Raw genomic sequence first — 57,671 nt, forward strand, 5'->3', positions numbered from 1 at the left:
GCTGGGCGATGATGCGGTCGGTGACCTGCCGCGCGAGGTCGAAGCGGCCCGCCGGGCGGCACCCGTCGGAACCGCGTGAGGGATCGTCACCCGAAGGGCCAAGACCCCGTCCAGGGGGCTTGGGGAGCGCAGCGAGTAGAGCCCGACCCCCGCAGGGGGGCACGCCCGGAGAGCCGGGCTCGCCGGCCCGGGGGCTGTCCGGGGGGCAGGTCGTGTCGGGATCGTCCTGGAGAGTGCTCATGGTGTCTCCTGTTTCGGCATCGCCGCCGGACCGCCGCTGGCCGGCGGGGCGGGTTTTTCCGGGAGGGCCGGGCACCGGTGCGGGCGCCCGGCCGGGTTGGCTTCGGCGATCGCGGCCGGTCCCCCGCCGCCGTGCGGGGCAGGCCGGGGCGGTCAGGCCCCCGCGGCCCGGCGCCGGCGGCCGGCGGCGACCCGGTCCGGGACCGCCGTCTCCTCGTCGAGGATCTCGCCGGTATCGGGGTCGTGGCCGATCCCGTCGGCGGTCGCGGCGTCGTCGCCGGGCGGATCGTTGGCGGCGTGCGCCGGATCGGTCGCGGGCCGCAGGAACAGCCGCATGTTGCCGGCGGGATCGGCGATGTAGAGGTCGTAGCCGTGGGTGTCGCGGCTGACATGGGCGACGCCGCACGCCCGGGTGTGGTAGCTGCCGTCGGAGCGGATGCGGCCGGTCGGGTAGAGCACCTTGAAGGGGGCCGGGCCCTGGGGCTGGCTGTCGCGGTCGAGGTTGGGGACCAGGAACAGCGGACGGGAGCCGAACAGGCTGTCGAGCTGGACGTTGAAGCCGGTGCCGGCGCGGTTGGGCCAGGCGGCGCCGGTCTCGATGACGCGCTTGCCGGTGTTGAAGAACAGGCGGAAGGCGGGAGCGTTGAAGGTGGTCATGGCGTCGATCTCCTGGGTGCCGGGCCGACGGTCCGGCCGCGGGGTGGCGGGATGTCCTGCCGTCGTTTCGCGAGGACACCCGGCTCCTCTTTTCCCGTGTGCCGGCGCGCGGGCGGGAGGCAGGGAGCGGCGGTGGCGACGGGTCTCGGGCCAACGCGACGGGTTCGGGAACGGCGCGGGGAGCGCGGGAGCGCTCCCCGCGCCGCCTCGGCGGCGGCCGGCATCGGGGGACCGGGGAACCGGGGCGTCATCCCGGCTCCCCGGCGGCCCGTGTCAGGCCGGGCGGTGCTTTCGTCCGGACCGTCGGGCGCCGCCCGCCGGCGGGGTCCATTCCGAGGGCAGGTTCCGGAACAGCGGGATGTCGCCGCTGTCGGTGACCTGGACGGTCGCGACGATCCGCCGGTAGGCCTCGCAGGCGGCTTCGAGGCGCCATTCCCAGAAGGCGTGCTGCTTCTCGAGCTTGCGGTAGCGGTCGCGCAGGCGCTCGAGATCGTCCTCGCCGACGTCGCGGCTGCCGACCTCGGCCCGCAGGGCGCGCCCCTCGGCGGCGATGCGGCCCATCTGGTCGGCCGTGGTGTTCAGGTTCGAGTAGGCGTTGAGGCAGGCGCCGTAGACGGTCTGGACCTGGCACCAGGCGAGCGCCCCGTCCCAGTCGGCGAAGCTGGCGTCGGTCAGGAAGGCCCTGACCTGGGCCTCGAAGCGCTCGGCCGCCTCGGCGGGGTCGAGGTCGGTGTACTTCACCAGCGGCGTGATGCGGCGGTGATGCTTCAGGGTCAGCGCCATCGCCTCGCGTTCGCGCCGCAGCCGGTCGCTCAGCGCGGAGCGGCGGATCTCCCCCAGGTCGTGCAGGCTGATGAGGCGGAGGCTCTCGCGGTGGATCTCGCCGGGCGTCATGGGCTGCGGCCGGCCGTCCTGCCAGACGATCCAGAAGGCCGGGGCGGGGAGCGTCCGGGTGGTCGCGTCGGAGCCGGTCGGCCGGTGCATGTAGCCCGGCAGCTCGGGCGCCCGGATGCCCCTCGCGGCGTCATCGTGGGATCCGGCGAGCACGTCGGCCCGGACCTGGCCGGCGGGGGCGTCGGCCGGATAGCGCCTGGCCTCGAGCCAGAGCTTCGACTGGCGGGTGAGTTCCTCGGCGCGCAGCTTGGCCTCCTCGTGCTGCTGGCGGAGTTTGAGGCGGAGCGTGTCGTTCAGCTTGCGCAGGGCTTCGCCGTGGGAGGACAGGGTGAGCTTCAGCGGAGTGTGCGTCTGCGTCATGGGTCGGACTCCGGGTTCGGCTGTTGTTGACCGGTCGCGCGGGTTCCCTCTTTTTCCCGTCCTGCCGTCGGCGGGGGGGATCTGGCGCGCGCCGTCGTCGCGGGGCGCGCCGCCGCGCCTCTGTCGACCCGCCTTGGGCGAACGAGGGGGAGGGCGGTCAAGGGGAGCGCAGCTCCGGCCGGAGGCCGCAAGCCACGCGCAGGGCGGCGGCGCTGCGTGAGCCGCGAGGCGGCCGGAGGGAGGCGGGGAGCGGGAGGTTTTCGGGGTCCGCCTTGCGGATCGCGCGGTGCCGCCGCCCGAGCATGGCGCCGCCCTTGACGGCCCAGGGGGACCCCTCGGTTATGATGCCGGCGTCGAGAGAGCGGTTCGGAGCGAGTGCGCGGGACGGTCATGCGTCCGGACGCGGGGCTTGGCGGATCCGGCGGAGCCGGGCCGCCAGCCCTGCGGCCGGCGCTGGCCGTCCTGCAAGCGAGCGCGGTCGCCAGGAGGCGCCTGCCGGCCGATGGCGAAGCCGAGGCGGGACGGCCCGCCGCCGCGGCTCAAGGCCGTAACACGGCGGTGGAGCGCGGCCGTCCAGGCCGCGCGACCCGGGCCGGGTAGGCCGCCGTCGGGGCCTGACCGGCGTGAGGGATCGTCACCCGGAGGGCCGTGACGCGCTCGCGCGGCACGGGGAGCGCAGCGAGTAGAGCCTGGCCCCGACCGTTGGGAGGGGACACGCCCGGAGGTGTCGGCGCGCGGCGAGGCGAAGCCTTCGGCAAACCCGGTGCGGTTCACAAACCAAGGACGTTGCCATGGCGGCGTGACTCAAGCCAGATGGCCTCCGATACATCCGGCCCGGTTCATTGTGTGAGTTTTCCGCGCGGTTGTTGAGCCCGTTGTGCTGGCGGTGCTCAACGCCCAGCATGATCTCCTTCTTCGCCGCCGCATAAGATTGTAGCTTGTCCGTCACCATGACGCGGGGAGCCCGGCACTGCCGCTTCAGCAGCTTGCGCAGCAGCCGCTTGGCCGCCTTCTTGTCGCGCCGGCTTTGGACCAGAACATCAAGCACGACGCCGTGCTCATCCACAGCGCGCCACAAATAATGCTTCTCGCCGGCAATCTTGAGAACGACTTCATCCAGGTGCCACTTGTCGCCGGGCCGAGGCAGCCGTCGGCGGATGATATTGGCAAACTCTTGGCCGAACTTCAGCCCCCACTGACGGATCGTTTCGTGGCTGACCTCGATGCCCCGGATCGCCAGCATCTCCTCCACCATGCGCAAGCTCAGTGGAAATCGAAAGTACAGCCAGACCGTGTAGCTGATCGGCTCCGGAAAGAAGCGTTGGCCGACGTAAAAGGAGTAAGCTTCCGCCGAGAGCCGCCTTGATGGTTGGTTGAGGGCGGCTGATGTTTGCGTTGCGCGTCATAGCGCGGACGCAAACGAGTGGTAAACGTTATGGCGTATCAGCGTGTCGAAATCCTCACGGGATCTGAGCGGCGTCGGAACTATACGCCGGCGGAAAAGGTGCGGATCGTGGAAGAGGCGTTCCGCCCCGGCGTGATCGTCAAGGACGTGGCCCGGCGGCTCGGGATCCATGAAAGCCTGCTGTATCGTTGGCGCCGTCTGATGAAGGCGACGTCTCCGACAAGTGGGCTTCCGGCCTTTGTGGCGGTGATGGTAGCGCCGGAGCCGGACAGGGTGGAGCCGTCGGTCTTGCCCTCGACGACGACGTCGCCGGCCATACCGACCGCCGGGGCCGTGGCGGTTGTGGAAGTGATGCTGCCCGATGGGGCGCGGGTGCGTCTCGAGGGAGCGGTCGATCCGGCCCTTGCGGCAGCGGTGCTGGGAGCGCTGGCAACGTCGGGGCGGGCGTCATGATCCCGGTGCCGACCGGGGTGCGTGTCTGGCTGGCTACGGGGCATACTGACATGCGCAAGGGGTGGGCCAGCCTGGCCCTGGTGGTTCAGGAACGCCTCGGGCAGGATCCGCACAGCGGTCAGCTGTTTATCTTCCGGGGCCGCAGAGGTGACCTGGTGAAAGTGATCTGGCATGACAGCCAGGGCAGCTGTCTGTTCGTGAAGAGATTGGAGCGGGGCCGGTTCATCTGGCCGAGCACGGTGGACGGGGCGGTGTCGATCTCGGCCGGGCAGATGGGTTATCTGCTGGAAGGCATCGACTGGCGGAACCCGCAGAAGACCTGGAGGCCGGAAGCTGCCGGATGACTGCGGCAAAGTGAATCGGCAGGCTCGTGGATATCGGGAAACCGGCAGTCTCCCGTGCTGCCTTGGGGTAGACTGGCGCCATGAATGCCGGTTCGCCCCTGGACGAGATCATGGCCCTGCGCGCCGCCCTGGCGCACGCCGAGGCGCGTGCCGACGCCGCGGAAGCCGATGCCGCTCAGGCCAGGGCAAAAGCCTCCAGCGACCAAGCCTTCATCGCCTATCTGAAGCTCGAGATCGAGAAGCTGCGCCGCGACCTCTACGGTGTGCGCTCCGAACGCAAGGCCCGGCTGCTCGACCAGCTGGAACTGCAGCTGGAGGAACTGGAGGCAACGGCGGGCGAGGACGAGCTGGCCGCCGAACAGGTCGCCGCGAAGACCACTGCGGTCGAGGCGTTCTCCCGCAGGAAGCCGGCACGCAAGCCCTTCCCCGGCCATCTGCCGCGTGAGCGCGTCGTTGTTCCTGCCCCCACCGCCTGCCCGTGCTGCGGTTCGGACAAACTGTGCAAGCTGGGCGAGACGATCACCGAGACGCTGGAAAGCATTCCGCGCCAGTGGTAAGGTGATCCAGACGGTGCGGGAACGCTTCTCCTGCCGGGCCTGCGAAACGATCACCCAGCCGCCGGCGCCCTTCCACACCATCCCGCGCGCCTGGGCCGGTCCCAGTCTGCTGGCGATGGTGCTGTTCGAGAAGTTCGGCCAGCACCAGCCGCTGAACCGGCAGTGCGAGCGCTTCGCCCGCGAGGGCGTCGAGATCAGCCTGTCCACCCTGGCCGACCAGGTCGGCACCTGCGCCGCCGTGCTGAAGCCCTTGCTGAGGCTGATCGAGACCCATGTCATGGCGGCCGGGCGTCTGCATGGTGACGATACGACGGTGCCGGTTCTGGCCAAGGGCAAGACCGATACCGGCCGGATCTGGGTTTATGTCCGCGATGACCGGCCGTTCGGCGGACCGGCGCCACCGGCGGCGTTGTTCCACTACTCGCGCGACCGCTGCGGCGAGCATGCCGAACGGCACCTGGCTGGCTTTGCCGGCATCCTCCAGGCCGATGCCTTCGCGGGATACAACAGGCTGTACCGGGCGGATCGCCAGCCGGGTCGGATCGTGGACGTATCCTGTTGGGCCCACGCGCGTCGCAAGTTCTTTGTCCTGGCCGACATCGCGGCCAACGCCCGGCGCGGCAAGGACGCGTCGCCGATCTCGCCGCTGGCGCTGGAGGCGGTCAGGCGGATCGACGCGCTGTTCGACCTCGAGCGGGCGATCAACGGCCACAGCCCGGAGGAGCGGCTGGCGGCGCGTCGGGAGCACAGCGCACCGCTGGCGGCTGAACTGGAAGCATGGATGCGCGCCGAACGCGCCCGCCTGTCGCGGCACAATCCGGTCGCCAAGGCCATGGACTACATGCTCAGGCGCTGGGAAACCTTCACCGTGTTCCTGCATGATGGCCGGGTGTGCCTGACGAACAACGCCGCCGAACGGGCACTGCGCGGTATCGCTCTCGGCCGTAAGTCATGGCTGTTCTGTGGTTCCGATCGGGGCGGCGAGCGGGCGGCCGTCATGTACAGCCTGATCGTCACGGCCAAGATGAACGACGTTGATCCCCAAGCCTGGCTCGCCGATGTCCTCGCCCGGATCGCCGACCTCCCTCAAAAGTGCCTCCACGAGCTGCTGCCGTGGAACTGGAAGGCGGACCAGGAGCGAAAAAAGGTCGCCTGACCGCGGCGCTCGCCGGATGCTTACGATGCGGTGGGGCTGGAGCCGATGCGCCTCCCAGATCCGCTGGATCGTGCGCAGGCTCAGACCGACCGCCTCGGCCATCGCCCGCCCGGTCCAGTGGGTCGCCGTTCCGGGCGGTTCCGCGCAGGTCAGGGCGACGATCCGCCGAACCGTCTCCTCCGGGACCGGAGCCTTGCCCGGCTTGCGGCTGGGTTCGCGCAGCAGCACGTCCACGCCCTTCTCGGCGAAGCGACGCTGCCAGCGCCAAACCGAGGGGCGGCTTACCCCGGTCTGCCAGGCGATTTCCAGGACCGGCAGTCGATCCGCCGACAGAAGCACGATACGGGCCCGCTGCGTGTGTTTGAGCGGGCGGCTGCGGTCCCCGATGACGGCGGCCAACCGCGCGCGGTCCTCAGGGCTGACGATGACGCTGACTGTCTGGGCCATGACCCCAGACTCGCACAATGCCGCCCTTGTGTGAATCCCTTGTCGGCGTCAATGCACTAGCTAGCCGCCAACTTGACGATGCCGGCGTGGGCGATCCTCGCAGTCTTGTTGTATCGAGTTCTGGAATCAGCCACAGTTGGGAGTATCGTGATAGCTTGCCATAGCTATTGTCATAGGCAAACACTGGCTTTCCCATAAGCGTCCCAATGATCATCGCATGAAGACGGTCGGTCGTGATCGATTTGTACCGTCCCACGATCCCGACGATTTGGTGGAGCAAGCGATTTCGGAAGTTGATCCATGCGGCGTCGAGCCCAATAGAGGAGGGAATGGCTTTGCCACCAATCCTTTGCAAATTGCGGAGCGTCCGTGCTTCCAGACGCTCCAGGATCGAAATCAGATCGATCCAGTCCAGGCCTCCTCGGTTGGCGACCGATTCGTGATCATTGCGCATGAGAACCAGTTCTTCGCCAGAAGATGGTACACCTTGATCCAAGCTCGCCCACAAGGCATGAGCCATGTCAGGAGCCAATAGGCATTCGGCGTTGTCAAATGTGCGTGAGGCCGCTTCGAAACTCTCATTGTCTCTTAGGAACATGGTGAGATTGCGGTGCTGACCTATCGTCTTCCTGGCGGCTTCAAGTGCAGCCGGTGAAGAAAAATGCATGCTCTGTGGCATCATGATGACTTGCCGCCGCCCCGCGTCAACAAGTACCTGTTCGCGGAATGCCTGAAAATCCGGCCAGACGTCGCCGAAATTTCCGCCGCCATGTAAAACGATGACAGCATCCTCCGGTAGACGGCGCCGATGGGTACGCCAAGTATAAGCGCTTGCCTGGAATTTAAATCGAATACCCGCTTTGCTGCAGGCCACATCAGTCCCATGATGGATGAGAAGATCGCCAATGTTCAGGTGAACAGGATAATCGACGAAGACGATTGGCCTATCCCTAGGGATTCGAGCCACGGTCGCCGCGGTCATATCGGCCAAAGCGGCCATGGTCTCGGGACCCGGGTCGATTCTCATCAAGGTAGGAACTCCATATGGGCGATACGATGTTGAAAGCTCGAAGCGAAATGAAGCCAACCAGAGGATTTGGGACGCTCATGAATAACCTGAGTAGATGTAGGGTTGGCTACCCGCGTTCTTGACATCGTTCAGCAGCAGGCCCACCTCGGCTCCCGTGCTCTTCAATCGATCTACCGCCACTTTTATTTGCGCGCGTGGCGTCTTGCCCGCACGCATGACGAAAATCACGCCATCCGCTTGAGGGGCGATGTTCAAGGCGTCGCAGACCCTCATGATTGGGGGCGTATCGATCAGGATGACATCGTAATGCCGCATCATGAGGTGGATTAGCTTTGCGAAGGATCCGGATGTCAGGCTCGCGGGAGCTTGATTGATGGTCGCCTGATCAAATTCGATGACATGCACCGAGCTGGCGCTATCGACCTTGAGAATGGCCCCAAATTCCTCGAAATGCGTATCCCCCACGAGATTGGCGCGCATTGTCGAGGAAAGGGTCTGACGCCGCAGGTCGCCATCGATCACAAGCACCGTCCGTTTGTCGGCCGCGCAGGCCCGTGCCAGGGCGACCGTGACGGTTGTCTTGCCATCACCGGGTAAGGCGGAGCAGATCGCGAGCAACATGGCTCTTTTGTATCTGAGATTGGATTGGACCGCCGTTACGATGCCTCGTGCGCTCTCGATTTCAGTGCCGGTGGCCCCGGTGTCGAGGAAGTCCCGGTCCTTTCCTCCGCGTCTTTTGAGGCGCATGCGAGGCAAGGCGCCCAGCCCCCGACAGGAGAGATCGCTCGCTGCCCGCGTGAGGTCGGTGTAGCCGAGCATCGTGAGCGCCAATCCCAAGACGATCGCCAAGCCTGAGCCGCCGCCGACCATGCCACCCAAGGCCGCGAAGATCACCGTTCCCGGCCCATTGGGGAATAACGGAGTGGCGGCGTGGCTGACGATCCGCGCGTCGGGACGACCCAATTCGGAAGCGGATTCGCGCCGTTGCAAGCTGTCGAGGAAGCTTTGCAGAACCAGCCTTCGGGTTTCCACCTCGCGCAGCAGGCGTTCCATCTCCAGCTCAGCCAATCCCTGGTTATTGTTCTGCTTGCTAATTTTCTTGAATTCGGCCTCCAGGGCGGCGACACGAGAACTGGCGATTGTGGATTGGGCACGGAGACCATCCATGACCCGCTTGACCTCCGCCTCCACTTCGGCGATCAGGGTCTGGTATTCCTTTTGAACAGCCTGCACGGCGGGGTGCCGGTCACCAAGGTTAGTGCGGATATCGGAAAGCCGGCCGTTGACGTCAGCCACCCGAAGCCTGAGCTCCCGAACCGCGGCGTTGTCGATGGACTCGGCGGCGGCGACGATGCCGGATCGGTCGAGTGCCGCCTTCGCCTCCTGCCATTTGGCCTGCGCGACCGCGAGATCGGCTCTCGCCTTGATCAATTCGGAATTCATCTCCGCGATTTGCTGACCATAAACAGGGCCGTTTCGACTGGTCACCAAGCCGTTGTCGGTACGGAAGGTCTGTACAGCCTGTTCCGCGCTCGCGACTTCCTGGCGCATACGGTCGATCCGCTCCTCCAGCCAGCGGGAGCTTTCGCGACTGAAGGTCACCTTCTGATTAAGCTGGGCGCCAAGATAGGTCTTCATCAAGCTGTTCAGAATGATGGCTGACTTCTTTGGATCAGGGCTTTCGAACGCGAGACCAATGGCGTTGGAGCGCTCCGTCGACCAAACCTCCAGATGGGAACGGACCGCCTCGCCGACGCTCAGGCGAATCTGTTCTGGATCGGCGGGTGCCTCAGCCTTGCCCATGATGGTGAGACGCGCGTCCGCCACCAATTTTCCAAGGAAAGTCGGGTCACGTAGGCTTGCGTTGAAGTCGGGATCATTGACCAACTGCAGTTGGTCCACCACCAGGAGCGCCAGGTCCCGCCCTCGAAGAACCTCAGTTTCGGCGCGGACCCATGCCTCCTCAACTCGGTTCGGCGAAATCTCCGCCAAGGGAACCGCGCTGGCATCGGTTGGCTGAAGGACGATCAGGCCATCGGCCCGCCAAGCCGGCTGCCTGTTCTGTGCCAAGGCCACGCCTCCGATGACACCAACCAGACCGATCGCCAGAACGATCCATTTCCGTTTCCAGACCAAGGCCAGTAGTTCGGTGACATTCAATGTTCCATCAGCGCGCAGCATGTCGAGCCTTCAGCATTTCGGGCGGGAAAACGGGAGTTCCATCTACTTTTCAAGCGGCAACGTGAAGCAACTTATAGGTGTGAAAGGCATTGTCCCAGACCTTGCGCATGCCGGCGTAGACTTGGTCAGGGGTAATTTCCATGCCGCGCGCCCTGCAATCCGCGCTCATGACGGCCAAGCGGTCGACGTCCATCGCTTCGATCATCGCCTCGCTCAATCGATCACTGTCGTCGGGTGGAACCAGCCAGCCTGTCCGGCCTTGGTCGATCAAATCCAAACTGCCGCCCTGGTTCGTCGCGATGACGGGCCTTCCGTGCTGGAATGCCTCCAGCGTGACGCGGCCGAACGGTTCCGACCACAAAGATGGCACCACGAGAATATGGCAGCGGGCGAAAAGCTCCGCTGGGGGCAATTGGCCAAGGAACTCCACCGGCCGGCCGGTGGCGAGATCACCTAGCTTGGCCATGTATTCGGCATCGCCCGATCCGGCGATCAGCACCCGCGCACCCGCCGGCAGCCGAGCCGATGCCGCGATCAAGGTCTCAACTCCCTTGACCAATTCGATGCGGCCGAGGAAGCCGAAGGTCACGGGTGTCGACGGCAGGGGAGGGGGCACCGGTGGAGGAGCCACCGGCGAATGGATGACGGTCACATCCGAGTGCTTGAACAGCCCAGCCTGCTTCAGTTTGCTCGCGAGGTCAGTCCCGACGGCGACCGCCCCATGGGCTTTTGCCGTGTGCCGGACGCGAGGACCTAGAAACACGCCACACGATCCGCAAGCGGACTGACAAACCGCGCCTTTGTGGTACATCGTCGCGCGGGGACAGATCAGGTACGGATCGTGGCATACGACGACACTAGGAGCCCGCCGAGCCGCCACGGAGATCACTCGTGGAGAGAAGCCTTTGAGATTGTGCAGCGAGATCAGGTCTGGCCGAATGCGGTCGAGCAAGGTCGCCACACGCTTCGCCATTACCGGATTGTCGGAGTCGAGCGCCGTGAAAATGGGTTTGAGGAGCTTGGGTGGACCCCCGAAACGCCACGGCCAGCAGACATTCCATAGCGGCAGGAAATGAACGATCAGCCGGTCACGTTGCTCCCTGTGATAACCGCCATCGGGACAAAGCGTGATCAACTCCACCTCGCCTCCCGCGTCGAGGTGGGCGCGCGCGATCGTCGCCACCGACCGTTCAGCCCCACCATTGGCATAAGGCGGGAACTGGCCATGGATCATGGCGAGTTTCATGAGCGCGCCCCCGAACTCTCACCGTCCCAGGCGTGTGTCGCCACCGCCTCCTTCGATGCGAGGATTTGACGACTCAGGATCACGTGTCTATTGACGTAGCCGCGGGCGGATAGATCGAGCGTACGCACCCGTTCCGAGGCCCGCGCTACCAGGCCATTGGCCAACGCTGGTGAGTTGGACAGTTCCCTCACCGCGACGCGCAGCGCATCGGGGTCGCCGGGTGGTACGTAAAAGGCAGATCCAGCGGGGAAGTAGTCCTCCAAGCCACCAGTGTCCGAAGCGATCATCGGGGTCCCCGCGAGCGCCGCCTCGATCATCACCGTGATGCCGGAAGCGTGGTTGTTCCGGCGAAGGGGGACTACGACCACGTCGGCCGTTTGATAGGCGTTGATCACTCCCGCGGCGTCCGCGCGGGAGACGAAGATGTTGTCGTGGCCAGTCGCCAGCGCCGAGACCAGCTTCACCCGGGGCGTCAGGATATCCACTTGGTAATCCGGTATGCTTCCGAAAGCGCTGATCAGCGTTTCCCAATCGCGATCGACATCATTTCCCACGGCGACCACGCGCAGCGGGTATCGGGCCGTTCGAGCGGCCGCCTCCAAGGTGGGGGGAGGGGCGGGCACGTTCCGGGAGATCCCGTAATGGACGACGGACACGGGGACGCCCGGAACCGCTTGACTGGCGATCCGGGCATTGACCGGTGACAAAGTCGTCAGGAGATCGGCGTGTCTCATGATATAGCGATACAGCGCGCGCCGCCAGCCTGGCAGATCGTTCCAGAGATCCCACAACCAAACGCTTTGCGCTATGATTTTGGGTTGGGTCTTCCTGCCGAACGCGCGCATGAACAGGATCGCGAGATGTTCGCGTTCCGTATGCGTCCATATCACATCGGCGTTCATCATCCGCGCACTGTTGCGCCAAGCGTGGATCAGATCGAAGCCGAGAAGCCGAGTACCGATACGGCGGACGAGGGAGGACGCCCCGCTTTCCTCTGGGTGTACCGAGAAGGAAACGGCGCAGCCCTGATCCTCCGCGAGATGGTAAGCATAAGGCGTCCGCTCGGGATGCTTGCCCGACAAATAGTTCTCTTGCCAATGAGCTAACCCCTTTTCCAAGTTGCCTCTCAAGGATTGACTAACCGGAAGATGTACGAATATCTTGATCAAATCCATCTGGACTATTCCCCATTTGCCATATTCGCAATGGACATCTGATGCACTTTCAAAGCTCAAATGGTATCGTGTTGTTCGCATCTGCAAAATCAAAAAACGCATTGTCGGCAGGTTTTGGAAATATGAATCGGATTACCTCAAACGTAACTGGAGGCGGGAAAAAGATGATGCCGCTCCATCTATGCGTCATCATCTGTACAGTGACCAATCCATTCGCCTTGCGCTTTGGTAATTCCGAGCTCGCGATAGCACTGCCACTGGCTCTATTGGTGCTGGGCGGATCCGTCCTTATTGGGAACGCGCGGATAGACGCCGCCCGCCTCACGGCATGGGCGCTTGTCGTCGCCTTGATCGCATTGCTGACGGCGTTCGCGAGTCACAATCCGACCCTGACTTCATTAGGGCTTTTGTCGGTCACCTACTTTCTGCTGACTTTTTCCATTCCCTGCACGCCGGAGGAACGCACTGGCTTGCTGGAGTTCATCCAGAAGACCTTGCTGGTGATCGCCGTCGTCGGTATTTGTCAATTTATCCTGCAGTTCGCGTTTCGGACACCCGCGTTCTTCTCGCTCCATGGCTTCGTTCCCGAAGCCCTTCTGAAGACCGGCGTCAACACGGTTATCCCACTGTCCTACGGGGCATCGATTTTCAAAAGCAACGCTTGGGTTTTCGCGGAGCCATCGGGATTGTCCCAGGCGATGGGGTTGGCGATCGCCGTCGACTTGCTGGTACTCGGCATCCGTCGGCGAACGGCCGTATTCGGTCTATGCCAGCTGCTGACATATTCCGGAACGGGGATGATCATGACCGTTTGCGCCTTGTTGCTGGCGTTCTGGGTCAAGGGAAACTGGCGGGTGCTGGCGGCACTCGCCATTGGTGCCTGCCTGTTGCTGCCCTTCACGGACGCCCTCAACATCGGTGCCATAACTCGGCGGTTGAACGAATTCAACACGACGGAGTCAAGCGCTTTCGCCCGCTTTATCAGCCCCATGTGGATCGTTTCCGAGTACAGCTTGCCGCATCCAGATCGATTCTTGATCGGCTATGGAGCCGGCAGCGTCAGCGACATACTCGCGAAGTTGCATTACGAGGGCTTCGATCCGACTTGGGCCAAGGCCTTCCTGGAATATGGCTTGATTGGATCCGTCGCCATTCTTGGTTACACGCTTTTTCCCATACTGGTGGGAGGTCGCTTTCCAGCGCTTGGCGTGGTGCACACCGTACAATTCCTATTCCTCGGTGGGTTCCTGCTAAGCCCACAGACCGTCCTGATGATCGGCGTGATCCATATCCTTCCAAGGAGGAATGGAGATCCCGCCGCCCAGCGTGAAAAAAAACGTCATCCAAGTCGCGGCCGACCCGCCGGCGGTGTCGCCGGCCGACCGGCCGCGAGCGCGGTCGGCGAGATGACGACGGGATGGCCGGAAGCCTAGCCGATCAAGCTCCAAGGGGTTTCGCCTTGGTGAACCAGGGCAGCACCACTTTGATCATCAGGGCGAAACGGCGCATTAGCATTTCCCGGTCGATCAGCAGAAGCACCGGAAAATAGACCAGAAGGCCGATCGAAGCCTTGGCGACCGCGGCGCCCGTTCCCTCCCAAGGAACCGACACCATGGCCATGCCCATCAGTGACGCGGCGATTGCCGGCGCAACGATGCGCCGGCCCAGCGATGTCAATGTGCAACCAGTCAAGTGGGACACGATCAGCAATCGAACCGGCACCATCAGCGCGGCCCCGGCGGCCAGCGAAATCGGTCCGCTGAGGGGCCCGAGCAACGGCGCGGTGGCCATGAGTGTCGCGATGACGATGACGAATTCCCCGCTGGTCGCGACCACGCGCCATATCGGCTTACCGGTGGCGGACGCCACCGAGTTGACGAACACCGACCACGCGGTGAAGGCCGTCGAGAGGGCGAGGACGCGCAGGTATGGCACACTGTCGATCCACTGGACGCCAACGACCAAGCCAATGATATCGGGAGCCAGCACCGCGAAGGTCACGAACAGCGGCATCGCGAAGAAAGCCGCGAAACCAGCGCTTTCCGCGAAGTTCTCGCCTAGCTTGGCGCCATTGCCGGCATGGCGGGACAGCACGCTCACGGAAACCGCCGACACCGCGGTGAAGGCGACCGATCTTGGGGTCTCGACCATCCTCTGCGCCAAGTTGACGAAGCCCAGCGTCGACGGTCCAAACAACGACCCGAGCGCCAATTGGGTGATCCTGCTACCTCCCATGGCGGAGAATTCCCCGATGGTCCATACGGCGGAAAACTTGAGCAGACCGCGCGCGGTTCGACCGGCGAACCTCCAGCTTGGCCGATGCCCACCGAAACGAAGGATGACGATCGCCGCCACGGCCTCGCCGATGATTTGCTGGGCGACAAGAGCCCAGGCTCCATATCCCAGATACGCTATGATCACGCCAGCCAAACCGCCGAACAGCCGGCCGCTCAAGCTGCGGATCGCGATCTGGCGGAAGCGCATCGTCCGTGCGAGCCGAGCCCTTGGAACGATGACTAGTCCCTTCAGCAACAACACGGTGGCGAAGGCGATGGTCGGTGCGCTGGCGCCATGGAACTCGAACGCTTCCGCCAGCAGGGGACCGCCGATCGCCAGGATCAGCGCGGAGCCTATTCCCGCCAAGATGCTCAACCAGAAGCCCGTGTCCAGGACCTCGCGTGTCAGATGCTTGTGCTGGACCAGCGGTTCGTAAAGACTGAATGGCAACAACGATAGCAACTGCATCAACATGAAGCCGAAGCTCGCTATGCCGAATTCCGCCGGCCCTAGGCTGCGCGCCATGAAAAGCATGACGAGGAACGACAGTCCGACCATGCCTCCGCTTTCGACAAGCGCCCAGAAGATGGATCGGCCTACCTTTTCAGCTCCTCGCATTCAATACTCCTGACATGGAATGAAGCCGCCTCGGCTCCGCATTTCCGCTGTATGGGTGGTTGAATGACTTCAATAGGCGCCAGAACCGCGGATGACCACCAGGGGCGTCTTGATCAAAATCAGCATGTCCTGCGCTATGGACCAATCCGTCACATAGGCCACGTCGAGATTGACCCGTCTGACATATGTGGTGTCCGAGCGCCCTTGGATCTGCCAGGCGCCGGTTATGCCTGGCCTGCAGCGGATGTAAGCACCGAAGTGGTTTCCGTAGAACGCGATTTCCTTTTCGACGATGGGACGCGGACCGACCATGCTCATGTCGCCTTTGAGCACGTTGATCAGTTGAGGCAACTCATCCAAGCTGGTCTTGCGCAAGATGCGCCCGATCGGTGTTACCCTGGGGTCGTCACGCAGCTTGAAAGTCGCTTCCCATTCCAGTCTCGCATCCGGATTGGCCTGCAGGTGATTTACCAGAACATCGTCGGCGTTTGTCGTCATCGTCCGAAACTTCAGGCAGTCGAAGGACTGGCCCTTGGCGCCGATGCGCTTGTGTCGGAACAAGACTGGACCGCCGTCAGCCCGGGTCAAAAAGTAAATGATCAGACAGGTTGGAGCGAAGATGATGAGTAAGGTCAAAGCGCTGGCAATATCGAATAGGCGTTTGACACGCTGTTCATAGAGCGGTTTGCTCTCATAAAGCGGTGGCACCGTGCCCGTGCCGATCGTACTTTGTTCTATGATCGTGTCATGCATGGTCAAGCCTCCTGATGAAGCCCACGCAATTTGGGCTCAAGATATTGTGGGATGGGATCAAGTCACCTGTTGGCACTTGGCGTGCGGACTGAGGCGGGGGGTGTCCAGATCTGGAACTGGTCACCTGACAACGATCGCCAAATGCCCACGGATATCGCGACGAACGCACGACCGACTTCGAAAATTCGTTTCAGGAGCGAAGGTCTGATCACCCGAAGCAAGGCGAGGACGACCAATCCAGTGACGCAAACCCCCACGGCCGTAGCCAGTCCCCTGGATGAGACCAGCCCCAGCAGGGCGAACAATCCGCCAGCGGCGAGCAGGGGTCCGGTTATCCAGCGCAGAAGCTTGTGCGACACGTATCTGTACGCGATCGCGGGGCCTTGACGCGCGATGCGTGGCCACAGCATGCGGTGGACATTGAAAGCTTGGCAGGAGATCCGTACCTTGCGGCTGAATTCCTCCTTGCCGTCGGTCGACGATTTTTCCCAAGCCCGCACATCAGGCGCTCTCACGACCCTATGGCCGGAACAGAGAACATCCAGGGATACATAGAAATCGTCGATGATATTGTCCGGCACCTCGGGATAAAGCGCGCGCCTCATCGCGAAGATGGAGCCATCGGCGCCGACGACCGATCCGGTGTCGCTCTCGAGGGACTTGATGGTTTCCTCCAGGGACCAATAGGCCGCTCCGACTGAGGCGGTTTCGGATTCATTACCATTCGTGTACTTGAGCGTCCCGCAGACCAGTCCAATTTGGGGATCGCGAAAGTACTTGGCGAGCCGGCGTACGATATCCGAGGACAACATCACGTTGGCGTCGGTGAAAATCAGGATTTCCGAGCTTGTCATGCGTACAAGGGTTTTCATGCCATGGGTCTTTCCAGCCCGGGCTGATCCATGCACCACCGTTATCCTGTCCGCGTACCGATCGAGGATGGCCCTGGTCGCATCTGATGAATAGTCATTATATACTAGTATTTCCAGATTTCTGTTGGGAGATGAGATGGACAGAAGATTATTTAGTTTTTCTTCGATGACGGCAGCCTCGTTGTAAGCGCACATCAATACCGCATACGAACTGGGGGAGCTTTGATTCAATCTGTTTGAATGGATTTTAACCGACCTACGAGATAGATTATTTAACCAATACAACGACAGCGGATATGTGCTGAAAGGATGAAGCGCCAAAAGCACTAAGAGAAATGCTAGGAAAAAAAATAATACTTCCATGATATCCTCGTAGACTGATTGAAAAAATTCCACCATTTGCGAGCGCGCAAGAGCCGTTCTTGAACTCTTTGTTCATGCTTATGAATGATTCTCTCGAATTGTTTGCAGCAGCGATACATTGCTGCAGTGCAGTGCAGTGCGATTGTGGTTGAATTTAGTCAACACATCAAATCATGAAAATGGACTAGTCCCAATTGTGAATAAATGCATTGGAAGCTTATTGAAATTTCGAGAATAAGTTTGGTTTGGAAAAGCCCTTTGGAACGGAAACGCCGCGCATTAAGAGTACCTAACATAACCATCGTTCGACGAAGCGGAAGGTGATGAGGGCTGCGGCGAGGTGATTGAAGGCGGCAAAGATATCGATCCGGCGTTCGTAGCGCACGGAGATCCGCCGGAATCGGGCGAACCATGCCAAGGTGCGTTCGACCTTCCAGCGGTGCCGGCCCAGGCGCTCGGTGCTGTCGATGCCGCGTCGCGGGATCCGGGGAATGATCGGTCTTATGTAGCTGACGCCACCAAGAGCAGCTTGCAAGATACCCTCAGCATGAGGAGCATAACCCCATCTTTTCAAGAGGATACAGGTTATGGCCGAACCGCATGTCGTTGCCGCTTTGAAGGACAACCGGGCCGAGTTGTCCGGCAGCATCGCCGATCTGGAGAAGCGGATTGGCCAGCACCGGGCCGACTTGCTGCATGTTGACGCGGTCTTGCGGCTGTTCGCGCCCGAGATCGAGCCGGCAACGATCCCTCCAAGGGCGGTGCGCCGGCCCAACAGCTGGTTCAAGCCGGGCGAACTGGCCCGGCTGCTCTTCGAGGTGCTGCGAACGGCGCCGGCGGCGCTGTCGGTTCGCGAGATCACCGTGCAGGTCATGGAGCGCCGGGGGCTTGATCCTCAGGACGCCCGAACGACGGAGCTGCTGCGCAAGCTGGTCAGCAACGCCCTGAACCGGCAGGCCGCCGATCTGGTCGAGCGGATCCAGGACGGTGTCCTGGTCAGCTGGCGGGTGCGCGAGTGATCAGGCGGACTGGCGGCTGCGTTGCCAGTAGCCGCAGAAATCGACAGACGGACCGGTGCGGGTGACCAGCACGAGGACGGTGCGCAGTTGCAGGCCGTTGCTGTCGCGCCGGTGATCTTCCTTCCAGGATGCCTCCCGCGCGTACCGAACCAGATAGACACCGGAGGTGCGATGGTGATGACCCATCTCACCCCGGCGAAGTCTTGCGAAATAAGATTCCGCCTGGTTGGTGCAGGCCTCGTCATTGGCGTACTCGACCGAGTGGTTGATCCTCCGGGTATCGAACCGGGCATGCAGCGCGTTCCAGGCCGGAGCCTCGTCGGCATGCACGGTCGAGGCGCGGTCGACCCTGGCCCTGATAAAGCTGGTGGCGGCATCCTCGCTGGCGAACACGGCGGGCAAGGTGCCGCCCAGGCTGGTGCCGGACAGCGCGCGTTCCCGGATCACCACGACGACCTGGCGCCGGCCGCTCCGGTTCTCCGCCAGACGCAAATCCTTGCGGTCGGCCTTCCGGTTCTCGGACCGGACGTATCCGCCGACGTAGCAGCCGTCGACCTCGACGTGCCGTCCGGCGCCGCCGAGCCGCAGGTCCTTGACCTCCGAGGCCATCGCTTCGCGGATCTTGTGGGCGAGCACGAAGGCGGTTTTGTACTGGACATCAAGATCACGCGACAGCGCGAGCGCCGCCTTGCCTTTGACCTCGTCGCAGAAGATCACGACCGCCGCCAGGTAGTCGCGGATCTCCAGCTTGTGGAAGGCGAACAGGGTGCCCGACGTCGGGCTGAAGTCACGCCGGCAGGCCGAGCAGCGGAACCGCGGCGCCCCATTGGGCCGTGGACAGGACCAGCAGGTCGGACAGCCGCAGTGCGGGCAGACCGGCGCTCCCTCGGTCTCCGGCCAGCGGATCGTGCAGAACAGCGTCCAGGCCTCATCCTCCTCCATTCGCAGGATCTGCTTCAGGCTGACGGTCCGCGCGGCGGTGGACAGGAGAAAGTGCTGCGACATAGGCGATCTCCGGGTTCGGCGATCCCCTGAGTCTACAGCGATCGTGCCGCTGCGGAAGCGTATTGTTCACTATATGTTCTTATTTGTCAGCGACTTATCCAAACGCGGCAAGGCTGCTTGAACCTATCCCATCATCCGCTCTGATCTGGTGGCGGCAGCTACATAAGACCGGACAATGTTTGGCGGTGCCCTCGTGGATGTTCGATCGCGCCGCATGCCTTCATCTTCACCCTGCCCAGGCGCCACAGGTCGATCTGGCGGCACTGGATAATCTCAAAACACTGCTGTCGGATATCATCGGTCGAGTACCGTCGGCCGTTTCAGTGATAGGAGCAAGGCATCCCTCCCACCAGAGCCGAGGAGATGCCGATGCCACGCACGAACCTGCCGCTCCCAACCAGACAACTCAGCCTGTTTCCTCGGTCCTGCCCAGGACCCGATCGGACCAGCCTGCCCAAGGTGGCGCTCGACACGGCGGCGCGTCTGATGGCGCGGATGCTGCTGGCGGCGGCGGGCAACGCGGTCGGTGGGCAAATGGGAGGACAAACTGATGAGTGACAAGATCCGATCAAGTCCCCAGGCGTGGTGTAGGAGCGCCCGTTCCGGGGCAGGCCCGCAGGGAGGCGTAGCCGACCGGAGGGCCTGCCCCGGAACGGGCGGTCATCGTGGTTCTCGGGTAAAGTCTGGTCACCACAACACATACCTGATCCAAGGTGACCACGATGACCGACGAGATGATGACGCTTCGCTCGATGCTTGAAAAGGGCACAGATGCGGATGTGCTGCGGGAGATGATCGGCTTTGCCGCCCAGCGGCTGATGGAGATGGAGGTTCAGGCGGTGACCGGTGCCGGTCACAGCGAGCGCTCGGCTGACCGCCTCGCACAGCGCAATGGCTACCGGGATCGCGACTGGGAAACCAGGGCCGGCACGGTGGAGCTGCGCATCCCCAAGCTGCGCAAGGGCAGCTATTTTCCAGGATTTCTGGAGCCGCGCCGGATGGCGGAGAAGGCGCTGACGGCGGTGATCCAGGAGGCCTACATCCAGGGCGTTTCGACCCGCGGGGTGGACGATCTGGTCAAGGCCATGGGCATGAGCGGCATCTCGAAGAGCCAGGTCAGCCGGTTGTGCGAAGAGATCGACGACCGGGTCAAGACGTTCCTGAGCCGTCCGATCGAAGGCGACTGGCCATATCTCTGGATCGATGCGACCTACGTCAAGGTCCGCCAGCAGGGACGTATCGTGTCTGTCGCCGTGACCGTCGCGGTGGCGGTCAACACCGACGGCCGGCGCGAGGTGCTGGGCATGGACATCGGTGCCTCGGAGGCCGAGACCTTCTGGCTCGAATTCCTGCGCAAGCTCAAGCGTCGCGGTCTCGCTGGGTAATTGCTCACGGGGTTGACGAAAGGGGTTGCCAGGGGGCTCAGAATGTGAGTCAACGTATTGATGGAGAAGCCGCCATCCTATCGCCTGACCGAAGCCGAGAAGGACGCCCCGATCGCTGATCAGGCGGCGTTGATCCAGCGCTTGGTTGCGCGGGTGACGGAACTGGAATCGCTGGTTGGCAAGCCGAAGAAGACGTCGTCGAATTCGCACCAGCCGCCCTCCTCGGACGGTCCCGGGCGCAAGAACCGGGAGGGGGCCTCGGGACGGCGCCGGAAAGCGCGTCCGTCCCGGCCCGGAACGTCGCGCCCGCTGGCCGAGGAGCCGGATCGCACTGAACGGCGGCTGGCGGACGCCTGCCCCCATTGCGGCGAGGCCGTCGGTGAAGCGGAACAGGGGTGCCGTCACCGTTACGACCATATCGACCTGCCGGTCATCCGGCCGGTGGTCACGCGGGTCGAGCTGTTCGGCGGGCGCTGCCGGTGCTGCGGCAAGCGGTATCGGGCCGCCCCTCCGGCGACCATGCCGCCGGGCACACCGTTCGGGCCGGGCATCCGGTCGCTTCCGGCCTACCTGCACCACAGCCATCACGTCGGTTTCGAGCGGTTGTCGCGGATGCTGAAGGAGGTGTTCGGACTGACGATCTCCGAAGGCGCCATCGCCAACGGCTTCCGGCGGATGGGCGACGCCCTGGAGACGGCGTGCACGGCGATCAAGGCCAAGCTCCTGACTGCGCCGGTCATCGCCTCGGACGAAACGACGACCAGGGTCGACGGCGTGACCTGTTGGCAGTGGGTGTTCCATTCCGACACGGCGGTGCTGCACGAGATCGTCCCCAGCCGGGGGCGGGCGGTGGCAGAGCGGGTGCTGGGCGAGGTCCGGCCCGAGGTCTGGGTCTCCGACCGTTAGAGTGCCTAACATAACCATCGTTCGACGAAGCGGAAGGTGATGAGGGCTGCGGCGAGGTGGTTGAAGGCGGCAAAGATATCGATCCGGCGTTCGTAGCGCACGGAGGTCCGCCGGAATTGGGCGAACCATGCCAAGGTGCGTTCGACCTTCCAGCGGTGCCGGCCCAGGCGCTCGGTGCTGTCGATGCCGCGCCGCGCGATCCGGGGAATGATGGCGCGTCCGCGCAACGCACGCCGGCAGCGCCGGAAATCATAGCCTTTGTACCGCTTTCAGCGTTAGCTAAAGCTCCCGCATGCAGCTTGGCGGGACGGCGGCGGGGCCGGCCGGCGCACTGGCGGATGGGCGGGATGGCATCGACGGTGGCCTCCAGCATCCGGCTGTCGTGGATGTTAGCGGCCGACAGGGTCACGGCCAGCGGGATGCCGTTGGCGTCGATGACGACGTGGCGCTTCGAGCCCGGCTTGCCGCGGTCGGTCGGGTTCGGCCCGGTCTCCCGGCCCCCCTTTTTGCCGGGACGCTGGCGCTGTCCAGCGCCGCCCGGCTCCAATCGATCGCGTTGGCCTTGCCCAGCCGGTCCAGAAGAACGTGGTGCAACCTCTCCCAGACCCCTGAGGCCTGCCAGTCGCGCAGCCGCCGCCAACAGGTCATGCCCGAGCCGCAGCCCATCTCCTGCGGCAGCATCTCCCACGGAATGCCACTTCGCAACACGAACAGGATGCCGGTCAGCGCCGCCCGGTCATCGACCGGCGGCCGACCGCCTTTCGGACGCGGCGAACGGGGCGGCAACAGCGGCGCCACGACCGCCCACAGCTCGTCGCTGACAAGGGGTTTCGCCATGCCTGTCAGATAGGCGGCGTCAGCCTCTCATCAAGGTTTTGTTAGACGCTCTTAATCCGCTGATCGGGAGGGAAGTGTCATCGTTCCGATGAGCGGAAGTTCTCCATTATGGCGGACGGCAAGCCTGTGACGGATGTAATTCGTATCACCTCGTCGGTTACCGTGCGTTTCTCCTATGCTTCTCGATCGGTCTCATCGCGCCCTAGGCAGGCATTCCATTAAACTGCCATTATCTATGTTGGTAAACTAACATTTTCGTTGGAAAGTAGATAAGAAATGTGTGATAGTGCAAAATATAGTAAACAACATTTTAATACTTGTGTGTCTATTATTTGTGCATCTACTGTTAACTTTTTTTTCATGACATCCATGGTATTGGCACCAGACTATGCTGAGATCATGGAGATGAAAATGGGTGTGGCTGAAAATTTGACGTCTTCGGCTAAATCCAGCAAGACGATTTCCGTGCCCGCAGGGAAGATCGTCGTGGGATCGTCACTGAACGAAAGTTTCAATGCTGCACGCGATGCCACCGTGTCGGGCGGCAAGGGTGACGACATCTACACCCTGATGGCACCGGCCAAGCTCATCGAGCTTCCCGGCGAGGGGATCGATACGGTGATCTCCCATCTCACTGACTATCAATTGCCGGACAATATCGAGAACCTCCAACTCGCGGGTACGGCTTGGAGTGTCGGCATCGGGAATTCATTGGGCAATATCCTCACTGGAAATTCCGGGAACAACGTGCTGGACGGCCGTGGTGGCGATGACCTGCTGACCGGGGGAGGGGGTGCGGACACTTTCATCGTCGGGCAAGGGAATGATGTCATCACGGATTTCGCCAAGGGGCAGGATCGTATTGATCTCACGGGCGTCGCTGGGTTACGCTGGTCCGATCTGTATGCCGGAGCCTTGGAGCAGGGTGGCGATCTGCTGATCGCGCTCCCTGGCGGATCCGCGGTCAAGCTGCTCGGCACCCGCTTCGCCGATCTTTCCCCGCTTGTGGTCTCACTGGCCGCCGGGGGCCGCTCAAGCGCCTCCGCCACGACCCAACTCTCGGCGGCGACCTTGTCGTCCCGGGTCGACGGGACAGCCGCCGCGGACAAACTCTCCGCCAAGGGCAATGACAATGTCCTGGCCGGGGGGCAGGGCGATGATACGTATCTGGCCTATTCAAGCGCCAACAAGATAATCGAGGCATCCGGTGCCGGGGTGGATACGGTTCAGACCTGGGGTGATGGCTTCAAACTTCCCGACAACGTCGAGAACCTCTACCTTGAAGGAACCAGGAACAGCTTTGGAACAGGAAATGCCCTGGCCAACATCATCAGGGGCAACAGTGGCGACAACACACTGACCGGTGGTGGCGGTGAGGACTACCTGCTGGGAGGCGGGGGAGCCGACACCTTCGTGATCAGGGCGTCGACCGACACGCTTTTCATCGGCGATTTCAAGGCCTCCGAGGGCGATAAGCTCAAGATCGAGGTGCCTGGCGTCAAATCCGCGGCGGGAATACTGCAAGACGCCGTGGAAGGTGCTTTGGGCACCGAGTTGAGGCTGGCCGGCACGCGGGTCGTGCTTGTTGGCGTCAAGGTCGCCGACATACCCGCTTCCTCCATCCAGGCGCCCGAAGTGGCGGCCGTTGGCCGCCTGACTTTCTCCGACGACTTCAACACGGGTCTCAGCCTTTCCGACCGTGCGTCGGGCACTTGGCAGACGACATACGCTTGGGAGAACGCCAGCCTTCGGCACTACAAGGGCGAGTTGCAACGGTATGTGGATCCGATGATGACGGGTGCCGACGGCAAATCATTGGGCCTCGATCCCTTCACCGTAGCCGATGGTGTGCTGTCCATATCAGCCGATAGGGTCGCTCCGGAGATCGCGGCCGTGATTGGATCGAATTACTCCTCCGGCCTGATCACCACGCAGTCCTCCTTCGCGCAGACCTACGGGATCTTCGAAATGCGGGCCAAACTCCCGGCTGGGGATGGTCTGTGGCCCGCATTCTGGCTTTTGTCGGTCTACAATGTCTGGCCACCCGAGCTGGACGTTTTTGAGGTCGTCACAAAGCGTCCCGACGAAGTAAATATGTCGATCGGTTCCGCCGATAAGACTTGGGGAAACAATGGCGCGAGGACGGACAAATCCACCGTTGCCGGATTGACCGAGAAGCTCAACACGTATCAGGTGGAATGGCGGTCCGACTATGTGATCTGGCGCATCAACGGCATTGAGCTGACCCGGATGCAAACTCCGCCCGACATGCACCAGCCCATGTACATGCTTGCTAATCTTGCCGTGGGAGGTGGCTGGGCCGGTGCGCCATCGGAGGTCGCGACTCACTTGGGCGACATGAAGATCGATTACATCCGGGCATACTCCCTGGTCGATCCCTCACCGGTCGCGAGCGCCGCGTCGACCAAGACCGTGACCGTTTTCACCAACGCCGTGGTCGGTACGGACGCCAACGAGACTTTCAATGTCAAGGTGACGGGCAAGATATCTGGCGGGCAGGGTGACGATATCTATGTCATCGACTACGCGGCGGGTGACAAGGTCAACGTGGTCGAAAAGGCCGGTGGTGGCATCGATACGATCAAGAGCTGGTACAATCATGTGCTGCCAGCCAACGTGGAGCACCTTTTCCTGCTTGGCAACTCCTGGATATCCGGGACTGGCAACGCCCTGCCTAACCGGATCGTCGGGAACAGCGGCAACAACATCCTGGACGGCGGCGGCGGTGATGATTGGCTGACCGGCGGGGCGGGGGCCGACCGATTCTTCATCCGGCTCAGGGAAGGGTCGGACACGATCACCGATCTCCAAAGCGGTGACAAGGTGGTCCTCACCGGTACAGGCATGACCAACTTCTCGCAGGTTCTGGCGAACGCCAAGGCGACATCCACCGGAACCGACATCCTGCTCGACAACTGGCAGACCCTTCATCTCGCCGGGGTTCCGATGGCGTCGTTGAACCCGTCGATGTTCACCTTCGACGGTAGCCTGCCGGTGTCCTCCAAACCGACGAATCATTTTCAGACAAGCGCTCCCGGGGAAAGGCTGATCGGTAGCGCTGGAGCGGACGAGCTGATCTCCAAGCATGCAAATTCCGTCTTGCTCGGAGGGACGGGTGACGACACCTATACCCTTCTTCCAGGAGACAAGGTCTTCGAGGCCGCGCAATCCGGAATCGACACGATCCTTTCCTACCATTCGGTCACCATGATGCCGAACGTCGAGAACCTGCGCCTTCTTGGGGGAAGCTGGGTGAACGCGTACGGAAACGAACTGTCCAACATCATCGAAGGAAACCTGGGCAACAACCGTATCGATGGGGGAGCGGGTGACGATTACCTGACCGGACGTGGCGGAAAGGATGTCTTCGTCATTCATAAGGGGCAGGGACACGACACCATAACCGACTTCCAGATCGGTGGTAAGGAAGCGGATCATCTTTCGCTTGTTGGCTTCTCGCCAGGCGCCAAGATCGTGTTCACCGGAGGATCCGACTGGGCGGTGATCGAACCAAGTGGCGCGCAGGAGATCATCACGCTGCTGGGGATCAAGTCGTTACTAGCCGGTACATTCGACTTTTCTTGAGTCCAGATCGGGTGCTCATGTGATGGTGGTGCGTGGACCGTCGAGCTGGACCTTGTTCCAACTGGGTCCTAGCCTCCGGACCATCTGGTAGGTTGTCGTGCCATCCGAACTGAAAGGATTGCCTCACAAGCATTATTGCAGCTGCACACGCTTTATGCGAAATGTCGACAGACAAAGAAATCCGCAGATCAATCAAGTGGTCTGATCGAAGCAATGGCCTCCCGTAATCGATGGAACTCCATTTGGGGTTTCGGATGTAATGTGATGGATTGCAAGAAGAAGAAATAATGGTTAATCCGTGGTGCTTCAGCAAATTTGAGCTGGTGCTCCACTTCAAGGTTTCAGATCCCAGGTGATGATATTTCGGTCTCGAAACCGACATCGGGTAACCGCGAAAAGGTTGATCACGCATGCATGTTCCCGCTCCGACATTTGCGCTGGCATCATCCGCCTCGCCAATCCTGGGGTTGGGTTGCGGTCGTATCGGGTCGATACTAAGCGATTGCTCCGGCAGGACCGCGGCACGCTTCATCGACGTGGCGTTCGACCGTGGTATTCGTCTGTTCGACACCGCCGACATCTACGGCCAGGGTGAGAGTGAGCGCACTCTCGGTACCGCTCTGTCAGGTAAACGCGGGCAAGTGATGTTGGTAACCAAGGCAGGCCAGCGGTTTTCGGAAAAGGACCGGATTGGTTCATACCTGAAGCCCCCGCTGCGTTGGGCCGCGAAACACATTCCCCAGGTGCGCGCGGCGCTGTCCAAAAGGCGTTCGGGTGCGTTACCGAGATGTTACGAGCCCCGCTATCTCGTCGGCGCTCTCGAGAGCAGCCTGCGCCGGCTCAAGACCGACCATGTGGATGTCTTCCTGCTGCATAGTCCCGGACGCGATGACCTGCGTGACGAACAGTTCGCGATGCTCTCCGAGATCAGGCGGCGCGGACTGGCCCGTCAGGTGGGCGTCTCCTGTGACGATGCGGAAACGGCGACCCTAAGCCTCGATCACCCCGTTACCGATGTCGTCCAGCTTCCACTCTATCGTGGCTGTGCCAACGACATGATCATGGCCTCGGGGCGAGCTCGCGACCTGGGAAAATTAGTCATGGCCCGTGAGATCCTCACCTCGGCGGGTCATCGCCCGTTGGGTGAGGCGCCCGGGCGCGACGCTGTCAGGGCCGCGATCGATTGGACCAGGACGGTGCGTTCGATCGGTGCGGTTTTGGTCGGTACCACCCGGCTCACCCATCTGGAACAGATCGTCGAGGATTGGGGGGTGATCACGCCTTTGGATCGTGGCCATGCTGGTCAGCGGTCATGATACTCGATGAAAGCGCCATCGAACCAGGGTCCAGGCTGACGGCCGATGTCGCGATCGTCGGTGCCGGACCCGCTGGCATCACCCTGGCCCTGGAATTGGCTGGGTTCGGCATCGATGTGATCCTGCTGGAGGCGGGTGGGCGCGATTATGACGCCGCCGCCCAGGATGCGTACGCGGGATCGGTCGCCGAAGACAGCCTTCATCCAACGCCCGAACTCTATCGCCGGCGGATGCTTGGCGGGAGTTCGTCGATTTGGGGTGGCAGGTGCGTGCCGCTGGATCCCATCGACTTCGAGAAGCGGCCGTTCGTGCCCCATAGCGGCTGGCCCTTCGGGTATGAGGATTTGGAGCCCTATTACCATCAGGCGCAGGTTTGGTGCGAGGCCGGCGACTACGACTTCACCGTTCGCGGATCGCTCGGACCGTCGGCGCCTCCAACGATCGCGGGTTATAATGGCGCCGATTTCGATTGGGATCATGTCGACCGCTTCAGCCCACCGACCAATTTCGGCCATCGCTACCGCGAGCGGCTCGAACGCGAGGTGAAGGTTCGCGTCATTCTAGGCGCCGCCTGCCTCGAAATCAATCAAGCGGAGGCTGGCCCCATCCGCCGGCTGGTGATGGCTGGCCGAGGAGACAGGAGATTCACCGTCACGGCGCGGCATTATGTCGTTTCAGCCGGCGGGATCGAAACCGTGCGGCTGCTGATGGTCTCCGATCAGAGCCAGCGCGGAGGGATCGGCAACGAGACCGGCAATCTCGGTCGCTACTACATGTGCCACCTGGAGAACACGATCGGCGAATTCCGCGCCTCTCCCGAGGGTCGAGGCATCTCCTACGACATCGACAAGACACCGGACGACATCTACCTCTTCCGCAAGTTTCAGCTTCGGGAAACATCCCAGCGTGATCAGGAGCTGCTCAACGCGATATTTCGGCTGCACTACCCGGTTATCGCGGATCCGGTCCACGGCAACGCGATCCTGTCGGCGATGTATCTGGTCAAGGATGCCATCATTCCCGAGTACCGACGGAAATTGGCGACGATCGAGCGTTCCGCACGCGATACCTTGACGCGGGATATCGCGTTCTGGGGCCGCCACGCCCTGAACCTGGCGCGGGACCCGATCAGGCTGGCGGCGTTCTCCGCGTTCTGGATAAGGCGGCGCGTGCTGGCCAAGCGCAAGGTGCCCTTCGTGATGGTTCCCAACCGTCAGGGCATCTACCCGCTTGATTTCAATCTGGAACAGGCGCCCAACCCGGAGTCCCGCATTCGCCTTAATGACGAGCGCGATGCCGTGGGTCAGCGCCGGATCACGGTGGATTGGCGTATCACAGAACTGGACGTCCGCAGTTTCATTCAGACGATCCGCCTTTTGGAGCGGGATCTCCAGCGATCCGGCGTTGGTACCGTCAAATACGATCCGGAGAGGCTGGAGGACGGCATTCGACGTTCGACGCCAGTTGGCGGACATCATATCGGCACTGCGAGGATGAGTGCCACCTCGAAAGAGGGAGTTGTCGACCGCGACTGCCGTGTGTGGTCCTGCCCCAATCTCCATCTCGCGGGTAGCGCCGTCTTCCCCACGAGCGGCCATGCCAATCCGACCTTGACCATCGTGGCGCTCAGCCTGCGCCTCGCCGGCCATCTTCGCGAATTGACGGCGAAAGACGGATCCCTTTTCCAAGACGAGCCTTCGATATGCGCATGAACTGTCTCTGGGTGGCGCGGACGTTGCCGTTTCCGCATACGGTCGGCGATCGGATCTACACCGGTTGGCTGGCGCGCTCCTTGGCGGAGTCCGGTGTCGCGGTCACCTTCATGGGGCTGGCGGGAGATCAGGAGGTTCCGTCGGACTGGCGCGATGTCATGCGATGGCGAACCGTTCCGGGGGGGCCTCGACCGGCTCTGACGTCCCTCGCGAGTACCCTACCTTTGGTCGGTGCGCGCCACAGAACGCGGAATTACCTTCGGACATTGCGCGACGTCCTCGGATCGGCGGACTGGGATGTCGTTATCGTCGATCAATATGGCATGGGCTGGGTTGTCGACGAGTTGCGCCGCCATTGTCCCAACCGACCCGCCATCGTCTTCATCACCCACGATCACGAGGCCAGCGTCACCCGACAACTCTATGAGCGATCCACGGGCAATATGGCCCGCAGACTGTTTCTTCAGATGAATCACCTCAAGGCACGGCATATCGAGCGGCGGACCGCCATGCGAGCCGATCTGCTGACGACCATCACCGATGAGGACGCTGAAGTTTTCCGGGCGGAACCTCGTGGCGGCCCGGTAGTCAGCTTGCGGCCGGGTTATTCCGGTCCGCGTCTCGCCGCGCGAACGATCGGTCCGGACATGCCGAACAGGGCGCTGATTTTTGGCTCCTTCCATTGGTCGGCCAAGCAGGAAAACCTGAGCGCATTGCTCGAACTGGCAGATCCCTATTGTGGACGCCACGGGATCGAATTGGTCGTCGCCGGCGCGATGCCGGCCAATTTCGCCAAGCAAATCTCCGCCCGGTACCGGAACACTCGATTGTTCGGCTTCGTGGATGATCCCACCACGCTCTTCCAATCGGCCCGCCTCGCCATCGTGGCCGAGCCGATCGGTGGAGGATTCAAGATGAAAATACCGGAACTCGTATTCCACCGCGTGCCGTTGACATGCCTGTCCGCCTGCAGGATGGGTTTGCCGTCCGATCTACTCCCCCATATGTTCATTCACGACACGCTGCCTGGTTTGATCGACGGCTTGGCGGGAGCGCTCGCCGACACGGATCGGCTGGACCGCATGCAGAATGAGGCCTACGAGACCGCCAGTTCCGCTTTCGATTGGGCCGTTCGGGGGCGGCAGTTGCGTGATGCCATCGCCGACGCGCTTCGCCGGACGAGCCTTTCCGCGGACGGCGCCGCCGGAAGATCCGAGTTCGGCGCGCGCGCCACGGGTCAGGCGAAGGTAAAGTCATCCGCGTGAAAGGTTCTGTCAGCTTTCGGGGCGAGTTGCGCATCTGACAGGTCTCTAGCTACCAGAAGCTGTATCAAGCGACGGAGATGAGGTCCCGTAGCGCGGCCACGCGTTCGACGTGGAGGACCCGCTGACGGGCAAGCGAGACATTCTGGTTGATGTAGCTGGTCGGGCGGAGGAAGTTGCGGACTTCATCAAAGGCGCGACAGAAGCGATGAGCTGCCTTGAAAATCTTGAAGCCGCGCATGGGCCGGTAGCGTCCTTTTATGCCCCGGTGATTCTGTTCGATCACGTTGTTTTTGTACTGGCTGGTGCGGTGGTCGACGTCCGTGCCGAGTTCGCCGGCGATGGCCTTGGGGTAGCTGGTATGGCCGTCGGTGGTGACCTGCTGGGGCTCGACCCGGGTGACCGCCTTGGCCGAGCGGAAGAAGGCCTTGGCCGCGGCCATGTCGCGGGTTTCGCTGAGATAGACGTCGACCAGATTGCCGTCGCGGTCGATCGCCCGGTAGAGATAGCACCATTCGCCGGCGATTTTGAGATACGTCTCGTCGACGTACCAGCAGCGGCCGGCTTTGCCGGCTCGGCGCTGGCGCAGGCCTTCGGCGAGCAGCGGCGCCAGCCTGGCTTCCCAATCCCGCACCGCCTCGTGGGTGAACACGATGCCGCGGATCAGGAACATCTCCGCCAGATCACGTAGACTCAGCTTGTAGCGCAGTCGCCAGAAGACGACCAGGAACACGATGTCGGTCGGTACCTGGACCCGATTGAGCGCCGTGCCGGTCCGCTCGTTGAACCGCCGCCCGCACTCCCGGCACCGGAAACGCCGGAAGCCATGAACCGTTCGCCCCTGCCGTTCGGTAGTCGACGATGAGTGGCAATGCGGGCAGTTCATGGTGGCTCTCTCGTCTCGCAAAACGTGCCCCGGAACCTAGCCGCCAACCCCTTTCCCGGCAAGCCGCCCCGAGATCTGACAGAACCGCATGCGGGAGCTTTAGCTAACGCTGAAAGCGGTACAAAGGCTATGATTTCCGGCGCTGCCGGCGTGCGTTGCGCGGACGCGCCATCATTCCCCGGATCGCGCGGCGCGGCATCGACAGCACCGAGCGCCTGGGCCGGCACCGCTGGAAGGTCGAACGCACCTTGGCATGGTTCGCCCAATTCCGGCGGACCTCCGTGCGCTACGAACGCCGGATCGATATCTTTGCCGCCTTCAACCACCTCGCCGCAGCCCTCATCACCTTCCGCTTTGTCGAACGATGGTTATGTTAGGCACTCTTAGCCTATCGCCCTCCCGCGCGTCAGCCCTCATTCCCCTCAAAGTAGCATCCCGATCAGCACCGGCAGGCACGCCGCCTCTGCGAAAAGTTTCTCAGAAAGAGTTTATTAACAATTTTGGGCACAGTCTATGAATATGACACCGAGGATGCATAGTTATGGAAAAAATATTTGGATCTACGAAATACAATTTATTATTCCAGGAGAATTTCGATGCATTTTCCTGGCATAATGGAACTTCTGGTATATGGAGCACTACGTTTGACGAGCGGTTCGGGGCTAGAAGTCTTCCATCCGGTGAGCTCCAAACTTATGTCGAACCTACGTATCGAGGCTACACGGAAGCTCCCTTGGGCCTTGATCCATTCGATGTCTCCAATGGCGTTCTGACCATCTCCGCGAAGCCGGTGGATCGCGCCACAAGCGCAAGTCTAGGTGGCGCATCCTATACCTCTGGCCTGATCACAACCGAGTATAGCTTCCAGCAAACCTACGGTTACTTCGAAATGCGCGCCGACATGCCGGCGGGCAGTGGTTTTTGGCCAGCTTTCTGGTTGCTGCCAATCGACCACAGCTGGTCTCACGAGATCGATGTCATGGAGGTGCTGACGGCACGGCCAAACAATCTGGAGATCAATCTGCACGCACCAGACAGCGCTCAGCAATATAGCCGTAGCGTCACCACCACGGACTTGACGGCGGGCTTCCATACTTATGGGCTGGAATGGACGGCGAAAACGCTGACTTGGTATTTGGACGGCGTCGCCGTCGGCGCGACCTCGACACCATCGGGCATGGACAAGCCCATGTATCTCCTGGCTAACCTAGCGGTCGGCGGCGCCTGGGGTGGCAATCCTGATTTATCGACGCCATTCCCCGCCGAAATGAAGATTGACTACATCAGGGCGTGGGCGAGCGATGCCGCTGGTCCAATCTTGCCCCAAGCCGCGCCCTTGACGCTACAACCCGCGAAGCCCATCAGCGCGCCTGCGATCCCTGCGCTGACGATATCTGGTGACCAGGCGAACAACATCCTAAATGGCACGGCAAAGGGTGAATTGATCAACGGCAAGGATGGTGACGACCGCATGTCCGGCGGTGGCGGCGACGACACATATGTCGTCGGCCAAGCGGGCGATACCGTGATGGAAAACGCGATCGGGGGAAATGACACGGTTCGATCCTCGCTATACTCCTACCAGTTGCCCGCCAATGTCGAAAACCTGAAGCTCATCGGAAATGCCGTGATTGGCATCGGCAATGATTTGGCCAATCGGTTTGAGGGTAATGGAAAGGACAACCAGCTCGACGGCGGCGGTGGTGACGATTATCTATACGGCGGCGACGGCAACGACACCTTCGTGATCCGGCGTGGCGAGGGCAATGACACGATTTCCAAGTTCGCGGCGGGGGATGTCGTCAAGCTCGAGGGATTCGGAGCCCTGACGAGCCAGTCGCTCCAGCAGGCCATGTGGCAGGATGGAGCCAGCGCGAGGGTCATGCTTGACAATGGCCAGGTTCTCACCTTCCTCTACACGAATGTCCAATCTCTAACTGAGAAGTCGTTCGAGTTCATACGTTATCTCCCTCAAAGTGAAACGCCCATGAATTGGGTGGTGGGAACCAAGGGACACGAGACGCTGACTGGAACAGCCGGGCACGACGCATTTTATGCCTATAGTGGAAATAACGTCTTCGTCGGCGGTAAGGGTGACGATAGCTACAGCGTCGCGGATCAAGGTGATTATGTCGTTGAGAAGGCTGGCGAAGGGATCGATACCATCAAAGCCTGGGGAGATTACACCTTGTCGAAGAATGTGGAGAACCTTTACCTTCAGAACACCACGTTCAAGGGTATTGGAAACGAGCTTGACAATATCATCTCAGGTAATTCAGCGGCGAATGTACTGGAAGGAGGTCGCGGTGACGACATGCTCCATGGTGTCGGGGGTGATGATCTCTTCATTTACCGCAAGGGTGATGGTCATGACACCATAATGGACTTCGATCCATCGTCAAAGAGCCATGTGGAGTTGCATGGGTTCGGTTTCACGAAGGGCGATCAAGTGATAGCCCACCTTCGGCCACATGGCGGCGATACCAATCTAGTCCTAGGTGATGAGGGCGTGATCACATTCGTCGGTGTCCAGACAGGCGCGTTTCACGCGGATGACTTTACCTTCGCCTGACCCGTGGCGCGCGCGCCGACCTCGGATCTTCCGGCGGCGCCGTCCTTGGTGAATTGGACCCGCCCGTGAGGACCACGGGGACCGGCTGCTTAGAGCGTCTAACAAAACCTTGATGAGAGGCTGACGCCGCCTATCTGACGGGCATGGCGAAACCCCTTGTCAGCGATGAGCTGTGGGCGGTCGTGGCGCCGCTGTTGCCGTCCCGTCCGCCCCGTCCGAAAGGCGGTCGGCCGCCGGTCGATGACCGGGCGGCGCTGACCGGCATCCTGTTCGTGTTGCGAAGTGGCATTCCGTGGGAGATGCTGCCGCAGGAGATGGGCTGCGGCTCGGGCGGTTCTGTCAGATCTCGGGGCGGCTTGCCGGGAAAGGGGTTGGCGGCTAGGTTCCGGGGCACGTTTTGCGAGACGAGAGAGCCACCATGAACTGCCCGCATTGCCACTCATCGTCGACTACCGAACGGCAGGGGCGAACGGTTCATGGCTTCCGGCGTTTCCGGTGCCGGGAGTGCGGGCGGCGGTTCAACGAGCGGACCGGCACGGCGCTCAATCGGGTCCAGGTACCGACCGACATCGTGTTCCTGGTCGTCTTCTGGCGACTGCGCTACAAGCTGAGTCTACGTGATCTGGCGGAGATGTTCCTGATTGTAAAGGGCGGATGAAGCTTGGTCCATCCGCATTCCCGGTGCAGGGCGAGTGCGCCAGAGGGTGATGTAAAGGGCGGATGAAGCTTCCCCGGATCGGGCGGGTGAATAATCCCCAGACGGTTTATCAGGTTATAGGTCGGTGTCTGGCTGGGCAGAGGTCATTTTCGGTGGTCGTCCCCGGCGGCGTGGTTGAGGTTGAGGGGCAGTGATGGATCGGGTTCGAGTGTTGTCCGGGATCAGGTCGGCGTGGCGGCGGAGCCGGTAGCTGGCTCCCTCGATCTGAACGACAACGGCATGGTGTAGCAGGCGGTCCAGCAGCGCGGTGGCGACGACGGTGCCGCCGAAGACATCGCCCCATTCGGCAAAGCCGCGGTTCGAGGTCAGGATCATCGCGCCGCGTTCGTAGCGGGCATTTACCAGTTGGAAGAACAGGTTGCCGCCCCCCGGGATGACGGGCAGATAGCCGATCTCATCGACGATCAGCAGCTGGGGCCGGCACAGAAAGCGCAGGCGTTCGCGCAGGGTGCCCTCCCGCTCCGCCTTGGCGAGCGAACTGACGATGTCGGCCAGGGTGGCGAAGTAGACCGAACGACCGGACTTGACCGCCTCGACACCGAGGGCCAGCGCCAGATGGGTTTTGCCGCAGCCGGGTTGACCGAGGAAATGGACCGCCTCGTGGCGATCGACGAAGTCGAGCTGGGCCAGCGCCATGATGCGGTCGCGGTCAAGCGAGGGCTGGAAGGAGAAGTCGAACCCGCCCAGGGTCTTGATGTTGATCAGCCGGCCCATCTTCAGCGCGGACCTGACGCGTCGCCCCTCCCGCAGGGTCAGTTCCTCGCCGAGCAGGGTGTCGATGGCCTCCAGGGCCGAGATCTCGCCGCGTTCGATCCGGCGCAGGATATGCTCCAGCACTTCGAGCGCGCGCGGCATGTTGAGACCGACCAGGTGAGCGCGGATGCGGTCGAGCGTGGCGGGGCTGGCCGCCGGATCGAGGGTGGTTGCGGTCATGGGGCACCCTGCTGGCTGGCGAGACGGCGGCCGATCGCGTCGTAGATGGCCAGCGAACGGGGTGTCACCGTGCTGCCCCGAGGAGGCTCGGGCCTGGTCTCCTCCCGGGCCGTCCTGCTGTTGGCCGGCGGCGGCTGGGTACGGTGGCCGGGAGCGATCCGGCGCTGGCCGCGGCCTTCCTGTGCCGGATGGGAGGCGATGAGCATGCCGTCCTCCAGGATGTTGACCGCGCCGGCGGTAATCTGCACCTCGACGGTCCGCCGGCGGGTGCTGTCGGGCACGGAGTAGAGATTGCCGGCAACGGAGACCATGCCGTCGCGGGTGATGCGGCGCTCGAGTGCCAGCACGGTGTTGAAGGGACCGGCCGGGAGGGCCTTGAGGTGATCGCGCTCCTCGGCGAAATGCTCGACGACGACACGCTGGGTGGTGGCGTGCAGGCGAACGTTGGCGACCTGGTCCAGCCACTGGACGAACTGGGCATTCAAGTCGTCCAGATTGCGGAAGGTGCGGGCGAGGAAGAAGTCCTCCCGGACATAGCGGAAGGGCCGCTCCACCTTGCCCTTGGTCTGCGCCCGGTAGGGCCTGCAGGCCTTCGGCAGGAAACCGTAGCAGGCGGCCAGATCGAGGAGCTTGGCATTGTAGGCGATCCCCTTGGCCGGCTGGTCGGGGTCCTCGACGTCACCGAGCACGGCGGTCTTCATGCGGTCATACAGGATCTGCTCGGGCACGCCGCCGAACGCCTCGAAGGCGGCGATGTGGCACCGGAGCACGGTCGGCAGATCCTGGCGGGCGACGAAGCGGGCCCACATCATGCGGCTGTGGCCGAGCACGATCGAGAACAGCCAGACGATCCGCTCGACGTCGGGCTGGTCGGTGAACACGGTCTTGAAGAAGGCGAAATCGACCTGGGCCTGCTTGCCGGGCGGTGTCTCGAACCGGCGCTCGAACTGTGTCTCGGGCCTGGGCCGGACGGTGCGCAGGAAATCCTTCAGCACGGTATAGCCGCCCTGGTAGCCGAGCGCGCGGATATCCCGGAGCAGACGTCGGCCGCTGAGTTCCGGGAAGGCCTGGAGGCGCTCCCGCAGGTAGGGTTCAAAGGGGCCGACAAGGGTCTGCCGCGGGGGCCGCGGCGTGTAGGCGGGCGGCTCCAGCCCATTGGCGATGTACTTGCGGATGGTCTTGCGATCCAGGCCGGTCCGGCGCGCGATTGCCGACACGCTCAACCCCTGGCGGGCGAGATCGAGAATCATGACGAGTTCCCCAAGTGTGACCACCCACGCCCTCCCTCAATCGACTGAGGGGATTATGGGCCAAGGGCGGCTACACGGTTCCGAGGCGCCTGCTCCGGAGCCGTGCCGTTGCGTCAGCCTGGGGAAAGTTCATCCGCCCGATCTGAGGAGTATTCACCCGGCACTTACAGGTGAGGATAACCATATGAGGGGAAACGCTTTTCCCCCGAGAGTGCCGTCTTCTCCGTGTCCAGTTCGTTGCTGTCCCTGCTGCCCGCCGGTCTCGCGGTTGAGCGGGTCGTCGTCCGCCCTGATCGTGTTGTCGTCGCCGTTCGTGCTCGCGCCGCCACGGCGTCCTGTCCCTTGTGCCGGCGCCACTCGCGTCGCGTCCACAGCCGCTACATCCGGCATCTTGGGGATCTCCCCTGGCAGGGGAGGATCGGCCATCTCGAGCTTCAGGTCCGTCGCTTTCGCTGCTCCGCCCCAAGATGCCCGCGCCGGATCTTCGCCGAGCGCCTGCCGGAGGTGGCCCTGCCGAGGGTTCGGCGGACCGTCCGCCTCGCCGAGGCGCAACGCCGCATCGCCCTACATGCCGGAGGCGAGTCGGGCGCCCGCCTAGCGGACCGCCTCGCCATGCCGGTCAGCGGCGACACCCTGCTGCGCCTGATCCGGGCGGCTCCCCTCCCGGTGGCACCGACCCCGCGCGTCGTCGGCATCGATGATTGGGCTTGGCGGCGTGGCCGGCGCTACGGCACCCTCATCGTCGATCTGGAGCGCAGCCGCCCCATCGACCTGCTGCCCGATCGCGACGGAGAAACAGTTGCCGCCTGGCTGAAGGCACACCCCGGCGTGGAGATCGTTGCCCGAGACCGGGCCGGTGCCTATGCCGACGGCGCCCGGACCGGAGCTCCGGACGCGGTCCAGGTGGCTGACCGTTGGCATCTTCTGCGCAATCTCGGCGACGCCCTGGCCGGCGTTCTCGACCGGCATCACCGGGCCATCCGCACTGCGACCAAGGCAGCCACGGCGGTGACGACGGTTCCGGTTCCCAACGCTCCGCCGGAGCCCCGGCCTCTGCCCCGCAGCCAGCAGCGCACGCTGGACAAGCGGGCGGCGCGGCAGGCCCGTTTCGAGGAAGTCGCAGCACTGCACGCCCGCGGCTGGTCGCAGAGTGCTATCTCCCGCAGCACTGGCCTGGACCGCGCCACGATCCGGACATGGTTGCGGGCGGGCCGGCCTCCGTCGTGGAGCAAACCGGCTTATGGGAGCACAATCGACCGCCATGCCGAGTACCTGCGGCAACGCTGGGCCGAGGGCTGCACCAACACCGCCCGGCTGTGGCGGGAAATCCGCGACCGGGGCTATTCGGGCCGACCCAAGACCGTGCAGGAATGGGTTCGGCGCCGGCTGCGGGGCACCGGTGCCGGGCCTGCCGACCTGGAGTCGTCTACGACCGCCTGGAAGGCGCCCTCCGGCCGGCGCGCGGCGTGGCTGGTGGTGGCCGATGCCAACGAGATCGACGAGACCGCAGGGAAGTTCGTCGAGGCCCTGCTCGCCGGATCGCCGGACTTGGCCGTGGTGATCGCGCTGGCGCGGGAGTTTCGCGCGATGGTCCGAGAGAGGCGGGCCGACGGATTGGATCCGTGGCTCGCGGCAGCGCAGGGAACGGCGCTGACCGGGTTTGCCGGCGGCTTGAAACGGGACTTGGCGGCGGTCCGGGCCGGGTTGTCGCTGTCGTGGAGCAGCGGCCCGGTGGAAGGTCAGGTCAGTCGACTCAAGACGATCAAGCGTACCATGTGCGGGCGGGCCGGCTTCGACCTGCTGCGCTATCGGGTTCTGGAGGCCGCATGACATCGGAGAAAATATGACGTGGAAATGCACTTGCCGCTTGTGCACCGGGAATGCGGATGGACCAGTATTCACCCGGCACTTACACTGATCCGCGGCATCGTGTTCACCCACGAGGCGGTGCGGGATTGGGAAGCCAGGCTGGCGCCGCTGCTCGCCGAAGGCCTGCGCCAGCGCCGAGCCGGCAAAGCCGGCCGCTGCTGGTACGTCGACGAGACGTATCTCAAAATCGCCGGCGAATGGTGCTATCTCTACCGGGCGATCGACCGCGACGGCAATCTGGTCGACGTCTATCTCAGCGAAACCCGCGACATGGCCGCGGCCAAGGCCTTCTTCCGCTCGGCCAAGGCGGTCACCCGGGTCGAGCCCCAGCAGGTCACCACCGACGGCCATACCAGCTACCCCAAGGCCATCGCCGGCGAACTCGGCACGGACGTCGACCACCGCACCAGCCAGTACAAAAACAACGTGATCGAACAGAATCACCGGGGCATAAAAGGACGCTACCGGCCCATGCGCGGCTTCAAGATTTTCAAGGCAGCTCATCGCTTCTGTCGCGCCTTTGATGAAGTCCGCAACTTCCTCCGCCCGACCAGCTACATCAACCAGAATGTCTCGCTTGCCCGTCAGCGGGTCCTCCACGTCGAACGCGTGGCCGCGCTACGGGACCTCATCTCCGTCGCTTGATACAGCTTCTGGTAGCTAGAGACCTGTCAGATGCGCAACTCGCCCCGAAAGCTGACAGAACCGGCTGGCCCAGTCGATGATCGCGACCAGGTACAGAAAGCCGCGGCCGATCGGGATGTAGGTGATGTCGGCCGCCCACACCTGATTGGGACGGTCGATCGTCAGCCCACGCAGCAGGTAAAGAAACACCTTGTGGCCCGTCGCCGGTTTCGACGTCCTCGGCTTCGGCCCGAGGGCAGCGATGCCCATCAGCCGCATCAGGCGCTGCACGCGCTTGCGGTTGACCACCGTGCCCTCGGCTCGCAGCATCGCCGTCAGCCGCCGCGAGCCGAGAAATGGCCAAGCCGTGAACAGCTCGTCGATGCGCCGCATCAGCGCCGGATCATTGTCGTTGGCCGGACACGGCGCGCGGTAAACGCTCGAGCGCACAACGCCGAGCAGCGTGCATTGCCGTCGTACCGACAGTCGGACGTGATCGCGATCGAGCAGGGCTCGGCGGTCCGGGGCGCTCATCGTCCGGACCTCCGTCCTAAAAAATCCCGCTCGACGGTAAGCTGGCCGATTTTGGCGTGCAGCTTCTCGATCTCACGCTCGTGGGCTGCGTCGGCGTCGCGGCCGGCATTTGGATCGAAGGCCCGCGTCGCGTTGTCCTGAAGCTGCTTCTTCCAGGCGTAAATCTGGTTCGGGTGAACCTCGTAGCGCTGGGCCAGGTCGGCCACCGTCGCTTCCTCGCGTAGCGCCTCCAAGGCGATCTTCGCCTTCAGCGCCGCATCGATCTTCCGTCTCGTTCGCTTCGTCATCGTCCGCTCCGTCTATCATGACGGAACGGCCTCCGCACCAATCAACAGCTTGGTCCTGTTTTCGGGGTCCAGTTCAGTCAAGGTGGTTCCCCACGCGGCCGCGCTGTCCTAATTGAGGACGGCGGCGCGGACGGTGACCGATGGCATCCGCAGCCATTGGGCGAGTGGGATATTGGACAATGTGGTGGACCGATCAACTAGATACTGATGAGAACGTGATGGCGGGCTTATCGCGATCGGAAATTCCAGAGCTGGAGGGAGCATGCGCCAGCCGCGTCTGTAATCCCAGCAGCAAGGCCCAGAGGAACCAGAGGTCCAAGGTCACGTATTTGAAACCGGAAATACAGCAACTCGCCAATGAGACGAGGAAAGCTATTTCCGCCGCGACGGCATGTACCCTTTCCTGTTCGTATTCGCTTGAGGATTGGGAGCGAGCCAGCAGGCTTCCCAACAAGGCCATCACGATCGCCATGAGCATGAGCAGCGCCCCGGCGATGCCAAGGTTGGCCAAGACGATCGTGACCATGCTGTAGGAGGTGCTGAATCCCCAACCCCAGCCAAACCAAGGCCGCTCGGCGAACTGCTCGAAGCCTTCGATCACGGTGCTCCATCGATGGGTGAATGATCCGCTGGCGGTCTTGTTGACCGTCATCGCCGCGACCCCCTGCTGGAATTCCGGGAGCATGGCCAGCATGATGACAAAGGCGGCGAGAGTTAGCAGACCCACCACAAGGACAGGTATGGGTTTCCGGGTGAACAGCAGGACGCCGAACACCGCCAATCCGAAATATCCGGTTGTCGAGGTCGAGGCGAGGATCGTCAGGCCGCTGAGTAACGCCGCCGCGATCTGCAGGCGTGATGCCGAAGCACCGCGCAATGTGACCACGGTCGCGCTGAACGCGAAGATACCGAGCAGCGAGAATGCCATGAAGGAGGGTTCGACCGCGACCGACGCAATGCGGATGACATTCAGCGACCGCTGGTCGAACATATCGGCATAATCACTGATGCTGTTATTGAATACGTCCGCTGGATAAGGAATCCCCGAATAAAAACATACAGCTTGGACCATACCCCAAAATGAGACAAAAACACCGGACCACAGCAACGCTTTAATTGACATCAAAAAATACTTATCGGAATGAATCAGGATCGAGACAAGCACGGCCGTTCCTATGCCGAACAACAGAAAGGCCGACTGGGTGATCTGGAAAAGAGACAGGCCACCCAGCAAGCCACCGGCACCCAGGTCGACGATGACATATGCGGCCAAAGCGACTAGGGCCAGTATTCCGGTCAGGTGGTTGCCGGACAGTCTGATCGGCATTAGGAATTGGCCGCGGACCGCCTGGATCCCGCAGAACACGATCAGCAGGAAGACCGCCGGAGACAAACCATAGCTGACCGCGGAGATGTTGATCACCGATGTCGCCGAGAAGGGTACGAAGAAGAGCGCGAGCGGCAGGATAGCGTTCGGCCGTGTCAACGCCAGGAACGACGCGACGAGAATGACGACCCAGCCCGTGATCGTGACGGACAATCCACACCCCCTTCATCCGCTTTCGTCCATGCGACCTGATTTGACGCTGTGCTCCATGAAGCCGCGGCGTCGAACGTTCCGAGCCATGGCTTTCGCGAATACGTCACGGTAGCGCGCCGCCAAGTACGGCCAAGCGAATCGCTCCGAGAAGCGGCTTGCCACGCTCGCCTGCCGTGCCAGCCGGTCTCCCTCCCTCAGACTCATAATGGCGTCGACCGCGTCGGCCGGCGTGGCGGCGGCCACTAGATGATCGGTGACTTCGGGACGGGTGTCCACGCCGACGCGGGCCACGAGTGGGACGCCATTGGCGGCGGCCGCCAACAAGGAGCCGCGTCTTTCATGGACGCCGGATGGTACTGGAAAATACGCGACATGCGAGGTCCGCAGCAATCGACCGACCTCTTCCGCCGGCTGATTAAGCTTCCACTCGATGTGTTCCGCACCGGGCATGGACATGATCGTGTCGGCGTAACCAGCGATATGCGGAACTATGGCCCCTACGACGACGATCCTCCAATCCAGGCCCGCCTGCCGGACGAGCCGCGCGAAGGTGAGCATTTCCTCGATGCCCTTGCCCGGCCGCAACATTCCAAAATGGATGATGGTGAACTGGTCACCAGGACACCAGATGCCGCCACCTATGTTGCTGCCGATCGGGATGGTCGTGACTTGGTGCGCTTTCCAAGGATGCAGGCGGCGGAACGCCTCGGCTTCATGGTCAGCGGTCAGGACGATCCGCGACGCCAGCGAGAAAGCGGACATCGAGAGACGCCGCAATCGCTGCTGACCAATATAATCATGCAATGTGACCACGGTGGGAAGGCGTTTCGGCAAGCCGATCAACAGATGGGGAAATAGGCCGGCGCGGAACCCATGGGTGGGGTACTGCATGTGAATGACATCCGGCTCTTGGCTCTTGATGGCCCGCAGCACCTCCGCGACGTCCGTCAGGCGCCACTGCGGCCGATGTATGACGCCAACCTCAACTCCCTCGTGCTCAAGCGCCACCTTGAGCATGCCCATGCAATCCCCAACGCCGCAGACATCCGGTGGAAAGGACCCCGCGACCATGCATATGCGCATTTCAATCCTCACCTTCAGCGATTCCAATGTCGCGGCCCATGTGCCGCTGGCGGACGCGGCCGCCACGTCCCCGTAGAACCGACTCGAACACGGACGCATACGATTTGCCGATCGTGTCCCATGAGGTCATGCCGGCGATGAGGGAGGATTTTTCGTGCGCGTCGAGGAGACGCGCCGGATCCGAGAGCAACTCGGCGAGCTTGGCCGCCGCGTCGGCGGCCGTCTCCACCGCGATGACCGAGTTGGCCATCGCCTCGGGGGTTTCGCTGGACACGGTGGTGAGGATCGGCGCACCGCAACCCGCCGCGGCGAGGAGGCTGGTCCGCCGGAAGGTGGCGCCGTCCGGAAACGGCAGCAGCACCGCCGTGGACTGGGCCAACCGCTCCGCCACTTCTCCCGTCCCGATGTTTAGGGTGAATTGGATGTTGGATGCCCCGGAACGCTGGATCAGCGTATCGAGATAGTCTCGATGGCGGGCGACCGACGACCCAACAACCTGGAAGATCCAATCGTGGCCCAGTCGCTGGCTGATGGCGGCGCACTCCAAGAACATCTCGAGCCCCTTGCCAGGGCGTATCTGACCGAAGTGGGAAATGATCGGCGGCGTGGAAGGCCGCCAGGGCAAGGGCGGGATTGTGGCGCCGATCGGAATCACGTGGCAGCGGCGAGCCAGCCACGGATACCACTGGCAGATCATCTTTCGTTCATACTCGGTCGTCATCACGACGGCGTCGGCCCGAGCGGTCAGAGCGCTGATCGACAGCCGTCGCAAAGGATGAGCCGCGGAAAACTCGTGAATGGTGACCACAAGTGGCCACCGTCCAATCAACGCGAGCAGATGGGGCGCCAAGCCATAGCGGAAAGCATCGGTTGGATACTGCATCGAGACGACGTCGGTAGCGTCATTCCCTAATATCCGGTACAAACCCGGCGCGCCACTGGCCCGCCAATCATTCCAATTTGGCCATGTCACCGAGTGACCATCAGCATTCAGTTGGCTGGTGAGCCTCGTTGCGAAGTCTTCCGTACCGCTGAAAAGAGGTTCCACGGTGCCGCAGAGCATGCTGATCTTGATGAACATACGATTTATTCCGCTGCCTTTCCCTCGGGTCCATCCAATTTCCGGTAAGCACGAATGTAATCTATTTCCATCCGAGCCGGAAACTCCGTGGTTTTGTCCGGCTGACCAGGCCACGTACCCCCGACCGCGAGGTTGACGATCATGTACATGGGGACATCCAACCGAGCGTTCACACGCTTCAACTCCGCGCCGTCCAGAAAGAACACGACCTCGTCCGGAGTCCATTCGACCCCATAGCGATGGAAGCCGTGATCGGTCCGAATACCCGGCCGAAAGCCCTCATGATACCCAATTTGCCGCTGGGGGGCTTTGACGGTCAGATATATCCGATCGGGTTCGTGCCCCAAAACCTCGAAAACATCGATCTCCAAATGTTCGGAGTGCGTGTCTCCCACCAGCCAGAAGGCGGGCCATAGCCCCCGTCCGAGGGGCAAGCGAGCCCGTATCTCGAAATAGCCATAACGCTGTCTGAAACTCGGTTCCGTGGTCAACATCCCAGAGATGTATTTGGAACCAAGCGAGGGCATCAGTATTTCCGGCGTCGGTCGTGCCTCGATCGCCAACTTTCCATCCGCGATGGAGAAAGCGCCTACACCTGCCTTGGCGACATCAGGCATTGTCTCATCAATGTACAATTGGGCTTCCTGATTGCCCGCCAAGGTGCGCAATCCACCCCAGGTCACGTAGGACGTCGCGAACATGGGTCCCGGCAAAGCCAAGCTCGGATCATCGAATTCAGCCGCGAACGTCCGCCGATAACCGTCACTCTCCGCCGGATAAACGTCAGCACGAACTTGCACGCTGGCTCCGACGGCAAATCCCGCCACGGCGGCGGTCATTATCAAGCTGCGTGCTGTCCCGGCCGAATCCCGTCGTCCAGCTTGGTTTCCGCCGCGACCGCGCCCGGATATGCCGCGACGGTCGCCGCGATCCCGTCCTTCAGGTTCCAAGTGGGTGTCCATCCAAGCAATTCCTTCACTCTGCCGATGTCAGGCGTGAGGGACTTCCGGTCGAAAGCGCGGAACCGGATAGGATCCTCTTGGATCTCGCGTGTATCGCCAACCGCGTGCTGGATGACTTCGACCACCGACCGGACCGCCGTTGGATTTCCCGTTCCGATGTTCATGCGGAGAAACCCGGGAAGATCCCGCTCCAACGAAGCCGCGATCGCCTCCACCACGTCCGCGACGTAGACGAAATCGCGTGTCGCTCCCAGGTAGCCGAACTTCAGCACCGGTTCGTCGGTATTGGCAAGTCTATCCAAGACATCGGGAATCAGATGCGGATTGGTCTCGTCGGGCCCATAGACATTGGCGAACCTGAGCACGGTGCCCTGTTGGAAATTGCCCAACCGCTGTCCATAGGCGACGATCTGCTCGCTCATCAGCTTGGTCAAACCGTAGACATTGCCAGGCTCCGGGGACATATCCTCGGACAGGACGATGTCCTCACAGGGATATACATCCATGGTCGAGGAGAAAACGAACTTTTCGACGGGGTGACGCGCCAGCGCCTCGACCAATTTCAGTGTGACCGCGACGTTGACCTCCTGTGTGCGCTCCGGATTCCTCATGCAGTAGGGAATGAAGTGGATCGCGGCAAGGTGGACCACCCCATCGGGTCGAAAATCAGCGATCACCTCATCCAATTCGGCTGGCGTGATCATGGTGAGGTCGGCCGCCAAGAACTGGGCACCTGCCGGAACATGGCTGGCACGCCCGACCGAAAGATCGTCGATGATCAGCAGGTCATGTCCCGCCGCCAGCATTCGGGCGGACAGGTGTTTTCCAATGAAACCAGCGCCGCCGGAAATCAGTAGGCGCATTCTCAAGCTCCTTCGCAAGGCTGATGAATTCCAGTTCGAGTTGATCGACGAGGTCAGACCAATCAAGTCTTCTCGACGCGGCGAGTGCCGCCTGTGAATAGTCGTCCCAGGCATCGAGGATTTCTTGGACAGCGTCAGCCATGGCATCGTCCGTCGGCGCGGCCACGATGCCGCAGGAGTGGCTGGAGACGACCGTGGTCGTGCCATTGCCGGGATGGTTCGCGGTGACGATTGGCAAGCCACTGGCCATCGCCTCGGCGACCACTCGAGGAAATCCCTCGCGCAGGCTCGCGATGACCATCACCTCCGCCCTGGATAGAAGATCCATCTTCTCGGCTTCGGTGACCGAACCCAAGATGCGCACCTTGTCGGCCATCGGGTAGGCAGCAGCGAGTTGGCGCAGGACTGGCAGTTCCGGACCATCACCCGCGATGATCAACTCCCTGCGGTATCCGCGCTCCCAAAGGACGCGATGAACTTCGAACAGGCGCGAGACCTGCTTGTGCGATGTCAAGCGACCAAGATACAGCAAACCGGCGCGCCCGCCCCGGGGCAGCGACCGATAGATCGATCGGTTGATGCCACTGGGCAAATAGACGGTCCGCTGTTCCGAGACACCCTCGATATGATCCCGGACCGCCTCGCTGACTGCTGTGTTGCACCCCACCAGCCGGGGCAAAAAGCGTTGCGCCATGACGAAGACGCGACCCTCGCGGATTTCACACCAATCGAGGATCGAGCGGTGTCGAAGTTTCCCTGGTAAGGTGAGCGCGTGCAACAACGGCCATTGATTAAGCATCAATACGTCGAAATCGCCCTGCGCCAACACCTTTCTTGTCCACAGTGCATAGTCGACCATGGTGCGGAGTGATCGCGGCAACCCACCGGTACGGCGCACATAGTTGTCGTTGGTCGGCCAACGGAGGATTTGAACGCGAGGATGAGGAGAGGAGGAAATCGCCACCTTGTGGTCGTGTCGAATACATAACACGGTCACTTCATGGCCGCGATCCGCCAAATGTTCTGCCATTTCTTGAAAGCGGACTTCTTGTCCGCCCATGTGCGGTGGAAACAACTCCGTCAATAACCCGATTTTCACTCAACATTCCTCAGGTTAAGGGACAACCCATCCATGGTCTTTCCTGCTTGAGCAATGGTTTGGTTTGGAATATCCAGTTTACCGCGTCCGAGCGGCCCGATCAGAGGTACGGAACCACAGGCGCATTTCAGCGGGAGATACAAACACTCAGCCATGCTCAGCTTTGCTTTCAATTATGAAATAATCGACCAAGAAACAAAGGCCATGTTACTAATTGGTATTCACCCCCGCTTTCACCTATCGACTGATAAGCGTACTCGCATCCGATTCCAAAAGCATGAGAGGTTTTTCTTTCCGCCCTCAGCTTTTTCTTCTTTGGTCGGCGCTGAGCAGGATGCCGATGTCTCTTATCATAATCAAGGAAAAAATTATCTCATTTCGTACGTACTAAAATCGTCCTTCGGGTTAATAAATATAGATAGTACCTCATAATTTTGGATATTATGTTCGACAATCCTGGCTGTTCAGACTCGGGAGAAGCAGCCTGTTTGCATTCTTTCTGGCATAAAGCATAGTTCATATATTTTATTGGTGATAGCCGATGGACCTCGTTGAACCGGTGGGCAGAGCGAGGAACAACCATTCGGCTTGACAAGGACATGATTCACTTCGCTGCACACGCGAACGGATTATTTTTATGAGCGAACCGTCTTCTAAAGAACCCTTGCATCAAACATCGTGGTTCTGCTTTAACTTGCCGTACGGTAAGCTATAAAGGTTAGAAACTTTCCGGAGCCATGCATGACGGTCCGTCGCATTCTGAAAAATTGGTCAACAATAATTTCAGGTAATTTAGTTGCGTCGGCACTTTCCTTCGCCGCAATCATTGTCGCGACTAGAACATTATCCATACAAGAATTCGGATTGTTGACCTTGATTGAGTCCTATTACTTCTTAGTTGGAGGGATAGTGGCGCTCAACACGGATCAGGCCGTCTTCCGATATGGAACCGAAACGTTACGGCATCTTGGACTACCAGCTTACGCAGGCCTTCTGAAATATCTTTATCGTGCCGATCTCGCCGTCGGATGCTGTGCGGCCACATTGGCGTTGATCGGCATCTTGTTGTTCAAAGATTATTTTCTGGGCAATGACGTGGATACGACCTGGGCCGCGATCTACTGCGTCGTCCTGGCGACGACCTGCTTGGGTGTTCCCGTGGCGACCCTGCGAATGTCGCAGAAGTTCGGCTATGTGATCATGCGCGATGTCCTGTCGGCCGGTTGCCGTTTGTGCGTCGCCACCGTGCTTTTACTGATGGATGGAACCCTATCCCAGTTCCTGATCGGCTGGATGGTCGCGGAATTGTTAGGCAACTTCTTGCTGCATGTCATGGCGTGGCGCGAATTCAAGACGCAGGCGATCATAATGGCGGGGCGAGGCGCCGACGCGGAAGCATTTGACTGTCCCGGTCTTTGGAGCACCATCTTCCACACCAACCTGAGCTTGGCGCTGCGGGTTATGATAGAACGGCTGGATATTCTCATCATAGGCGCGATCGGAGGTCCAGCGGCGGCTGGAATCGTTCGAATCGCCAAGAATTTCTCTGCGATCCTAGTGCGTCAATGCGATGCCGCCCAGCATGCCATCTTCCCGGATCTCGCCAAACTCTGGACGGATGGCAACATTGCCGCCTTCAAAAAACTGATCCGCGATGTCCTCTTCGTCATGCTTGCCGTGGCTTTCACCATCTTGGTGGTCATCTCGATCATGGCTGACCCGCTGATCGCCAATCTTTTTGGGGAACAGTATCTTGAAGCCAAGAACCCGATGATTATCATGACCTTGGCGGGACTCTTGACGAGCTTGGGCAACATCTATTTTCCCGCCTTCCTCTCCATGGGCCAGTCGCTTCAACTTCTGAAGATCAGCATCGGTGTGACGATCGTATTCTTCGTGGCTCTCGTGCCAGCCTTCCTGTGGCTCGGACCGCTCGGCGCCTCGACCAGCCATCTGCTCCGCGCGGTGCTCTGGCTCACCGCGCTCCACATCTTGACTTCGACCTATCTGCGGTACGTCGCCGCTCCAGCCGAATGAGAAACTCTCGGTGATCAACCCAATGCCGAACGATGACGGGGAGGACCGCATGAAGGTGCTGCTCGTCGCCTTCTCCGCGAGATTCGCTCTGGAGCATTATATCGATGGCTTCGCCTCGGCCTTGGCCGACCGGGTGGCCCTGAAGGTCATGGTGCCGGACCACTACGCCGGCGGCCTCGACAGCGAGTTACTGGTGCGCGTGCCCTGCGGCACAAGCAAGGGACAGCAGATGGCGGCGGCGTTCTCGCCGGTGACGTATTGGAGGATCGCCCGGTCGGTCCTCCAAGAGGCGCCAGATGTCATACACATCATCAGCGGCGAGGGATATCCCTGGGTTCTCCCCGTCATGATGGTCGCGCGATGGCGATCGAGCGCAGTGCTTGTCACGGTCCACGATGCGGAGGCCCATCCCGGAAGCTTCATTGAGCGGTTGAATTGCGCCCTGCGGCGCCCGGTGCTCAACCAAGCCACGGCGCTGCACGTCCATACCCAGGAGAGCGCGGCGCTGGTTCAGCGATCGTTTCCCGGCGCCCGGATCGGTGTCATTCCACATGGAAGCTTCGCCGAGCGCTTCACCATTCACGATGACCCAACCATCGCGCCAGAACGGCTCGTTCTCTTCTTCGGGCGGATCGCGGCCTACAAGGGCATAGACATCCTATGCGAGGCGATGCGTCGGCTACCCGGCGATATTCGGCTGGCGATTTGCGGTCCCGGAACTTTGCCCGAAGCGGAAGCGGCGCTCGTGAGGGAGCTGGGAGACCGGGTCATACTCGAAAATCGTTTCCTCGACGAGAGCGAGGTCGCGTGCTGGATGCGCAGGGCCGCCGTGGTCGCACTGCCCTACACACATGTCACGGCGTCGAGCCTGCCAGCGATCACCGCCGCGTTCGGCCGGCGCATCGTCGCTTCCCGGCTCGGCAGTTTCCGCGATGAGATTGAGGAGAATGGCGGCATACTCGTTCCCCCTGGTAATCCAGACGCCTTGGCGATCGCCTTGACCGAGGCGATGGTCATGGGTGACACGCCGATAACTCGAGCATCGACCTTCACCGAACTGGCGCCCAAGTTCATCGAACTCTATTCTCGCGCGTTCGACCGTCATGACGGCACCTCCGAGGTGAAGTTTTCCGGCGCGGGCATCGATGTTTGATCCATCTTTCACCCGCGCGGGAGTTGAGGCGAGGCTCGCACGCCACCACACCGCACCAGCGTTTGAAGTCCGCCGGTCATCTCGGATATTCGTCCGGGAAGTGAATGAAAGCGTTTTCGCCGTGGAAGGCGCGTCGAAGAAAATGAGGGAAATATGGCGCAACCGGTGGAGTTGAGCATTCTCGATCTAGGTGCCGTGTTGTGGCGCCGGAAGTTCACTCTTGTCGGCTTGGCCATCCTCGGAGGATTGGCGGGCATCGAGGCGTCATCGCTGTTCCCCCCACAATATTCATCGAACGGCAGCCTCGTCGTCGGCTCCCCCGCGCAGGTGCTGCCCAACGGCGATCCAATGCTGCCGCTCGCACCAGCCACTCCGACGATCGTCGCCACCGAAGGCGGCGTCCTCTCCTCTCCCGGCCTGTTGCGGATCGTTGCCAATGGGTTGGCCGTTCCGCCTGGGGCGCTGCCCGACGAAAAGGAACCCTCGGCTTCCCCAGGAGTGGAATCCCTGGCGGAACGGCTGGCTCCCCAGCTGAAGGTGATCACGGACAAGGAAAGCAATCTGATTCAGGTCTCCTTCACCAGCGGTGACCCGGTGTTCAGTGCCGAAGTGGTGAACCGCCTGCTCAACTCGTATGTCGATGGCAGGTTCACCGCACAGCGCCATGCGATGGATCGCGTCACCGAAAACCTATCAGGACGGCTCGATGCGGTCAGGGCCGACATCGCGAATGGCGAGCGCCGGGTCGCCGACCTGCTCCGCCAGGGTTTGAGCCCGATTCCCGAGCAGGACGTGCTGATCCAGGAAATCCAAGCCGCCACCGAAAGCATCACGCTAAGCCAAGCCGAAATCGTCCGGCTGGAAGCCGAGAGGCAAGGAGCCACGCGCTTGGGCGCCAACGCCGGCAACGAGCCGATCGAAGTGGCGGCATTGCTGGATTCACCGGAGATCGCCCGCCTCTCTTCCAGTATCGCCGATCTTCGCGCCCACCGGGCCCAGCTCTCCGACACCTTAGGTCCGAGACATCCGGACATCCGGGGAATCGACCAGAACATCGCCCAGGTAACGCGCGAGATCATCACGGAAGCCCGCCGTGTGGAAAGCCGTCTGGACAAGGAGATCGCTTTCAACACCGCGCGGCTGAACGCCACCGAGCGGCGATTGACCGATCTGCGGGCGCGCACCGCGGCCGAGGCGGGAAGCAGGTTTGACATCAAGCGCGCGCAAGGCGATCTCGATACTCTGAAGGAGCTCGAGATGGGGATCCAGAAGCAGATGGAGTCCGTCCGCGCCCAAACCTTGCTGACCAACGCGCAAATCATCACCGCCGCGATACCCGTCAATAAGCCGAGTAGTCCGAACGTCAAGCTCTTCGGGATGTTTGGTGCGATTGTTCCGGCGGGATTGGTGGCATTCCTCCTGATCATCCTCGATGTCGCGCGTCGGCTCCGTCCTGGTTTTAAGGAAATCGTCGGAGCGATCGACGCCCCTCTCATCGGCGTCATGCCATTCGTTTCCCGGCCGCTCCGCCCCCGCCGCAAGGCTCATGCCATCCAGACACTTGACGGGTTGGCCTTGCGACTGGAAATCCTGGCATCCACGCAAGGCCGATCCGCCCGCATATTGTTGACGTCGGCTCATCCGGGAGAGGGGAAAAGCACGCTGACCTTTGGTCTCGGCCGAGCGCTGGCGGCCTCGGGCAAGCGCGTTCTGCTGGTCGACTGCGACCTGCATAAACCCCGGATCGCCAACATGATGCGGGACATGCGGCCGGAGCCGTTCTCGCTCGAATATGGCCCCACTTCCGACCGTGTCGACATGACAAGGGCGGGAGATACATCACTTCACCTGCTCTGCCCTTCGTTCCTGGTTGGCGCCGAACCATCGATGCGGCTTCGCTCCCCGGAGTTCACGCGCCTCCTGTTTGGCATCTCCTCCTACTTCGACGTGATCCTATTCGATACTCCCCCCGTCTTGTGCGTACCCGACGCCATACTCGTCCTGCGAAACGCTGACGCGGCGGTACTTGTCGTCGACCCGTCCCGCTCGACCCGGACCGACGTCGAGGAAGCCTGCGACCGGCTGCAATCGTCGGGAAAACGGCTAGCGGGGGTATTGATATCGAAGCTGAAGGCTCGCGAGAACCGCTCTTATATCTATTCTGGGTATCAATCGAACAACACCACGAGACGAGCCTTAGGCCTGACACGCGCCTGAACGAACGGTAATTCGCGGTTCGCCTGCTCTGGAGGTTTGCTTACTGGATTCGGCGGCTCATCGTTTTCGCGGGAAGAGAAATTGCCGAAGGCCGAACCCCGCCGGCGGGGTAAACCGCGCCTTCGCGACGACGCGCCGCGCGAGCGGATCGTGCTCTGTCCCGGCGACCACTGCCCCGACTGCGGCGTAACCGGCCGATCTAGCCGCATTTATGCGCCAAGCCGGAAAGCTTTCTGACGTTTTCTGCCCTTCTTCAATTTTTGGCTGTGCAGGCAAGAGTTGGCCGTAGCGCCGATTGGGCGGCGCTATGATGGTGAGAGGTCTTGAGGTTGGCGGGTTGGGCGGGAGTGGGGCAATCGGCCCCGGCGTTCAGGTGACGAGCCGAGGAACCCGCTCCAGAAGCAGGCTCAGGATAGTTTGCTCCGGGCAGGCGGTGGGCAGGTGGACGAGGATTTGCCGCCTGGTCTCGACGATCCGGGCCGCCAGTTTGATCAAACGCAGACGCAACGTGTCGAACTGGGCGACCCGCCAGCGCGACCGGCGCGGCATCAGGGCGCGTATCGACCACAGCAGCCAGTAAGCTCCAGCATGCAGGAACAGCCGGAACTGGTTGGCGGTGGCCTTGTGGCAGGAGGTGCGGTCGGCGCATAGATGCGTCTTCCAGCTCTTTATGTGATTTTCCGCCTGGCCGCGGGCGCAATAGAGTTTCTCATAGAGCCACCGCCCTCGGCCGTGGCGCAGACTGGTGACGATGAAGCGGGTGTCCGGCCCCTGCGGCCCGACCTCGACGCGCGCAATGATCCGCTCGGTCCGACTCCAGCTTCCGGCGGCGTCATAGAATTCCTTGAAGCGCCGAACCTTGGTCGCGGGACCGGCGGCGAACCGGGTGGCGGTGCTGGCCTCCAGGTCAAGGATATGGCGCCGCAGCGTGCTGGTCGGGGCGAGACCGAGCACATAGTCCAGGCAGTTGGTCCGGCACCAGTTCAGGACCTCGGGGCAGCAGTAATGGCTGTCGGCGCGCAGCAGGATCTCGACCTGCGGCCAGTTGGCCCGGATCTGCCGCACGATCCGACGCAGGTGCGCCCGGATCTCGGTGCCTTTAGGCCGCTTGGCCGGGCGCAGGATGGCGGTGATGAAGCGCCCGTGCTCGTCGAACACGACGATCGGCTGGAAGCCGTACTCGTCGTAATGGCCATTGAACAAGCGCAATTGCTGCTCGCCGTGAACGGCATCGAAGGTGTCGTCAATATCCAGCACGATCCGCTTCGGCACCTGCCGGAACCCGGTGCAGTAGAAATCGACCAGAGCGCGGCCCATGCGCATCAGGGCGCGGGCATCGGGCAGGTTCTCCAGGCGCGAGATGGTGGACTGCGAGCACAGGCCGGCACCATCCGGCAGGCGGTCGAGCGCCAGCTTGAACGCCGGATCCCGGCGCAGGCTGTCGGCGTCGTTGCCGTCCTCGTAGCCGGCCGCGATCATGAGCAGGCGGAAGCGGATGATCTCCGCCAGTCCATGAACGACCCGCCCGGGCGTCCGGGGGTCTTCCAGGCACGCCGCAAGCCGGTCGGCGATCCCGAGCCGCTTCTCGATTTCCCGCAGGCCCAGCACGCCGGCATCGGAGGACAGCTGCCCACCATCGAAGCGGGCGACCACGGGTTTGCCGGCGACAGGTGACAGGCCGGGCAGCGATGGGGTAAGTTCAACTCGGGCGGGCATGGCGGGTGAGATCCGGTGGGGTTGGTGTCAGCAGCCGAATCCTAAACCAGATCAATCCTTTACGCTATGCCCGCCGGCCTTGGTGCATAATTGCGGCTAGGCCGCCTTACAAGGACGTCGTTAACGACGTAAGCTATCTGGATACCGAAGTCCTTGTAAGGCGGCCTAGATCGGCCGGTTACGATCAAGCAGGGTCTGGCCGGCCAGCTCGACGGCTGGGTCAGCGCCGCCGAAGAAGGCGGCTTCAAAGGCTTTGCCCGGAGCCTCCGTCAGGATGTCGAAGCCGTCCACGCCGCCTTGACGCTCCCCTGGAGCACCGGAGGGCCAGATCAACCGGCTGAAAGTCGTCAAGCGCACCATGTACGGCCGCGCCGGTTTCGATCTCCTACGCAGCCGCGTCATGGCAGCTGCTTAGGTGAAAACATGTCCTGAAATTCCTCCATAAGCTGTGCACACAAAAGAACGAAGAACCCAGTTCCTGCTGTCGCTTGACAAACGCGATGGTCCTGCTGTTGGCCCGGATCAAGGGCATCGGCCTGGAAACGGCCCAGATGCTGGTCCACGAGGTACTGTCGCGCAATCTACGCGATCGACGCGCGGTGGCTCGCTATGCTGGTCTGACCGGCACGCCGGATGAGAGCGGCTCGAAGCGCCGGGAGAAGGGGATCAGCAAGGCAGGCAACCCACGGGTGCGCTGTGGCCTGATCCAGCTGGCCTGGCGCTTCCTGATGTTCCAGCCCGACGCCGCTCTGGTCCAATGGTACCGCGAGCGGAGCGCTGGCGGCAAGGGTGCCATCAAGAAGACGATGATCGTGGCGCTGGCGCGCAAGCTGTTGATCGCACTGTGGAATTATGCCGCCGCTGGGGTGATGCCGGAGGGTGTCGTCCTCAAGGAGGCGTGAGCCGACCAATCCGTCCCCGGAAGCGCGCCGGAGACTTCGAAGCATGGCCGACCGGTCAGTCCGGTGGACCTTGCCTTCCGAGGTGGGTGGTGCACCGAAGCCCCCCTATGGGCCGCAAGCCGACAAAAAGACTGGTCCCACCCTCCCGGGAGCCTCGCATCCGATGCGCATGACGCATCATGGTCTCCGGTTGCGTGCCGGACCGAATACAAGGTTGTTGGATCGAGCAGCGGTCCACGGACGCGAGAACTCCGCCTTGGAACGGCTGACCCGCCAAACTGGCCAGTCATCAGAGCCCAATCATCCAAGCGTGACACAGGTGTCGGCGGACCTCCATGGTCGGGACGGAGGGATGGCCCCGTTGATCAAACATAGGGATAGGAAATATGGAAAACCTGATTTGAAAAACGCTTGACATCAAATGCCCCATACAAGGGGGGCCGGGAGACCGGGCCGAACCCGACCGACCGCGGCAAGCCGGGCTCGAAGCGCCACGTCGTCATCGACGCCAACGGCATCCCGCTGGCCGTGACCCTGTCGGCCGCTAACATCCACGACAGCCGGATGCTGGAGGCCACCGTCGATGCCATCCCGCCCATCCGCCAGTGCGCCGGCCGGCCCCGCCGCCGTCCCGCCAAGCTGCATGCGGGAGCTTTAGCTAACGCTGAAAGCGGTACAAAGGCTATGATTTCCGGCGCTGCCGGCGTGCGTTGCGCGGACGCGCCATCATTCCCCGGATCGCGCGGCGCGGCATCGACAGCACCGAGCGCCTGGGCCGGCACCGCTGGAAGGTCGAACGCACCTTGGCATGGTTCGCCCAATTCCGGCGGATCTCCGTGCGCTACGAACGCCGGATCGATATCTTTGCCGCCTTCAATCACCTCGCCGCAGCCCTCATCACCTTCCGCTTCGTCGAACGATGGTTATGTTAGGTACTCTTAAGTCACCAAGCCAGCCACTTTTTCCCTCAGGGCCCCTCTCACGAACAGAACATCGCAAAGATTGCTTGGTAACTTGTCAATCGACACGAGACGCACCCGATCGTCATGGCGGGTGAGGCTATACTCATTATTGATGCGGAATGCGTCAAAACCGTGGGTTGCGAACAGATCCATCACTTCTGCTTGTTCCGCTTGGGATTTGCCGTCGCCGAACTCCACGATGAGAGCTGTAGCCGATGGGAGACTCGCGAAATATTCACTCGAAGTCCTTAGAACATCGTACTCATTACCCTCGACGTCCATCTTCGTAAGAGCGACCTTGGAGACATCGAAGGTGGATGCGATGGCATCAAGGGTGATCGCCTCGACTGCTGTCGTCTGTACCGGTCCTCGAGCTTCACCGGTGGATGTGGTGGCGACGCTGGTCCTGAGGCTATCCTCGTGATCGCCCTCCACCAATTGAATCGTCCCATCCTGACGGGCGACAGCCTTGTTCCAGGCAGTCACGTGGGTGAATCGATTGAGCTCAAGGTTGTCTCGGAGCCTCTTGTAGGTCTGGGGAGACGCCTCCACGCATAAACCCTTCCCCGACGGTCCGACGCAAGACGCGGCAAGTAGCGTGTGATGCCCGAGATGGGCGCCGATATCGACGAAATGATCCTCGGGAGCGAGCAAGAGCGTGATCAATTCGGCAATCTGCGGCTCCCAACATCCGTAGTAGTGAATGCGGCGGGCGACCCGGCATACCTTGTCGACGTTCAGAAGAAATCCATGGCTCGTTCGGACCTGTGAATCGAGACGAAATCCCAACTTCGAGGAAACCAGGAAATTGGCCTTCGCGTACATGGCCTTACCCTGGGACGATGGAAGAAGGCCGAAGATGGCTCGATCGATTTCGGCAACCATCCTGCTTGTGGATTTGCCCACTAACAACCTCCATTGAGTTACGACCATCACAAGCGCTGTACCTCATGTGTCAAGCCAAAGAAGGTTGACCATGTAGTCTATTCACATTACTCAATTTATCAATGTTAGATGCTAACCGCAATTATGCACCAAGGCCGGCGGGCATAGCGTAAAGGATTGATCTGGTTTAGGATTCGGCTGCTGACACCAACCCCACCGGATCTCACCCGCCATGCCCGCCCGAGTTGAACTTACCCCATCGCTGCCCGGCCTGTCACCTGTCGCCGGCAAACCCGTGGTCGCCCGCTTCGATGGTGGGCAGCTGTCCTCCGATGCCGGCGTGCTGGGCCTGCGGGAAATCGAGAAGCGGCTCGGGATCGCCGACCGGCTTGCGGCGTGCCTGGAAGACCCCCGGACGCCCGGGCGGGTCGTTCATGGACTGGCGGAGATCATCCGCTTCCGCCTGCTCATGATCGCGGCCGGCTACGAGGACGGCAACGACGCCGACAGCCTGCGCCGGGATCCGGCGTTCAAGCTGGCGCTCGACCGCCTGCCGGATGGTGCCGGCCTGTGCTCGCAGTCCACCATCTCGCGCCTGGAGAACCTGCCCGATGCCCGCGCCCTGATGCGCATGGGCCGCGCTCTGGTCGATTTCTACTGCACCGGGTTCCGGCAGGTGCCGAAGCGGATCGTGCTGGATATTGACGACACCTTCGATGCCGTTCACGGCGAGCAGCAATTGCGCTTGTTCAATGGCCATTACGACGAGTACGGCTTCCAGCCGATCGTCGTGTTCGACGAGCACGGGCGCTTCATCACCGCCATCCTGCGCCCGGCCAAGCGGCCTAAAGGCACCGAGATCCGGGCGCACCTGCGTCGGATCGTGCGGCAGATCCGGGCCAACTGGCCGCAGGTCGAGATCCTGCTGCGCGCCGACAGCCATTACTGCTGCCCCGAGGTCCTGAACTGGTGCCGGACCAACTGCCTGGACTATGTGCTCGGTCTCGCCCCGACCAGCACGCTGCGGCGCCATATCCTTGACCTGGAGGCCAGCACCGCCACCCGGTTCGCCGCCGGTCCCGCGACCAAGGTTCGGCGCTTCAAGGAATTCTATGACGCCGCCGGAAGCTGGAGTCGGACCGAGCGGATCATTGCGCGCGTCGAGGTCGGGCCGCAGGGGCCGGACACCCGCTTCATCGTCACCAGTCTGCGCCACGGCCGAGGGCGGTGGCTCTATGAGAAACTCTATTGCGCCCGCGGCCAGGCGGAAAATCACATAAAGAGCTGGAAGACGCATCTATGCGCCGACCGCACCTCCTGCCACAAGGCCACCGCCAACCAGTTCCGGCTGTTCCTGCATGCTGGAGCTTACTGGCTGCTGTGGTCGATACGCGCCCTGATGCCGCGCCGGTCGCGCTGGCG

Annotated in this window: 42 protein-coding genes and 11 pseudogenes (2 of these 53 cut by a window edge); 24 read left to right on the plus strand and 29 right to left on the minus strand. The window is 62.0% G+C overall.

All coding sequences use genetic code 11. The annotated features are described in order from the left end of the window. The 4 genes from IGS68_RS30195 to IGS68_RS30210 form a co-directional block, all read right to left on the minus strand. Window positions 1-241, minus strand: partial view of an ArdC family protein gene (locus IGS68_RS30195; RefSeq protein ID WP_201081877.1) — the beginning only. Its footprint begins 923 nt before the window's first position; the window shows 241 of its 1,164 coding nt (coding positions 1-241); it begins with the start codon at window positions 239-241; the stop codon falls past the left edge of the window. Between the two features lie 152 nt (window positions 242-393). Next, window positions 394-897 carry a hypothetical protein gene (locus IGS68_RS30200; protein ID WP_201081879.1) on the minus strand — a complete coding sequence of 168 codons (504 nt, stop codon included), beginning with the start codon at window positions 895-897 and terminating at the stop codon, window positions 394-396. Between the two features lie 273 nt (window positions 898-1,170). Next, a complete protein-coding gene (locus IGS68_RS30205) occupies window positions 1,171-2,151 on the minus strand; it encodes a hypothetical protein (RefSeq protein WP_201081881.1) in 981 nt (326 codons plus the stop codon). Window positions 2,152-2,785: 634 nt separating this feature from the next. Then, window positions 2,786-3,454, minus strand: coding sequence for an IS6 family transposase (locus IGS68_RS30210; RefSeq protein WP_459559363.1), 669 nt, complete (start codon window positions 3,452-3,454; stop codon window positions 2,786-2,788). Between the two features lie 132 nt (window positions 3,455-3,586). Between IGS68_RS30210 and tnpA the strand changes: the two genes are divergently transcribed. The 3 genes from tnpA to tnpC all read left to right on the plus strand — a co-directional run bounded on the left by tnpA (window position 3,587) and on the right by tnpC (window position 6,066). Continuing rightward, the gene (gene tnpA / locus IGS68_RS30215; RefSeq protein WP_201081883.1) at window positions 3,587-4,009 is read left to right on the plus strand and encodes an IS66-like element accessory protein TnpA; all 423 of its coding nucleotides are present in this window, start codon (window positions 3,587-3,589) and stop codon (window positions 4,007-4,009) included. Beyond that, window positions 4,006-4,353 (plus strand): IS66 family insertion sequence element accessory protein TnpB, encoded by a 348-nt coding sequence (gene tnpB, locus IGS68_RS30220; protein ID WP_201081885.1) that lies wholly within the window; start codon window positions 4,006-4,008, stop codon window positions 4,351-4,353. The genes tnpA and tnpB overlap by 4 nt, the downstream gene beginning before the upstream one ends. Window positions 4,354-4,433: 80 nt before the next feature. Further along, a protein-coding gene (gene tnpC / locus IGS68_RS30225; protein WP_201081887.1) for an IS66 family transposase occupies window positions 4,434-6,066 on the plus strand; the annotation gives its coding sequence in 2 pieces (ribosomal slippage) (window positions 4,434-4,907 and window positions 4,909-6,066; 1,632 coding nt in all). Between the two features lie 6 nt (window positions 6,067-6,072). Here the strand turns inward: tnpC and IGS68_RS35795 are convergent. The 5 genes and pseudogenes from IGS68_RS35795 to IGS68_RS30245 form a co-directional block, all read right to left on the minus strand. Further along, window positions 6,073-6,513 (minus strand): annotated as a pseudogene (locus IGS68_RS35795) (helix-turn-helix domain-containing protein); the annotation flags it as partial. Next, on the minus strand, window positions 6,479-7,540 hold the full coding sequence (locus IGS68_RS30230; RefSeq protein ID WP_247881487.1) for a polysaccharide pyruvyl transferase family protein: 1,062 nt from the start codon (window positions 7,538-7,540) through the stop codon (window positions 6,479-6,481). The gene IGS68_RS30230 and the pseudogene IGS68_RS35795, both read right to left, overlap by 35 nt. A gap of 78 nt (window positions 7,541-7,618) precedes the next feature. After that, on the minus strand, window positions 7,619-9,724 hold the full coding sequence (locus IGS68_RS30235; RefSeq protein ID WP_201081891.1) for a GumC family protein: 2,106 nt from the start codon (window positions 9,722-9,724) through the stop codon (window positions 7,619-7,621). Window positions 9,725-9,773: 49 nt separating this feature from the next. Further along, window positions 9,774-10,970, minus strand: a complete 1,197-nt coding sequence (locus IGS68_RS30240; protein WP_201081893.1) for a glycosyltransferase — start codon at window positions 10,968-10,970, stop codon at window positions 9,774-9,776. After that, complete coding sequence (locus IGS68_RS30245; protein ID WP_201081895.1) at window positions 10,967-12,145, minus strand: glycosyltransferase family 4 protein; 1,179 nt, start codon at window positions 12,143-12,145, stop codon at window positions 10,967-10,969. Before IGS68_RS30245 ends, IGS68_RS30240 begins: the two co-directional genes overlap by 4 nt. 41 nt (window positions 12,146-12,186) lie before the next feature. Here IGS68_RS30245 and IGS68_RS30250 point away from each other — a divergent pair, with 41 nt between their 5' ends. Then, window positions 12,187-13,578, plus strand: coding sequence for an O-antigen ligase family protein (locus IGS68_RS30250; RefSeq protein ID WP_201081897.1), 1,392 nt, complete (start codon window positions 12,187-12,189; stop codon window positions 13,576-13,578). Between the two features lie 4 nt (window positions 13,579-13,582). Here the strand turns inward: IGS68_RS30250 and IGS68_RS30255 are convergent, their stop codons facing one another. The 4 genes and pseudogenes from IGS68_RS30255 to IGS68_RS30270 form a co-directional block, all read right to left on the minus strand. Next, window positions 13,583-15,040, minus strand: a complete 1,458-nt coding sequence (locus tag IGS68_RS30255) for an oligosaccharide flippase family protein (protein ID WP_201081899.1) — start codon at window positions 15,038-15,040, stop codon at window positions 13,583-13,585. Between the two features lie 69 nt (window positions 15,041-15,109). Next, window positions 15,110-15,793, minus strand: coding sequence for a sugar transferase (locus IGS68_RS30260; RefSeq protein ID WP_201081901.1), 684 nt, complete (start codon window positions 15,791-15,793; stop codon window positions 15,110-15,112). Window positions 15,794-15,855: 62 nt separating this feature from the next. Then, window positions 15,856-17,028, minus strand: coding sequence for a glycosyltransferase family 2 protein (locus tag IGS68_RS30265; RefSeq protein WP_201081903.1), 1,173 nt, complete (start codon window positions 17,026-17,028; stop codon window positions 15,856-15,858). Window positions 17,029-17,317: 289 nt separating this feature from the next. Further along, a pseudogene (locus tag IGS68_RS30270) lies at window positions 17,318-17,530 on the minus strand (transposase); the annotation flags it as partial. Window positions 17,531-17,615: 85 nt separating this feature from the next. Between IGS68_RS30270 and IGS68_RS30275 the strand changes: the two are divergent. Further along, window positions 17,616-18,047: a hypothetical protein gene (locus tag IGS68_RS30275; RefSeq protein WP_201081904.1), complete on the plus strand. Its 432-nt coding sequence runs from the start codon at window positions 17,616-17,618 to the stop codon at window positions 18,045-18,047. Here the strand turns inward: IGS68_RS30275 and IGS68_RS30280 are convergent, their stop codons facing one another. Beyond that, window positions 18,048-19,052: an IS1595 family transposase gene (locus IGS68_RS30280; RefSeq protein WP_201081906.1), complete on the minus strand. Its 1,005-nt coding sequence runs from the start codon at window positions 19,050-19,052 to the stop codon at window positions 18,048-18,050. A 369-nt stretch (window positions 19,053-19,421) separates the two neighbouring features. On the opposite strand from IGS68_RS30280, the gene IGS68_RS30285 reads away from it, so the two are divergent. The 3 genes and pseudogenes from IGS68_RS30285 to IGS68_RS30295 form a co-directional block, all read left to right on the plus strand. Then, window positions 19,422-19,610: a hypothetical protein gene (locus IGS68_RS30285; RefSeq protein ID WP_201081908.1), complete on the plus strand. Its 189-nt coding sequence runs from the start codon at window positions 19,422-19,424 to the stop codon at window positions 19,608-19,610. Window positions 19,611-19,774: 164 nt separating this feature from the next. Then, window positions 19,775-20,434, plus strand: a pseudogene (locus IGS68_RS30290) (IS256 family transposase); the annotation flags it as partial. Window positions 20,435-20,497: 63 nt separating this feature from the next. Beyond that, window positions 20,498-21,340, plus strand: a pseudogene (locus IGS68_RS30295) (IS66 family transposase); the annotation flags it as partial. A gap of 8 nt (window positions 21,341-21,348) precedes the next feature. Here the strand turns inward: IGS68_RS30295 and IGS68_RS30300 are convergent. Continuing rightward, a pseudogene (locus tag IGS68_RS30300) lies at window positions 21,349-22,180 on the minus strand (IS5 family transposase). 399 nt (window positions 22,181-22,579) lie between these two features. On the opposite strand from IGS68_RS30300, the gene IGS68_RS30305 reads away from it, so the two are divergent. The 4 genes from IGS68_RS30305 (at window position 22,580) to IGS68_RS30320 (ending at window position 30,079) form a co-directional block, all read left to right on the plus strand. Continuing rightward, complete coding sequence (locus tag IGS68_RS30305; RefSeq protein WP_201081910.1) at window positions 22,580-25,786, plus strand: family 16 glycosylhydrolase; 3,207 nt, start codon at window positions 22,580-22,582, stop codon at window positions 25,784-25,786. 410 nt (window positions 25,787-26,196) lie between these two features. Beyond that, window positions 26,197-27,102, plus strand: a complete 906-nt coding sequence (locus IGS68_RS30310; protein ID WP_201081912.1) for an aldo/keto reductase — start codon at window positions 26,197-26,199, stop codon at window positions 27,100-27,102. After that, complete coding sequence (locus tag IGS68_RS30315) at window positions 27,099-28,814, plus strand: FAD-dependent oxidoreductase (protein WP_201081914.1); 1,716 nt, start codon at window positions 27,099-27,101, stop codon at window positions 28,812-28,814. Before IGS68_RS30310 ends, IGS68_RS30315 begins: the two co-directional genes overlap by 4 nt. 110 nt (window positions 28,815-28,924) lie before the next feature. Next, entirely contained in the window at window positions 28,925-30,079 is a 1,155-nt protein-coding gene (locus tag IGS68_RS30320; RefSeq protein ID WP_247881488.1) for a glycosyltransferase family protein, read from the plus strand. Window positions 30,080-30,143: 64 nt separating this feature from the next. Here IGS68_RS30320 and IGS68_RS30325 read toward each other — a convergent pair whose 3' ends face one another. Then, window positions 30,144-30,962: an IS6 family transposase gene (locus IGS68_RS30325; protein WP_201081918.1), complete on the minus strand. Its 819-nt coding sequence runs from the start codon at window positions 30,960-30,962 to the stop codon at window positions 30,144-30,146. 122 nt (window positions 30,963-31,084) lie between these two features. Between IGS68_RS30325 and IGS68_RS30330 the strand changes: the two are divergent. From IGS68_RS30330 to IGS68_RS30345, 4 genes and pseudogenes are all read left to right on the plus strand, one after another. Further along, window positions 31,085-31,339, plus strand: a pseudogene (locus IGS68_RS30330) (transposase); the annotation flags it as partial. A 164-nt stretch (window positions 31,340-31,503) separates the two neighbouring features. Continuing rightward, a complete protein-coding gene (locus IGS68_RS30335) occupies window positions 31,504-33,534 on the plus strand; it encodes a family 16 glycosylhydrolase (protein ID WP_201081920.1) in 2,031 nt (676 codons plus the stop codon). Window positions 33,535-33,677: 143 nt separating this feature from the next. Next, a pseudogene (locus tag IGS68_RS30340) lies at window positions 33,678-33,866 on the plus strand (transposase); the annotation flags it as partial. A gap of 86 nt (window positions 33,867-33,952) precedes the next feature. Next, window positions 33,953-34,174 (plus strand): annotated as a pseudogene (locus tag IGS68_RS30345) (transposase); the annotation flags it as partial. Between the two features lie 132 nt (window positions 34,175-34,306). Here IGS68_RS30345 and istB read toward each other — a convergent pair. Continuing rightward, window positions 34,307-35,185 (minus strand): IS21-like element helper ATPase IstB, encoded by an 879-nt coding sequence (gene istB, locus IGS68_RS30350; RefSeq protein ID WP_201076558.1) that lies wholly within the window; start codon window positions 35,183-35,185, stop codon window positions 34,307-34,309. Beyond that, window positions 35,182-36,459 (minus strand): IS21 family transposase, encoded by a 1,278-nt coding sequence (istA, locus tag IGS68_RS30355; protein ID WP_201076556.1) that lies wholly within the window; start codon window positions 36,457-36,459, stop codon window positions 35,182-35,184. Before istA ends, istB begins: the two co-directional genes overlap by 4 nt. Before the next feature lie 201 nt (window positions 36,460-36,660). On the opposite strand from istA, the gene IGS68_RS30360 reads away from it, so the two are divergent. Both IGS68_RS30360 and IGS68_RS30365 read left to right on the plus strand, forming a co-directional pair. Beyond that, window positions 36,661-38,265: an ISL3 family transposase gene (locus tag IGS68_RS30360; RefSeq protein WP_201070890.1), complete on the plus strand. Its 1,605-nt coding sequence runs from the start codon at window positions 36,661-36,663 to the stop codon at window positions 38,263-38,265. A gap of 84 nt (window positions 38,266-38,349) precedes the next feature. Further along, window positions 38,350-38,949, plus strand: a pseudogene (locus IGS68_RS30365) (IS6 family transposase); the annotation flags it as partial. A gap of 15 nt (window positions 38,950-38,964) precedes the next feature. On the opposite strand, the gene IGS68_RS30370 reads toward IGS68_RS30365, so the two are convergent. The 8 genes from IGS68_RS30370 to IGS68_RS30405 all read right to left on the minus strand — a co-directional run bounded on the left by IGS68_RS30370 (window position 38,965) and on the right by IGS68_RS30405 (window position 46,377). Next, window positions 38,965-39,462 (minus strand): IS3 family transposase, encoded by a 498-nt coding sequence (locus IGS68_RS30370; RefSeq protein ID WP_201081926.1) that lies wholly within the window; start codon window positions 39,460-39,462, stop codon window positions 38,965-38,967. Next, entirely contained in the window at window positions 39,459-39,749 is a 291-nt protein-coding gene (locus tag IGS68_RS30375) for a transposase (RefSeq protein ID WP_201081928.1), read from the minus strand. The genes IGS68_RS30370 and IGS68_RS30375 overlap by 4 nt, the downstream gene beginning before the upstream one ends. A gap of 193 nt (window positions 39,750-39,942) precedes the next feature. Then, a complete protein-coding gene (locus IGS68_RS30380) occupies window positions 39,943-41,289 on the minus strand; it encodes an O-antigen ligase family protein (protein ID WP_201081930.1) in 1,347 nt (448 codons plus the stop codon). Window positions 41,290-41,301: 12 nt separating this feature from the next. Beyond that, on the minus strand, window positions 41,302-42,312 hold the full coding sequence (locus IGS68_RS30385; RefSeq protein WP_201081932.1) for a glycosyltransferase: 1,011 nt from the start codon (window positions 42,310-42,312) through the stop codon (window positions 41,302-41,304). Between the two features lie 61 nt (window positions 42,313-42,373). Then, a complete protein-coding gene (locus IGS68_RS30390; protein ID WP_201081934.1) occupies window positions 42,374-43,453 on the minus strand; it encodes a glycosyltransferase family 4 protein in 1,080 nt (359 codons plus the stop codon). A gap of 5 nt (window positions 43,454-43,458) precedes the next feature. Continuing rightward, entirely contained in the window at window positions 43,459-44,292 is an 834-nt protein-coding gene (locus IGS68_RS30395) for a glycoside hydrolase family 16 protein (protein ID WP_201081935.1), read from the minus strand. Between the two features lie 2 nt (window positions 44,293-44,294). Next, window positions 44,295-45,278: an NAD-dependent epimerase/dehydratase family protein gene (locus IGS68_RS30400; RefSeq protein WP_201081937.1), complete on the minus strand. Its 984-nt coding sequence runs from the start codon at window positions 45,276-45,278 to the stop codon at window positions 44,295-44,297. Then, a complete protein-coding gene (locus IGS68_RS30405) occupies window positions 45,202-46,377 on the minus strand; it encodes a glycosyltransferase family 4 protein (RefSeq protein ID WP_201081939.1) in 1,176 nt (391 codons plus the stop codon). Before IGS68_RS30405 ends, IGS68_RS30400 begins: the two co-directional genes overlap by 77 nt. A gap of 741 nt (window positions 46,378-47,118) precedes the next feature. Here IGS68_RS30405 and IGS68_RS30410 point away from each other — a divergent pair. The 3 genes from IGS68_RS30410 (at window position 47,119) to IGS68_RS30420 (ending at window position 51,784) form a co-directional block, all read left to right on the plus strand. Beyond that, a complete protein-coding gene (locus IGS68_RS30410) occupies window positions 47,119-48,414 on the plus strand; it encodes a lipopolysaccharide biosynthesis protein (RefSeq protein ID WP_201081941.1) in 1,296 nt (431 codons plus the stop codon). 49 nt (window positions 48,415-48,463) lie between these two features. Continuing rightward, window positions 48,464-49,567 carry a glycosyltransferase gene (locus IGS68_RS30415; protein ID WP_201081943.1) on the plus strand — a complete coding sequence of 368 codons (1,104 nt, stop codon included), beginning with the start codon at window positions 48,464-48,466 and terminating at the stop codon, window positions 49,565-49,567. Between the two features lie 153 nt (window positions 49,568-49,720). Then, window positions 49,721-51,784, plus strand: coding sequence for a GumC family protein (locus IGS68_RS30420; protein ID WP_201081945.1), 2,064 nt, complete (start codon window positions 49,721-49,723; stop codon window positions 51,782-51,784). Between the two features lie 369 nt (window positions 51,785-52,153). Here IGS68_RS30420 and IGS68_RS30425 read toward each other — a convergent pair whose 3' ends face one another. Continuing rightward, complete coding sequence (locus tag IGS68_RS30425) at window positions 52,154-53,500, minus strand: IS1380 family transposase (RefSeq protein ID WP_201081947.1); 1,347 nt, start codon at window positions 53,498-53,500, stop codon at window positions 52,154-52,156. A 165-nt stretch (window positions 53,501-53,665) separates the two neighbouring features. Next, a complete protein-coding gene (locus IGS68_RS36085; protein ID WP_256445790.1) occupies window positions 53,666-53,791 on the minus strand; it encodes a hypothetical protein in 126 nt (41 codons plus the stop codon). A gap of 203 nt (window positions 53,792-53,994) precedes the next feature. On the opposite strand from IGS68_RS36085, the pseudogene IGS68_RS30435 reads away from it, so the two are divergent. Beyond that, a pseudogene (locus tag IGS68_RS30435) lies at window positions 53,995-54,402 on the plus strand (transposase); the annotation flags it as partial. 432 nt (window positions 54,403-54,834) lie between these two features. Continuing rightward, a pseudogene (locus tag IGS68_RS30440) lies at window positions 54,835-55,334 on the plus strand (IS5 family transposase); the annotation flags it as partial. Between the two features lie 6 nt (window positions 55,335-55,340). Here IGS68_RS30440 and IGS68_RS30445 read toward each other — a convergent pair. Further along, entirely contained in the window at window positions 55,341-56,270 is a 930-nt protein-coding gene (locus tag IGS68_RS30445) for an FkbM family methyltransferase (RefSeq protein ID WP_201081949.1), read from the minus strand. A 211-nt stretch (window positions 56,271-56,481) separates the two neighbouring features. Here IGS68_RS30445 and IGS68_RS30450 point away from each other — a divergent pair, with 211 nt between their 5' ends. Further along, window positions 56,482-57,671, plus strand: partial view of an IS1380 family transposase gene (locus IGS68_RS30450; RefSeq protein ID WP_201081947.1) — the 5' portion only. It continues 157 nt past the right edge of the window; 1,190 of the gene's 1,347 nt are visible here — the first part of the coding sequence; the start codon lies at window positions 56,482-56,484; the stop codon falls past the right edge of the window.

This window comes from Skermanella sp. TT6, assembly GCF_016653635.2.
GTDB lineage: Bacteria > Pseudomonadota > Alphaproteobacteria > Azospirillales > Azospirillaceae > Skermanella > Skermanella cutis.

Coding starts and splice junctions, on each gene's coding strand:
- IGS68_RS30245 (WP_201081895.1), bottom strand. CDS start 12,145: ATGGATTTGATCAAGATATTCGTACATCTTCCGGTTAGTCAATCCTTG.
- IGS68_RS30235 (WP_201081891.1), bottom strand. CDS start 9,724: ATGCTGCGCGCTGATGGAACATTGAATGTCACCGAACTACTGGCCTTG.
- IGS68_RS30400 (WP_201081937.1), bottom strand. CDS start 45,278: ATGCGCCTACTGATTTCCGGCGGCGCTGGTTTCATTGGAAAACACCTG.
- IGS68_RS30275 (WP_201081904.1), top strand. CDS start 17,616: ATGGCCGAACCGCATGTCGTTGCCGCTTTGAAGGACAACCGGGCCGAG.
- IGS68_RS30385 (WP_201081932.1), bottom strand. CDS start 42,312: ATGGGCATGCTCAAGGTGGCGCTTGAGCACGAGGGAGTTGAGGTTGGC.
- istB (WP_201076558.1), bottom strand. CDS start 35,185: ATGACCGCAACCACCCTCGATCCGGCGGCCAGCCCCGCCACGCTCGAC.
- IGS68_RS30390 (WP_201081934.1), bottom strand. CDS start 43,453: ATGTTCATCAAGATCAGCATGCTCTGCGGCACCGTGGAACCTCTTTTC.
- IGS68_RS30200 (WP_201081879.1), bottom strand. CDS start 897: ATGACCACCTTCAACGCTCCCGCCTTCCGCCTGTTCTTCAACACCGGC.
- IGS68_RS30240 (WP_201081893.1), bottom strand. CDS start 10,970: ATGAAACTCGCCATGATCCATGGCCAGTTCCCGCCTTATGCCAATGGT.
- IGS68_RS30265 (WP_201081903.1), bottom strand. CDS start 17,028: ATGGAAGTATTATTTTTTTTCCTAGCATTTCTCTTAGTGCTTTTGGCG.
- IGS68_RS30425 (WP_201081947.1), bottom strand. CDS start 53,500: ATGCCCGCCCGAGTTGAACTTACCCCATCGCTGCCCGGCCTGTCACCT.
- IGS68_RS30410 (WP_201081941.1), top strand. CDS start 47,119: ATGACGGTCCGTCGCATTCTGAAAAATTGGTCAACAATAATTTCAGGT.
- tnpB (WP_201081885.1), top strand. CDS start 4,006: ATGATCCCGGTGCCGACCGGGGTGCGTGTCTGGCTGGCTACGGGGCAT.
- IGS68_RS30250 (WP_201081897.1), top strand. CDS start 12,187: ATGCACTTTCAAAGCTCAAATGGTATCGTGTTGTTCGCATCTGCAAAA.
- IGS68_RS30415 (WP_201081943.1), top strand. CDS start 48,464: ATGAAGGTGCTGCTCGTCGCCTTCTCCGCGAGATTCGCTCTGGAGCAT.
- IGS68_RS30395 (WP_201081935.1), bottom strand. CDS start 44,292: ATGACCGCCGCCGTGGCGGGATTTGCCGTCGGAGCCAGCGTGCAAGTT.
- IGS68_RS30325 (WP_201081918.1), bottom strand. CDS start 30,962: ATGAACTGCCCGCATTGCCACTCATCGTCGACTACCGAACGGCAGGGG.
- IGS68_RS30205 (WP_201081881.1), bottom strand. CDS start 2,151: ATGACGCAGACGCACACTCCGCTGAAGCTCACCCTGTCCTCCCACGGC.
- IGS68_RS30255 (WP_201081899.1), bottom strand. CDS start 15,040: ATGCGAGGAGCTGAAAAGGTAGGCCGATCCATCTTCTGGGCGCTTGTC.
- IGS68_RS30315 (WP_201081914.1), top strand. CDS start 27,099: ATGATACTCGATGAAAGCGCCATCGAACCAGGGTCCAGGCTGACGGCC.
- IGS68_RS30285 (WP_201081908.1), top strand. CDS start 19,422: ATGCCACGCACGAACCTGCCGCTCCCAACCAGACAACTCAGCCTGTTT.
- IGS68_RS30370 (WP_201081926.1), bottom strand. CDS start 39,462: ATGAGCGCCCCGGACCGCCGAGCCCTGCTCGATCGCGATCACGTCCGA.
- IGS68_RS30230 (WP_247881487.1), bottom strand. CDS start 7,540: ATGAGAATCGACCCGGGTCCCGAGACCATGGCCGCTTTGGCCGATATG.
- IGS68_RS30320 (WP_247881488.1), top strand. CDS start 28,925: ATGGGGCTGGCGGGAGATCAGGAGGTTCCGTCGGACTGGCGCGATGTC.
- IGS68_RS30375 (WP_201081928.1), bottom strand. CDS start 39,749: ATGACGAAGCGAACGAGACGGAAGATCGATGCGGCGCTGAAGGCGAAG.
- IGS68_RS30420 (WP_201081945.1), top strand. CDS start 49,721: ATGGCGCAACCGGTGGAGTTGAGCATTCTCGATCTAGGTGCCGTGTTG.
- tnpA (WP_201081883.1), top strand. CDS start 3,587: ATGGCGTATCAGCGTGTCGAAATCCTCACGGGATCTGAGCGGCGTCGG.
- IGS68_RS30280 (WP_201081906.1), bottom strand. CDS start 19,052: ATGTCGCAGCACTTTCTCCTGTCCACCGCCGCGCGGACCGTCAGCCTG.
- IGS68_RS30260 (WP_201081901.1), bottom strand. CDS start 15,793: ATGCATGACACGATCATAGAACAAAGTACGATCGGCACGGGCACGGTG.
- IGS68_RS30310 (WP_201081912.1), top strand. CDS start 26,197: ATGCATGTTCCCGCTCCGACATTTGCGCTGGCATCATCCGCCTCGCCA.
- IGS68_RS30305 (WP_201081910.1), top strand. CDS start 22,580: ATGGAGATGAAAATGGGTGTGGCTGAAAATTTGACGTCTTCGGCTAAA.
- IGS68_RS30335 (WP_201081920.1), top strand. CDS start 31,504: ATGGAAAAAATATTTGGATCTACGAAATACAATTTATTATTCCAGGAG.